At 72.7% G+C, this 57,671-nt stretch carries 38 protein-coding genes (2 of these 38 cut by a window edge); 21 read left to right on the top strand and 17 right to left on the bottom strand.

All coding sequences use genetic code 11. The features are described 5' to 3' along the window. A protein-coding gene (locus ACVMYR_RS17785; protein WP_396787905.1) for a mandelate racemase/muconate lactonizing enzyme family protein crosses the window boundary here: on the bottom strand, window positions 1-649 show its 5' portion. Its footprint begins 449 nt before the window's first position; only the first 649 of its 1,098 coding nucleotides appear in the window; it begins with the start codon at window positions 647-649; its stop codon lies off the left edge, out of view. Between the two features lie 44 nt (window positions 650-693). Between ACVMYR_RS17785 and ACVMYR_RS17790 the strand changes: the two genes are divergently transcribed. Beyond that, the gene (locus ACVMYR_RS17790) at window positions 694-1,491 is read left to right on the top strand and encodes a tyrosine-protein phosphatase (protein ID WP_077939138.1); all 798 of its coding nucleotides are present in this window, start codon (window positions 694-696) and stop codon (window positions 1,489-1,491) included. Between the two features lie 343 nt (window positions 1,492-1,834). Here ACVMYR_RS17790 and ACVMYR_RS17795 read toward each other — a convergent pair whose 3' ends face one another. Both ACVMYR_RS17795 and typA read right to left on the bottom strand, forming a co-directional pair. Beyond that, the gene (locus tag ACVMYR_RS17795; RefSeq protein WP_457122245.1) at window positions 1,835-2,701 is read right to left on the bottom strand and encodes a serine hydrolase; all 867 of its coding nucleotides are present in this window, start codon (window positions 2,699-2,701) and stop codon (window positions 1,835-1,837) included. A gap of 54 nt (window positions 2,702-2,755) precedes the next feature. Next, window positions 2,756-4,624 carry a translational GTPase TypA gene (gene typA, locus ACVMYR_RS17800; protein ID WP_043967470.1) on the bottom strand — a complete coding sequence of 623 codons (1,869 nt, stop codon included), beginning with the start codon at window positions 4,622-4,624 and terminating at the stop codon, window positions 2,756-2,758. Between the two features lie 137 nt (window positions 4,625-4,761). Between typA and ACVMYR_RS17805 the strand changes: the two genes are divergently transcribed. Continuing rightward, complete coding sequence (locus ACVMYR_RS17805; protein WP_457122246.1) at window positions 4,762-6,147, top strand: DedA family protein; 1,386 nt, start codon at window positions 4,762-4,764, stop codon at window positions 6,145-6,147. A 162-nt stretch (window positions 6,148-6,309) separates the two neighbouring features. Here the strand turns inward: ACVMYR_RS17805 and ACVMYR_RS17810 are convergent, their stop codons facing one another. After that, window positions 6,310-8,466, bottom strand: a complete 2,157-nt coding sequence (locus ACVMYR_RS17810; RefSeq protein ID WP_457122247.1) for an MMPL family transporter — start codon at window positions 8,464-8,466, stop codon at window positions 6,310-6,312. A 184-nt stretch (window positions 8,467-8,650) separates the two neighbouring features. On the opposite strand from ACVMYR_RS17810, the gene ACVMYR_RS17815 reads away from it, so the two are divergent. Then, entirely contained in the window at window positions 8,651-9,166 is a 516-nt protein-coding gene (locus ACVMYR_RS17815) for a MarR family winged helix-turn-helix transcriptional regulator (protein ID WP_077939140.1), read from the top strand. Between the two features lie 179 nt (window positions 9,167-9,345). Here ACVMYR_RS17815 and ACVMYR_RS17820 read toward each other — a convergent pair whose 3' ends face one another. After that, on the bottom strand, window positions 9,346-9,549 hold the full coding sequence (locus tag ACVMYR_RS17820) for a cold-shock protein (RefSeq protein ID WP_043967472.1): 204 nt from the start codon (window positions 9,547-9,549) through the stop codon (window positions 9,346-9,348). 182 nt (window positions 9,550-9,731) lie between these two features. Between ACVMYR_RS17820 and ACVMYR_RS17825 the strand changes: the two genes are divergently transcribed. Together ACVMYR_RS17825 and ACVMYR_RS17830 are read left to right on the top strand one after the other, a co-directional pair. Next, window positions 9,732-10,505 carry a class I SAM-dependent methyltransferase gene (locus ACVMYR_RS17825; protein ID WP_077939141.1) on the top strand — a complete coding sequence of 258 codons (774 nt, stop codon included), beginning with the start codon at window positions 9,732-9,734 and terminating at the stop codon, window positions 10,503-10,505. Between the two features lie 10 nt (window positions 10,506-10,515). Beyond that, entirely contained in the window at window positions 10,516-11,139 is a 624-nt protein-coding gene (locus tag ACVMYR_RS17830) for a DedA family protein (RefSeq protein WP_077939142.1), read from the top strand. Between the two features lie 30 nt (window positions 11,140-11,169). Here ACVMYR_RS17830 and ACVMYR_RS17835 read toward each other — a convergent pair whose 3' ends face one another. Both ACVMYR_RS17835 and ACVMYR_RS17840 read right to left on the bottom strand, forming a co-directional pair. Further along, complete coding sequence (locus ACVMYR_RS17835; RefSeq protein ID WP_457122248.1) at window positions 11,170-11,823, bottom strand: MBL fold metallo-hydrolase; 654 nt, start codon at window positions 11,821-11,823, stop codon at window positions 11,170-11,172. Window positions 11,824-11,829: 6 nt separating this feature from the next. Next, window positions 11,830-12,546, bottom strand: a complete 717-nt coding sequence (locus tag ACVMYR_RS17840; RefSeq protein ID WP_457122249.1) for a maleylpyruvate isomerase family mycothiol-dependent enzyme — start codon at window positions 12,544-12,546, stop codon at window positions 11,830-11,832. A gap of 178 nt (window positions 12,547-12,724) precedes the next feature. Here ACVMYR_RS17840 and rsgA point away from each other — a divergent pair, with 178 nt between their 5' ends. The 3 genes from rsgA (at window position 12,725) to ACVMYR_RS17855 (ending at window position 17,700) form a co-directional block, all read left to right on the top strand. Further along, window positions 12,725-13,777, top strand: a complete 1,053-nt coding sequence (rsgA, locus tag ACVMYR_RS17845) for a ribosome small subunit-dependent GTPase A (RefSeq protein ID WP_457122250.1) — start codon at window positions 12,725-12,727, stop codon at window positions 13,775-13,777. Window positions 13,778-14,060: 283 nt separating this feature from the next. Further along, window positions 14,061-17,006 carry an excinuclease ABC subunit UvrA gene (uvrA, locus tag ACVMYR_RS17850; RefSeq protein ID WP_077939145.1) on the top strand — a complete coding sequence of 982 codons (2,946 nt, stop codon included), beginning with the start codon at window positions 14,061-14,063 and terminating at the stop codon, window positions 17,004-17,006. 223 nt (window positions 17,007-17,229) lie between these two features. Beyond that, a complete protein-coding gene (locus tag ACVMYR_RS17855; protein ID WP_077939146.1) occupies window positions 17,230-17,700 on the top strand; it encodes a Rieske (2Fe-2S) protein in 471 nt (156 codons plus the stop codon). 54 nt (window positions 17,701-17,754) lie between these two features. On the opposite strand, the gene ACVMYR_RS17860 is transcribed toward ACVMYR_RS17855, so the two are convergent. Continuing rightward, a complete protein-coding gene (locus ACVMYR_RS17860; protein ID WP_457122251.1) occupies window positions 17,755-20,997 on the bottom strand; it encodes a penicillin acylase family protein in 3,243 nt (1,080 codons plus the stop codon). Window positions 20,998-21,228: 231 nt separating this feature from the next. Here ACVMYR_RS17860 and ACVMYR_RS17865 point away from each other — a divergent pair, with 231 nt between their 5' ends. The 3 genes from ACVMYR_RS17865 to ACVMYR_RS17875 all read left to right on the top strand — a co-directional run bounded on the left by ACVMYR_RS17865 (window position 21,229) and on the right by ACVMYR_RS17875 (window position 26,919). After that, entirely contained in the window at window positions 21,229-22,581 is a 1,353-nt protein-coding gene (locus ACVMYR_RS17865) for a jacalin-like lectin (protein WP_457122252.1), read from the top strand. A gap of 10 nt (window positions 22,582-22,591) precedes the next feature. Beyond that, entirely contained in the window at window positions 22,592-24,544 is a 1,953-nt protein-coding gene (uvrC, locus tag ACVMYR_RS17870) for an excinuclease ABC subunit UvrC (protein WP_457122253.1), read from the top strand. Between the two features lie 143 nt (window positions 24,545-24,687). Further along, complete coding sequence (locus ACVMYR_RS17875) at window positions 24,688-26,919, top strand: S8 family serine peptidase (protein WP_457122254.1); 2,232 nt, start codon at window positions 24,688-24,690, stop codon at window positions 26,917-26,919. Window positions 26,920-26,940: 21 nt separating this feature from the next. Here the strand turns inward: ACVMYR_RS17875 and ACVMYR_RS17880 are convergent, their stop codons facing one another. The 5 genes from ACVMYR_RS17880 to ACVMYR_RS17900 all read right to left on the bottom strand — a co-directional run bounded on the left by ACVMYR_RS17880 (window position 26,941) and on the right by ACVMYR_RS17900 (window position 37,510). Then, window positions 26,941-29,028 (bottom strand): DEAD/DEAH box helicase, encoded by a 2,088-nt coding sequence (locus ACVMYR_RS17880; protein ID WP_457122255.1) that lies wholly within the window; start codon window positions 29,026-29,028, stop codon window positions 26,941-26,943. 73 nt (window positions 29,029-29,101) lie between these two features. Next, the gene (brxD, locus tag ACVMYR_RS17885; RefSeq protein ID WP_457122256.1) at window positions 29,102-30,421 is read right to left on the bottom strand and encodes a BREX system ATP-binding protein BrxD; all 1,320 of its coding nucleotides are present in this window, start codon (window positions 30,419-30,421) and stop codon (window positions 29,102-29,104) included. After that, complete coding sequence (pglZ, locus tag ACVMYR_RS17890; RefSeq protein WP_457122257.1) at window positions 30,418-33,234, bottom strand: BREX-2 system phosphatase PglZ; 2,817 nt, start codon at window positions 33,232-33,234, stop codon at window positions 30,418-30,420. Before pglZ ends, brxD begins: the two co-directional genes overlap by 4 nt. Next, window positions 33,231-36,986, bottom strand: a complete 3,756-nt coding sequence (locus ACVMYR_RS17895; RefSeq protein WP_457122258.1) for a DUF6079 family protein — start codon at window positions 36,984-36,986, stop codon at window positions 33,231-33,233. Before ACVMYR_RS17895 ends, pglZ begins: the two co-directional genes overlap by 4 nt. A gap of 83 nt (window positions 36,987-37,069) precedes the next feature. Further along, window positions 37,070-37,510, bottom strand: a complete 441-nt coding sequence (locus tag ACVMYR_RS17900) for a hypothetical protein (RefSeq protein ID WP_457122259.1) — start codon at window positions 37,508-37,510, stop codon at window positions 37,070-37,072. Window positions 37,511-37,735: 225 nt separating this feature from the next. Between ACVMYR_RS17900 and ACVMYR_RS17905 the strand changes: the two genes are divergently transcribed. The 3 genes from ACVMYR_RS17905 (at window position 37,736) to ACVMYR_RS17915 (ending at window position 39,782) form a co-directional block, all read left to right on the top strand. Continuing rightward, window positions 37,736-38,590, top strand: a complete 855-nt coding sequence (locus ACVMYR_RS17905) for a helix-turn-helix domain-containing protein (protein ID WP_457122260.1) — start codon at window positions 37,736-37,738, stop codon at window positions 38,588-38,590. Window positions 38,591-38,613: 23 nt separating this feature from the next. After that, on the top strand, window positions 38,614-38,817 hold the full coding sequence (locus ACVMYR_RS17910) for a DUF397 domain-containing protein (protein WP_091278186.1): 204 nt from the start codon (window positions 38,614-38,616) through the stop codon (window positions 38,815-38,817). A 65-nt stretch (window positions 38,818-38,882) separates the two neighbouring features. Continuing rightward, on the top strand, window positions 38,883-39,782 hold the full coding sequence (locus ACVMYR_RS17915; RefSeq protein WP_141722199.1) for an SWIM zinc finger family protein: 900 nt from the start codon (window positions 38,883-38,885) through the stop codon (window positions 39,780-39,782). Here the strand turns inward: ACVMYR_RS17915 and ACVMYR_RS17920 are convergent. After that, complete coding sequence (locus ACVMYR_RS17920; protein WP_457122261.1) at window positions 39,757-40,641, bottom strand: hypothetical protein; 885 nt, start codon at window positions 40,639-40,641, stop codon at window positions 39,757-39,759. The genes ACVMYR_RS17915 and ACVMYR_RS17920 overlap by 26 nt on opposite strands. A 196-nt stretch (window positions 40,642-40,837) precedes the next feature. Continuing rightward, complete coding sequence (gene pglX, locus ACVMYR_RS17925) at window positions 40,838-44,431, bottom strand: BREX-2 system adenine-specific DNA-methyltransferase PglX (protein ID WP_457122262.1); 3,594 nt, start codon at window positions 44,429-44,431, stop codon at window positions 40,838-40,840. 175 nt (window positions 44,432-44,606) lie between these two features. Between pglX and ACVMYR_RS17930 the strand changes: the two genes are divergently transcribed. Genes ACVMYR_RS17930 through ACVMYR_RS17945 form a run of 4 tightly spaced genes read left to right on the top strand, consistent with a single transcriptional unit; the run spans window position 44,607 to window position 49,127 of the window. Next, window positions 44,607-45,158, top strand: a complete 552-nt coding sequence (locus ACVMYR_RS17930; RefSeq protein ID WP_457122263.1) for a hypothetical protein — start codon at window positions 44,607-44,609, stop codon at window positions 45,156-45,158. Window positions 45,159-45,169: 11 nt separating this feature from the next. Beyond that, entirely contained in the window at window positions 45,170-46,465 is a 1,296-nt protein-coding gene (locus ACVMYR_RS17935) for a DUF3696 domain-containing protein (RefSeq protein ID WP_457122264.1), read from the top strand. Then, window positions 46,455-47,420, top strand: coding sequence for a hypothetical protein (locus tag ACVMYR_RS17940; RefSeq protein ID WP_457122265.1), 966 nt, complete (start codon window positions 46,455-46,457; stop codon window positions 47,418-47,420). The genes ACVMYR_RS17935 and ACVMYR_RS17940 overlap by 11 nt, the downstream gene beginning before the upstream one ends. Window positions 47,421-47,441: 21 nt before the next feature. After that, window positions 47,442-49,127: a DUF262 domain-containing protein gene (locus ACVMYR_RS17945; protein WP_457122266.1), complete on the top strand. Its 1,686-nt coding sequence runs from the start codon at window positions 47,442-47,444 to the stop codon at window positions 49,125-49,127. On the opposite strand, the gene pglW is transcribed toward ACVMYR_RS17945, so the two are convergent. After that, window positions 49,124-53,545: a BREX system serine/threonine kinase PglW gene (gene pglW / locus ACVMYR_RS17950; protein WP_457122267.1), complete on the bottom strand. Its 4,422-nt coding sequence runs from the start codon at window positions 53,543-53,545 to the stop codon at window positions 49,124-49,126. The genes ACVMYR_RS17945 and pglW overlap by 4 nt on opposite strands. A 145-nt stretch (window positions 53,546-53,690) precedes the next feature. Next, a complete protein-coding gene (locus tag ACVMYR_RS17955) occupies window positions 53,691-54,683 on the bottom strand; it encodes a hypothetical protein (RefSeq protein ID WP_396737083.1) in 993 nt (330 codons plus the stop codon). Window positions 54,684-55,359: 676 nt separating this feature from the next. On the opposite strand from ACVMYR_RS17955, the gene rapZ reads away from it, so the two are divergent. The 3 genes in view from rapZ to whiA are tightly spaced (at most 54 nt apart) and all read left to right on the top strand, a layout consistent with a single transcriptional unit that may run on beyond the window. Further along, the gene (gene rapZ / locus ACVMYR_RS17960) at window positions 55,360-56,262 is read left to right on the top strand and encodes an RNase adapter RapZ (RefSeq protein WP_396788086.1); all 903 of its coding nucleotides are present in this window, start codon (window positions 55,360-55,362) and stop codon (window positions 56,260-56,262) included. After that, window positions 56,259-57,287 carry a gluconeogenesis factor YvcK family protein gene (locus ACVMYR_RS17965; protein ID WP_228986977.1) on the top strand — a complete coding sequence of 343 codons (1,029 nt, stop codon included), beginning with the start codon at window positions 56,259-56,261 and terminating at the stop codon, window positions 57,285-57,287. Before rapZ ends, ACVMYR_RS17965 begins: the two co-directional genes overlap by 4 nt. A gap of 54 nt (window positions 57,288-57,341) precedes the next feature. Next, a protein-coding gene (gene whiA / locus ACVMYR_RS17970) for a DNA-binding protein WhiA (RefSeq protein WP_043967505.1) crosses the window boundary here: on the top strand, window positions 57,342-57,671 show its start. It continues 651 nt past the right edge of the window; 330 of the gene's 981 nt are visible here — the first part of the coding sequence; its start codon is at window positions 57,342-57,344; its stop codon lies off the right edge, out of view.

Consider the following 57,671-nt stretch of genomic DNA (forward strand, 5'->3'; position numbering starts at 1 on the left):
CCAGCTCGACGCCGAGGCCGGCGTCCTCGATGCCGCGGATCACCCGGACCGCCTCGCGGGGGGTCCAGCCCTGGTTGGCGTCGAGCCGGATGCGCACGTCGGGGCCGACGGCCGCCCGGACCGCCCGGACCCGCTCCAGGTCGCCGGCAGCGTCGGTGCCGACCTTCAGCTTGAGCACGGAGAACCCCTCGCCGCGCCGCTGCCGCGCGGCGGCGGCCAGGTCGGTGGCGTCGCCAGCGGCTAGGGTGACGTCCGTGGGCACGCGCAGGGCCGTGCCGCCGAGCAACCGCACCAGGGGTACGCCGAGCCGGCGCGCGGCCAGGTCGTGCAGGGCGGTGTCCACCGCCGCCTTGGCGGCCTCGTTGCCGGCCACCGCCCGGCGCACCTCGGCGCACCGGGCCACGAGGTCGTCGGCGTCCCTGCCGACCAGCCCCGGTGCCAGCATCTCCCGCACGCACGCCTCGGCCCCGGCCAGCGACGCCCCGGTCACCTGCCACACCTGCGGGGCCTCGCCGAAGCCGGAGCGCCCGTCGTCGTCGACGAGTTCCACGATCAGCGTGTCGGTGGTGGTGGTGCGGCGCAGCGCGGTGACGAACGGGGTGTGCAGGGGCGCGGAAAGCCGATGGGTGCGTACCGCGGTGATCGTCATGTGCGGCACCCTATAGGTGACCCGGCGACGACAGGGGAGGCCGAATGGGCGGGCGGGACTGGGAACTGGTGGGGGCGCCGAACGCGCGCGACCTCGGTGGCATGGTGGGGCTCGACGGCCGCCGGGTGCGGGCCGGCCGGCTGATCCGGACCCCGGCGCTGGGCCGGCTGACCGACGAGGACCTGCCGGTGCTGGGCAAGATCGCTCCGGCCTGCGTGGTGGACCTGCGCGACGATTCGGAGATCGCGGCGGCGCCGCCGAACCGGTTGCCCGGCGAGCCCCGGGTGGTGCGCCTGCCGGTGTACGACCCGGCGCACCCGGTCTTCACGGCGGTGTCGGAGGTGCTGCTCGGGCACGACCTGCGCGCGGAGACGGCGCTGGCCCTGCAGGGCACCCCGGCGGCGATGGCGGAGATCTACCGCTGGTTCGTCACGGGCGAGGCGGCCCGCGCGGGCTTCGGCGGGGCGGCCCGGCTGGCCGCCGACGCGGGCAACCTTCCGCTGCTGTTCCACTGCTCGGCCGGCAAGGACCGCACGGGCTGGCTGTCGGTCGTGCTGCTCACCGCGCTGGGGGTGGACGAGGCGGCGATCCGGGCGGACTACCTGCGGACCAATGCGCAGACGGAGAGCCTCAAGGAGGTCGTCCTGGCCGCCATGCGGGCCCGGCAGCCGGAGCTGGCGGAGGCGGCGATCCGGCCGCTGATGGAGGTGCGCGAGGAGTACCTGGATGCCGCGTATGCGGAGGTGCGGCGGGTGCACGGCTCGTTCGACGCGTACCTGCGCGACGGGCTGGGGCTGACGCGGGCGCACCTGGCGGCGCTGCGGGACAACCTGCTGGACTGAGCCCCGCCACTGCCGGGCGCCCGGCCCGGCCGCTGTTGCCCGGCCCGTCGTTCGCCGGTCACGCTCGGTGACGACTGCGGGAGGCGTGACCGATCGCGGCCAATCTTCACTCTTCGTCAGGTTGCTGCGACCCGAACAGACCTCACGCGCTCCCTTTGCTCTGCACCCATCGACGCAACACGTCGCTGAGCTGGGGAAAGTCCGGTGCGGAGGCGGTGGGCGGGAGCGGCGGTCCGATGCGCTGCGTGACTGCCGCGTCCGTGGGTGCAGAGCAAAGGGCGCGCGGCAGGTCGTCTCGACGTGCCGCGGCGTTGCCCAGAGTTACCTGCCGACGCCGTGCCCCTCAGGCCGCTGCGGCCGGGCGCAGGTCGTGGCGGGCCGCCCAGACCCGGGCGGAGATGTCGGCGAGGAGCCGGCAGGCGTCCCCGTCCGCCGCGCCGCCGCCGGCCGGGTCGCCTGTGGTGCAGACGACCAGCACGTACGGCGGGGCGTCGGCCGGGTGGACCACGCCGGCACCGTGGCGCACGCCGCGTACCCAGCCGTTCTTGTGGGCGATGCGGACGCCGTCGGGCAGGCCGGCGGCGAGGTCCTCGCGGAACTCCTGCGCGAACAGGACGTCGAGCATGGCGGCGCAGCCGGCGGGGGAGGCGAGGGGGCCGGGGCGGGTCACGCCGGCGGTCAGCCCGCCGAGCAGGGCGGCCAGGTCGGCCGCGGTGACCAGGTTGGTGATGCCGGCCTCGCGGGCGGCGAAGTCCTCGATGCCGCGCCCGGTGACGCTGTGCCGGCCCCCGGCGGCCGCCCACGCGTCGGCGACGGCGGGCAGGCCGACGTGGCGCAGGCAGAGGTTGGTGGCCAGGTTGCTGGAGCGCACGATCATCCGCTCGGCCAGCCAGCGCAGCGGCGCGCGCCCGTTCTCCCGCTCCCAGACGGCCTCGTCGTTGTCGTAGTGCCGGGCGCAGGCGAACCGGGGGGCGCCGGGCAGGGCGGAGTCGAACTCGTTGCGCACGTCGACGGGGGCGTCGAGGTCGAGCGTGCCGGCCTCGGCGGCCCGGTGCAGGGCCAGCAGCACGGCGACCTTCATGGTGCTGGCCGCGTAATGGGTGGCGTCGGGGTGCCGGGTCCAGGTCGCCGGGGCGTCGACCCGGCCCGCGTACGCCGAGACGGTGCCCGGCAGTGCGTCCAGGCGGGCGTCGAGCTCGTCCCAGATCATGCGGGTGACGGTAGCCGATCCGGCCCCCGGTCGTCCGGGGCCGGCGGCAGGGGGTCAGCCGGCGTGCTTGCGGCGGGCCGTGGCGCGGGCGCGCTGGGTCTGGTCGAGCACGACCTTGCGGATGCGGACGGCGGCGGGGGTGACCTCGACGCACTCGTCCTCGCGGCAGAACTCCAGGGCCTGCTCCAGCGACAGCTTGCGCGGCGGGATCAGCTTCTCGGTCTCGTCGGAGGTCGAGGCTCGCATGTTGGTGAGCTTCTTCTCCTTGGTGATGTTGACGTCCATGTCGTCGGAGCGGGAGTTCTCGCCGACGATCATGCCCTCGTACACCTCGGTGGTGGGCTCGACGAAGAGCTGGCCGCGCTCCTGGAGGTTGATCATCGCGAAGGAGGTGACCGCGCCGGCCCGGTCGGCGACCAGCGAGCCGTTGTTGCGGGTGCGCAGTTCGCCGAACCACGGCTCGTAGGACTCGAAGACGTGGTGCAGGATGCCGGTGCCCCGGGTGTCGGTGAGGAACTCGGTGCGGAAGCCGATCAGGCCGCGCGCGGGGACCAGCCACTCCATCCGGATCCAGCCGGTGCCGTGGTTGACCAGCTGCTCCATCCGGCCCTTGCGGGTGGCCAGGAGCTGGGTGATCGCGCCCAGGTACTCGTCGGGGGCGTCGATGGTCAGCCGCTCGACCGGCTCGCAGATCTTGCCGTCGATCTCCCGGGTGACGACCTGCGGCTTCCCGACGGTCAGCTCGTAGGACTCGCGGCGCATCTGCTCGACGAGGATCGCCAGGGCCAGCTCGCCACGCCCCTGCACCTCCCAGGCGTCGGGGCGCTCGGTGGGCAGGACCCGCAGCGAGACGTTGCCGACCAGTTCCTTGTCGAGGCGGTCCTTGACCATCCGGGCGGTGACCTTGGCGCCCTTGACCCGGCCGACCAGAGGCGAGGTGTTGGTGCCGATGGTCATCGAGATCGCCGGCTCGTCGACGGTGATCAGCGGCAGCGGGATCGGGTTCTCGGCGTCGGCCAGCGTCTCGCCGATCATGATCTCGGGGATGCCGGCGACGGCGATGATGTCGCCGGGGCCGGCCGAGTCGGCGGGCTTGCGCTCCAGGCCCTCGGTCATCAGCAGCTCGGAGATGCGAACCCGCTGGGTGCTGCCGTCGGTGCGGCACCAGGCGACGGTCTGGCCCTTGGCGATGGTGCCCTGCCGCACCCGGCACAGCGCCAGCCGGCCGAGGAACGGGGAGGCGTCGAGGTTGGTGACGTGGGCCTGCAGCGGCGCGTCCTGCTCGTAGGCGGGCGGCGGGATGGTGTCGAGCAGGGCGCGGAACAGCGGCTCCAGGCTCGTGCTGTCCTGCGGGACGGAGCCGTCGGCGGGCTGGGTGAGCGAGGCGATGCCGTCGCGGGCGCAGGCGTAGACGATCGGGAAGTCGATCTGCTCCTCGTCGGCGTCCAGGTCGAGGAAGAGCTCGTAGGTGTCGTCCACGACCTCCTTGATCCGGGCGTCGGGGCGGTCCACCTTGTTGATCACCAGGATGATCGGCATCCGGGCGCGCAGCGCCTTGCGCAGCACGAAGCGGGTCTGCGGCAGCGGGCCCTCGCTGGCGTCGACCAGCAGCACCACGCCGTCGACCATGGTGAGGCCGCGCTCGACCTCACCGCCGAAGTCGGCGTGGCCCGGGGTGTCGATGATGTTGATGGTGACCGGCTCCGACCCGTCCGCCGGCAGGTAGCGCACGCCGGTGTTCTTGGCCAGGATGGTGATGCCCTTCTCCCTTTCGAGGTCCATCGAGTCCATCACCCGCTCGGTCGTCTCGCCGCGGGCGCCGTAGGCGCCGGCCTGCCGCAACATGGCGTCGACCAGGGTGGTCTTGCCGTGGTCGACGTGAGCGATGATGGCGACGTTGCGGAGGTCGGTGCGAAGCTGCATGGGCTCCATCCTCCCGCCTGCGCGGATCAGGTGCCGCGTCGGGGTCGCCCCTCGGTCGCCGGCCGGATCCGGTGGGTGCGTGGCTGTCGGTGCCGGCGGCCCGGCTGTCATGCTGGCCGCGTGAGCCGGGGGCCGTCGTGCACGATCTGCTGAACTCGGTGCAGGGCCTGCCGCCCCTGCTGGTCTACCTGGTCGCCGCGGCGATCGTGGCCGGCGAGACGGCGGTGATCGTCGGGCTGCTGGTGCCGGGCGAGGCGACGCTGCTGCTGGTCGGCTTCCTCACGTACACCGGCGCGCTGCGGCTCGGCCCCGCCCTGCTGGTGATGATTGTCGCAGCCGTGACCGGGGACACGTTGGCGTTCCGCGCGGGCCGCCGCTACGGTCCCCGGCTGCGCGCGTCCGGCTTCGGGGCGCGGGTGGGCCCGCGCCGGTGGCGGCGCGCCGACGCGCTGCTGGAGCGGCTCGGCGGGCGGGGGGTCCTCACCGCCCGCTGGGTGGCGTTCGCCCGCACCCTCGCGCCCCGCCTGGCGGGGGCGGCCGGCATGCCGTACCGCCGGTTCGCGCCGTGGAACCTCGCCGGCGTGGTGACCTGGGTGGGCGGGTCGGTGCTGGCGGGCAACCTGGCCGGGGAGTCGTACGAGACGGTGTCGCGGCTGCTGGGCCGGGCCACCGGCGCGGTGCTGGTGCTGCTCGGCGGGGTGCTCGCCGTGGTGCTGGTGGGCCGCTGGCTGGGCCGCCACCCGGATCCGGCACGGGCGCTGCTGGCCCGGGCGGCGGCGCTGCCGCCGCTGCGCTGGCTCGCCGCCCGGTACGGGGTGCTGTTCTTCCTGCTGGCGATGCGCGTCGGCCCCGGCTGGACGCTGCTGATCAACCTGGCCGCGGGGCTGGTGCTGCTGTTCGTGGCCGGCATGGCCATCGCCTGGCTGCTCGGGGCGGCGATGCGGTGGAGCGGGCTGGCGGTGGTCGACGACGCGATCGCCGGCTGGTTCGCCGACCGGCGTACCCCGGGCGCGGCGGAGGTCGCGCTGACCGTGGTGTCCGTGTCGCGCGGCTCGGTGCTGATCGCGCTGGTGGCGGTGGTGGCCGCCGGTCGGGCGTGGCGGCAGCGTCCGTGCCCGGGTCGCGGCGGTGCGCTGCCGCGGGCCGAACTGCTCGACGTGGTGGGCACCGTCGGCGCGTTCCTGCCGCTGGTGGTGCTCGCCGTGGTCGCCGAGGTGGTGGCGCCGGGCCGGCTCGCCTCGGGCGAGGAGGGGGTCCTGTTCGCGACGCAGAACGCGGTGATGGCGGCGAGCCTGTGCACCCTGGCCTGGCTGCTGTCGCGGGGCTCGCCCTGGCCGGTGACGGTGGCGGCGTGGACGGCCGCGGCGGCCGGGGTGGCCGCGATCGGCGGCGCGCGGCTCTATCTGGGGCAGGGCACCGCCAGCAGCACGATCACCTCGGTGCTGCTCGGGGTGGCCTGGACGGCGCTGTTCATGGTCGCCTGGGCGACGCGGGACCGGGCGGTCGGCGCGGGCGGCCGGTGACCAGGTCGGACATGGCGGTGAGGATGCGCCCGACCGACGGTCGGGCCGCCCCGGGGGCGCCGGGGTGAGCGGCGGGACCCGGGTCCGCCGGCCGGGCGTGCCGCCCGGCCCGGCGCGCGGGCGGCGGCGGTGGTCCCGTCCCCGCCGCCGCCCGCGCGGTCCTCAGCTCCGGGCCGCCGCCGGCTCGGCCCCGTCGCGCCCCGCCCGCCCCGCGTCGTCGGTGTCGGGTGCGTCGCCGGTGGGTGCCGGTGGGATCCGGCCGGGCCACCAGAAGCGGTCGCCGAGCAGGAACACCAGCGCCGGCACGAGGACCGTGCGCACCAGCAGCGTGTCGAGCAGCACGCCGATGCAGACGATGACCCCGATCTGGGTCAGCAGGATCAGCGGTAGCACGCCGAGGACGGCGAAGACCGCCGCGAGCAGCACCCCCGCGCTGGTAATCACGCCGCCGGTGACGCGCAGGGCCGAGAGCATGCCGTCGCGGGTGCCGGTGCGGCGGGCGTCCTCGCGGGCGCGGGTGACGAGGAAGATGTTGTAGTCGACGCCGAGGGCCACGAGGAAGACGAAGGCGAGCAGCAGGACGCCGCTGTCGAGCGCCGGGAACCCGAGGACGAGGTCGAACAGCAGCCACGCCGCGCCGAGGCTGGCGAAGAACGAGGCGACGACGGTGAGCACGAGCAGGGCCGGTGCGACCAGGCCGCGCAGCAGCAGCACGAGCACCGCGGCGACGAGCAGCAGGATGATCGGCAGGATCAGCCGCAGGTCCCTGCCGTCGGCCTCCTTGGAGTCGTACGTGGCGGCGACCGTGCCGCCGACGACGGCGCCGTCGAACCGCTCGACGCCGTCGACGGCGGGCGGGGCGGAGCCGGGAACCGCGGCGACGGCGGCGCGCAGCGCCTCGATCGCGCGGTCCGAGTCGGCGCTGCCCGGTTCGGCCTCGAGCACCACGTCGACCTGGGCGACGGCGGTGCCGGCGTCCCCGGGGCGGGCGGAGGCCACCCCGGGTACGGCGGTGGCGGCCGCCACCACGGCCGGCGCCGCCGCCGGGGTGGTCAGGACGGCGACCGGCTGCGTCGTGCCGGCGGGGAAGGCCCGGGCGAGGGTCTCCGCGCCGGCGACGGCCTCGGGCTTCACCCGGAACTGTTCGGTCTCGGACAGGCCGGTGCGGATGCCGAGCCCGCCGAGGGCGAGGCCGGCGAGCAGCAGCGTCGCGAGCGCCGCGACCGGCAGCGGGCGGCGGACGACGGCGGTGCCGAGCCGGCCCCACAGCCGGCCCTCACGCGCGGGGCCGCCGACCCGGGGCACGAACGGCCAGAACAGCCCGCGGCCGAAGAGCACCAGCGCGGCGGGGAGGACGAACAGCGCCGACAGCATGGCGAACACGATGCCGGTGGCGCAGGCCACGGCGAGGGCCCGGTTGTTCTCCTGCTCCGACAGCAGCAGGGTGAGCACGCCGAGCACGACGGTGCCGCCGCTGGCGAGGATGGGCTCGGCGGTGCGGCGCAGGGCGGCGCGCATCGCGGCGAAGCGGTCGGCCTCGCGGCGCAGTTCCTCCCGGTAGCGGGCGATGAGCAGCAGGGCGTAGTCGGTGGCGGCGCCGAAGACGAGGACGCTGGCGATGCCGGTGACCGCGCCCTCCTGGAGGTGGATGCCGAGGGCGGGGACGATCGTGTCGACGGCTCGCAGCGTGAGCTGTTCGGTGGCCCCGACGACGACGAGCGGCACGATCCACAGGAACGGGCTGCGGTAGGTGACGAGCAGCAGCAGCGCGACGACGCCCGCGGTGACGACGAGCAGCGTGACGTCCGCGCCCGCGAAGACCTGCGTCAGGTCGGCGGTGAACGCGGGGGCGCCGGTGACCTGCGCGGTGAGGCCGGTGGGCAGGCCGTCGAGGGCCGCGCGCAGGTCGGCCACCGCGTCGGCGACGGCCGTCTGGCCGTCGGCGGTGGACATCGGTACGGCGAGCAGCGCCACCGTGCCGTCGGGTGAGGTCTGCGGCGGGCTGACCCGACCGCCGACCGCGAAGCGGCCCAGCTCGCCGAGGCGGGCGGTGATCGCCGCGCGGTCCGGTTCGGTGAGGGGCGTGCCGTCGGCGCGGCTGACGACGACGATCGCGGGTTGGACGTCGCGGGAGGGCAGCTCGTCCTGGAGCCGTTCGACCTGGGTGGACTGCCACTGCACGGACAGCCCGGTGGACGAGACGGAGGCGGGGTTGTCGGGCTTCGGGAGCCCGAAGACGACCGCGCTGAGGACGATCGCGGCGGCCACGGTGAGCCAGGCGGCGAGCCGGCCGCGGGCGACGCGGGTGAACACAGACATCGGGTTCCCTCGTGGTTGTCGGGGTGGGGCGCGGGGCACCGGTGGGCGGGCTCGGCCGGCGAGTTCGAAGGACCCGATTGTCGCGCCTGCCGAGTATCTTGATAAGCGAGATTATCGACAGCTCGACTATGCTGCAACCGGCACGCACGGGGGAGGGGGAAGCGACGTCGTGGCAACGCACGGCATGTACCGGAAACGGGAAACGCGGCGCGAGCAGCTCGTCGCCGCCATCACCAACGACCTGCGGCGCTACTCGTCCGACGCCCAGCACGTCGGGCACGCCTTCGCCGGCCTGCACGGCCTCAACGGCACCGACCTGCACGCGCTCATCGCCGTCATGGACGCCGAGCTCACCGGCGCCCCGATCACCCCGGGCCGGCTGGGGGAGAAGCTCAACCTGTCCTCCGGCTCGGTGACCGCCCTGATCGACCGGCTGGAGCGCGCCGGCCACGTCCGCCGGGACCGCGACACCGGCGACCGCCGCAAGGTGTTCCTGCGCTACGCCGACCAGGGCGCCGCGCTGGCCATGGAGTTCTTCCAGCCGCTCGGCCACCGTACCGACGCCGCGATGGCCGGCTTCAGCGACGACGAGCTGGAGGTGGTGCGCCGCTTCATGACGGTCATGGTGGCCACCATGCGGGAGCACCTCGACCAGGTCCGGGCGGCCCGCCCGGAGCCGCCGCACCGCGCGCCGAGCTGACCCGCCCGCCCGGCCGACGGGCAACCGGGGCGGGTGACGCGCCCGCCGCCGGCAACGGAACTGCCTGGCAGAACAGAGAAAACGCCCGCCGCGCGGCGGAGTACGCCGGGCGCGGCGGGCGCGGGTGCGCTGCGGCGACGGCCGGGATCGTCGACCCGACCGCCGTCACCGGCACGGAGCTACATCGCGCGGACGTTGTCCGCCTGCGGGCCCTTCTGCCCCTGGGTCACCTCGAACTCGACCTTCTGGCCCTCGTTGAGTTCCCGGTAGCCGCTCGACGCGATGGCCGAGTAGTGGACGAACACGTCCGGACCTCCGCCGTCCTGCTCGATGAAGCCGAAGCCCTTTTCCGAGTTGAACCACTTGACCGTGCCGGTAGCCATGCATCTCTCCCTGTTCAAAGCGGGTGAGCACCGACCGCTGGTCGATGATCGCCCTGTACCTCCCCGAGAGTAACCGGCAAAACCCGGATCTGCTGGGCGAAGTGCCGCAGGGCTTACCCGAAAATGCCCGCGCCCCGGGCGCAGCCCTGGGAAAACCCGCCCGGCGGGGCCCCGCCTGCGGCATGCTTGCCCCGATGACAAGTCCCGCAGCCACCGCGCTGGCCGTGCTGGAGCGGGAGATCGACGTGCCCGGCGAGGGGCTGGACCGCCTGCGGCTCGTCGCCACCCCCTTCGTGCCCGAGGTGCGGCTGCACCTCGCCGAGGACGCCATCGTCTGGTGGGCCCGGATGGAGGCCGCCGCCGGCCACGCCCTGCCGCCGCCGTACTGGGCCTCGGCCTGGGCCGGCGGCCAGGCCCTGGCCCGGCACCTGCTCGACCACCCCGAGCTGGCCGCCGGCCGCCGGGTGCTCGACCTGGCCGCCGGCTCGGGGCTCGTCGCGATCGCCGCCGCGCTGGCCGGCGCGGCCCGGGTCGTGGCCAACGACATCGACCCGTACGCCGTGGCGGCGGTCACCGTCAACGCCCGCGCCAACCGGGTCGCCGTCGCCGCGATGGGCGAGGACCTGCTCGACTCCGACGCGCCGGACGCGGACCTGCTCGTCGCCGGGGACGTCTTCTACGACCGGGAGATGGCGGGCCGGATGCTGCCGTTCCTGCGTCGCGCCGTGGCCCGGGGCGCGCGGGTGCTGGTGGGCGACCCCGGCCGGGGGCACCTGCCCCGCGACCTGCTGGACCCGGTGGCCACCTACCGGGTGCCCACCACCGAGCCGGCCGTCGACTCCCCGGTGCGCCGGGTGGAGGTGCTGCGGCCCCGGGCCGGCGGGGCCGACCCCGAGGCGGGATCAGGGTCGGCTAGGGGATCAAACCCGATGCCGGACGTGGCGGACCGGCCGTAGCGTACGGACCATGGCGGAATGGACACACCAGGTCGGGGAGCTGCCCACCATCCTGTTGGTGGGGGTGCTCGGGGTGGTGATGCTCTTCGACGCCGTACCGCTGGTGGGGGTGCTGGTCCCCGGCGACGTCGCGGTCCTCGCCGCGGTCGGCGTCGGGCGGCCGGCCACCGCCGCGAGCACCGTCGCCGCCGTGGTCGCCGGCTGCGTGGCCGGCTGGTCGCTGAGCTTCCTCGTCGGCCGCCGCTACGGCGACCGGCTGCGGCACAGCCGCGTCGGCGGCTGGATCGGGGAGTCCCGCTGGGCGGCGGCCGAGTCCGTCCTGCGCCGGGGCGGCGGCCGGATGGTGCTGGTCGCGCCCTTCCTGCCGGTGTTCAACGCGCTGCTGCCGCTGGCCGCGGGCGGCCTGCGGATGTCGTACCGCAGGTTCCTGGCCTGCGCGAGCGTCGGGGCCGCGCTCTGGGCCGGCCTCTACGTGGCCCTCGGCACGCTGTCCCGCTCGCTGGCCGGGCTGCTGCCGGTGGACGTTCCGCCGCTGCTGGTCACCATGGCGGTGGGTCTGCTGCTGGCCGGCGTGGTGCTGCTCGTCACGCGCCGCGGGCTGCGCGGCGCCGTCCCTGCCGCCCCGGCGGCCTGAGCCCCGGGCGGGCGACGGCGCCGCCGCCGGTCACCAGCCGCGGGCCCGCCACTGCGGCAGCGACGGGCGCTCCGCGCCGAGGGTGCTGTCCCGGCCGTGCCCCGGGTAGAACCAGGTCTCGTCGGGCAGCCGGTCGAACAGCCGGTGCTCGACGTCGTCGACGAGCTGACCGAACCGCTGCGGGTCCCGGTCGGTGTTGCCGACCCCGCCGGGGAAGAGGCTGTCGCCGGTGAACAGGTGCGGCACGCCCGCCGGGTCGCGGTAGAGCAGGGCGATCGAGCCCGGCGTGTGCCCCCGCAGGTGGATCACCTCCAGCTCGCGGTCGCCGACGGCCACCGTGTCGCCGTCGGTCAGCGGCTGCGCCGGGATCGGCAGGCCCGCGGCGTCCTCGGCGTGCACCAGCGCCCGCGCGCCGGTCTTGGCGACGACCTCCTCCAGCGCGACCCAGTGGTCCATGTGCTGGTGGGTGGTGACCACGGTGGCCAGGCCGGCGTCGCCGACCAGCTCCAGCAGCCGGGGCGCCTCGTTGGCCGCGTCGATCAGCAGCTGCTCGCCGGTGTCGTGGCACCGCAGCAGGTAGGCGTTGTTGTCCATCGGCCCCACCGACACCTTGGTGATGGTGAGCCCGTCGAGCTCGCGTACGGCCGGCGCGCCGCCGGGGCTGACGTCTCCGCTGTAGGTCATGCGTCCTTACATCCATTCCGGTGGGGTCGGCAGGGGACCGTCGGGGGTGACGGCGAGCGTGTCGGCGCCGCCGCGGCCGGTCAACCAGGCGGCGAGCCCGTGGGCGGGGCCGGTGACGGTGGGCGCGCCGTCGGGGTCGCCGACGACCACCTCGTGGCTGCTGCCGTCGAAGCGCAGCACCAGCGGCGGGGCGTCGTCCCGGCCGGCGAGGCCGGCGGTGACCTCGTGCAGCAGTCGCTGGGCGAACGCCTCCGGCCAGTCGGCCGGCGTGTAGCCGGCGGCCAGGTCGACGTGGTGCACCTCGACCTCCCGCAGCCGCCCCCAGACCAGCATGGCCGCCGGCCACGGGCCGCGTCGGGTCTCCACGGTCGCCGCCCACGCCTGCACGGGCATCGCGGCGACCGCCTCGGCGAACCGCTCCGCCGAGCGGCGCAGGTCGTCCAGGAGCGCGGCGGGCGTCCGGGCCGCCCCGGTGGCGATGTCGGCGGCGCGGGCCGCGGTGCTGGCGTACATCGGGATCCGCTCGCCGGTGCGGGCGGAGGTGAGCAGGTTGACGAACCCGTCGGCGTTGCGGGCCAGGTGGGTCAGCACGTGCGCCCGGGTCCAGCCGGGCAGCAGCGAGGGCGCGGCGACGGCCGCGTCGTCGAGGGCCGCGGCGGTGCGCAGCAGCCGGGCCGTGGCGTCGTCGAGGTCACCGGTCAGCAGCAGCGGGTCCGCGGTCACGCCCCGAACCCTAGCCGCCCGCGGCCCCGGCGTCGCCGTGGAAATCGCTTTCGGCGCGTCGGCGCGGCCCCTACCGTCGGCGGTGCAACGCGACACCGGGACTCGGAGGAGGTGGTGCCCATGCCGGTCGAAGCACGCGTGTCGCCCCACCGTATCCACCGACCCTGAAGAGGTTGCCATGTCCATCGATCTGACCGCCCTCGGCTGGGACGCCGAACGGGCGGCCCACGCCCGTACCCGCGCCGGCCGGACCCCGGGCCGGGTGGCCCGCGTCGACCGGGGCGTGTGCACCGTGCTCGGCGCGGACGGGCCGGTCCGCGCCACCCTCGGCGCGGCGGTGCTCGCCGACGCGGCCCGCGACCTGACCCGGCTGCCCTGCGCCGGCGACTGGGTGCTGCTGCACGCCTGGCCCGACGGGCCGGTCACCGTCGAGTCCGTGCTGCCCCGGCGCACGGCGCTGGTGCGCCGCACCGCCGGCAAGGACGCCAGCGGGCAGGTGCTCGCCGCCAACCTCGACGCGGCGGCCGTCGTCGAGCCGGTGCATCCCGAGCCGGACGTCGCCCGCATCGAGCGGCTGCTGTCCCTGGCGCACGAGTCCGGGGCCACGCCGCTGGTGGTGCTCACCAAGGCCGACCTCGCCGCCGACCCGGCGGCGATCGCCCGGCAGCTCGCCGGCGTCGCGCCCGGGGTGCCGGTGCTGCCGGTCAGCGCCGAGCGCGGCGACGGCCTCGACGCGCTGCGCCCGCACGTCGCCCCGGGCCGCACCCTGGCCCTGCTCGGCCCGTCCGGGGCCGGCAAGTCGAGCCTGGTCAACGCGCTGGCCGGGGCGGTGGTGATGCCGACCCAGGCGATCCGCCGGGTCGACGGCAAGGGCCGGCACACCACGACCTGGCGGGCGCTGGTGCCGGTGCCGGGCGGCGGCGTGGTGCTGGACACCCCGGGGGTACGCGCGGTCGGCCTGCTCGACGGCGCGGCGGGCCTGGACCGGGCCTTCGCCGACATCGCCGCGCTGGCCACGGGCTGCCGGTACGGCGACTGCGCGCACGACGCCGAGCCGGGCTGCGCGGTCCGCGACGCCCTCGCCGCGGGGGAGCTGGCCGTCCGGCGGTACGACAGCTGGCGCCGGTTGCAGCGGGAGATCGCCTTCGAGAGCCGGCGTCGGGAGACCCGGCTGGCCGCCGAGCGCCGGGGCGGCTGGCGCGGCGGGCGGCGACGGACGGCCCGGCCGTGACTGTCGGTGTTGCCGGGGTAGCGGGGAGCTGACCGCGGCGGCGGCCGGCCGCCGGGGCGCCGGTGCCGGGGCGAGGGCAGCGGGCCGGGGCCGTGACGGGTCCCGGCGCGACCGGTTTGAGCTGGGGGAATGTGCGGGCGCGGAAAGTTGTCATACCTCGGGGCTAGAGTTGCCGAGGCGCTTCTTCTGCGCCCGCACGACCGTTCGGGGCCGTCCCGGAAGCCTCCCGGCCGCCCCGAGCGCCCAGATCCTCCTCGCCTTCTTCACCGGGAGTACACGGACAGTGGCCGACCGACTGATCATCCGTGGCGCGCGCGAGCACAACCTGCGTGACGTCAGTCTCGACCTGCCCCGGGACGCCCTGATCGTCTTCACCGGGCTCTCCGGGTCCGGCAAGTCGAGCCTGGCCTTCGACACCATCTTCGCCGAGGGGCAGCGCCGCTACGTCGAGTCGCTGTCGTCGTACGCCCGGCAGTTCCTCGGCCAGATGGACAAGCCGGACGTCGACTTCATCGAGGGCCTCAGCCCCGCCGTCTCCATCGACCAGAAGTCCACCTCGCGCAACCCGCGCTCGACCGTCGGCACGATCACCGAGGTCTACGACTACCTGCGGCTGCTCTACGCCCGCGTCGGCGAGCCGCACTGCCCGGTCTGCGGCGAGCGGATCTCCCGGCAGAGCCCGCAGCAGATCGTCGACCGGGTCCTCGCGATGGCCGAGGGCACCCGGTTCATGGTGCTCGCCCCGGTGGTGCGCGGCCGCAAGGGCGAGTACGTCGACCTGTTCGCCGAGCTGCAGGGCAAGGGCTACGCGCGGGCCCGGGTCGACGGCGTGGTGCACCCGCTGACCGAGCCGCCGAAGCTCAAGAAGCAGGAGAAGCACACCATCGAGGTGGTGATCGACCGGCTCACCGTCAAGCCCAGCGCCAAGCAGCGGCTGACCGACTCGGTCGAGGCGGCGCTCGGCCTCTCCGGCGGCCTGGTCCTGCTCGACTTCGTCGACCTCGCCGAGGACGACCCCGACCGGGAGCGCCGCTACTCCGAGCACCTGGCCTGCCCCAACGACCACCCCCTCGCGATCGAGGACCTGGAGCCCCGGGTCTTCTCGTTCAACGCCCCCTACGGCGCGTGCCCCGAGTGCACCGGCCTGGGCACCAAGAAGGAGGTCGACCCGGAGCTGATCGTCCCCGACCCGGAGCGCACCCTGCGCGAGGGCGCGATCCAGCCCTGGTCGTCCGGGCACAACCTGGAATACTTCCTGCGCCTGCTGGAGGCGCTGGGCGAGGCCGAGCACTTCGACGTCGACACCCCGTGGCGGGCCCTGCCGGCGCGGGCGCAGAAGACGATCCTGCACGGCTCCGGCGACCAGGTGCACGTGCGCTACCGCAACAAGTTCGGCCGCGAGCGCTCCTACTACACCGGCTTCGAGGGCGTGGTGCAGTGGATCGAGCGCCGGCACACCGACACCGAGAGCGAGTGGTCGCGGGAGAAGTACGAGGGCTACATGCGCGACGTGCCCTGCGCGGCCTGCGGCGGCGCGCGGCTCAAGCCCGAGGTCCTCGCGGTCACCCTGGCCGGCAAGAGCATCGCCGAGGTGTGCAACCTGTCGGTGGGCGAGTGCGCCGAGCTGCTGGCCGGCATCGAGCTGACCGACCGGCAGAAGATGATCGCCGAGCGGGTGCTCAAGGAGATCAACGCCCGGCTGCGGTTCCTGCTCGACGTCGGGCTGGACTACCTCTCCCTGGACCGCCCGGCCGGCACCCTGTCCGGCGGCGAGGCGCAGCGCATCCGGCTGGCCACCCAGATCGGTTCCGGCCTGGTCGGCGTGCTCTACGTGCTCGACGAGCCGTCCATCGGCCTGCACCAGCGCGACAACCACCGGCTCATCGAGACGCTGGTGCGGCTGCGCGGGCTGGGCAACACCCTGATCGTCGTCGAGCACGACGAGGACACCATCCGCACCGCCGACTGGATCGTCGACATCGGGCCGGGCGCGGGCGAGCACGGCGGGCGCATCGTGCACTCCGGGTCGGTGCCGGACCTGCTGGCCAACCCGGAGTCGGTGACCGGGGCGTACCTGTCGGGCCGGCGGGAGATCCCGACGCCGACGGGCCGCCGGCCGCAGACCCCGGGCCGGGAGCTGGTGGTGCACGGCGCGCGGGAGCACAACCTGCGCAACCTGACCGTGTCGTTCCCGCTGGGCCAGCTCATCGCGGTCACCGGGGTCAGCGGCTCGGGCAAGTCGACGCTGGTCAACGACATCCTGCACGCGGTGCTGGCCAACCAGATCAACGGGGCGCGGCACGTGCCGGGCCGGCACACCCGGGTCAGCGGCCTGGAGCACGTGGACAAGGTCGTCGGCGTCGACCAGTCGCCGATCGGCCGCACGCCCCGGTCCAACCCGGCGACGTACACGGGGGTCTGGGACCACGTCCGCAAGCTGTTCGCCGAGACCACCGAGGCCAAGGTCCGGGGGTACGGTCCGGGCCGGTTCTCGTTCAATGTCAAGGGCGGCCGGTGCGAGGCGTGTTCCGGCGACGGCACGATCAAGATCGAGATGAACTTCCTGCCCGACGTGTACGTCCCGTGCGAGGTGTGCAAGGGGGCCCGGTACAACCGGGAGACCCTGGAGGTGCACTACAAGGGCAAGACCGTCTCCGACGTGCTGGAGATGCCGATCGAGGAGGCGGCGGAGTTCTTCTCCGCGATCCCGGCCATCCACCGGCACCTCAAGACGTTGGTCGACGTCGGCTTGGGCTACGTCCGGCTGGGCCAGCCCGCGCCGACGCTCTCCGGCGGCGAGGCGCAGCGGGTCAAGCTCGCCTCCGAGCTGCAGAAGCGTTCCACCGGCCGCACGGTCTACGTGCTGGACGAGCCGACCACCGGCCTGCACTTCGAGGACATCCGCAAGTTGCTGATGGTGCTGGAGGGGCTGGTCGACAAGGGCAACACGGTGATCACCATCGAGCACAACCTCGACGTGATCAAGACGGCCGACTGGCTGATCGACATGGGTCCCGAGGGCGGCCACCGGGGCGGCACGGTGCTGGCCACCGGCACCCCCGAGGAGGTCGCCGAGGTGCCCGAGAGCCACACCGGCCGGTTCCTGCGCCCGGTGCTCGGGCTCGACGGGGAGGCCCGGGGCGCGAAGGCGGCCACCGGGCGGGCCGCGAAGGCCAACGGCGCCCCGGCCCGCCCCCGGGCCCGCAAGGTCGCGGCGGCGGCCCGCTGAGGCTGCCGCGCACGCCGACAAGGGGCGTCCCGGTCCGTCCGGGGCGCCCCTTCGCGTCTCCGCCGCCCTGCTCGTGCGCCGAGCCCGCCCCGGCCGGCCCGTGGGCCCGCCGCCAAAACGATCACTGTGGTCGATTTGTTGAACCTTCAGGCACAGTGATCCGTGGACCCCAACGAGGCCCGGGCACCCCTTCCGGACCGGGCAGTCGACAGAGAGGCCAGACATGAGTGACGAGCAGGTGCAGACCGGGCCGGCCACGCAGACGCGGCGCGCACTCCTCGCCGGTGCCGGCGCGCTGGGCGCGGCGGTCGTCCTGTCGGCGTGCGGCGGCGACGACTCCGACGACTCCGCCGGCGGCGACCCCGCCCCGAGCGGCGACGCGGCGGCGACCGGCGGCGCCGGCGACTCCGGCGCGCTGGCCAGCACCGCCGACGTCCCGGTCGGCGGCGGCCTGATCCTGGCCGCGAAGGGCGTGGTGATCACCCAGCCCGAGGCCGGCACGTTCAAGGGCTTCGACCCGATCTGCACCCACCAGGGCTGCCCGGTGTCGAACGTCGACGGCGGCACCATCAACTGCACCTGCCACATGAGCAAGTTCTCCATCACCGACGGCTCGGTGAAGTCGGGCCCGGCGACGACGCCCCTCGCGGCCAAGGAGCTCAAGGTCGACGGCGACCAGATCACCCTCGCCTGAACCGGCGGCGGCCGGCCCGAATCACCCCGGACCGGCCGCCGCCGTCGTCGCCCCTCAGCGGGCGTAGACCGACATCTCCCACAGCGAGAAGCCGTAGGTCGTGGCCCGGGTCAGGCCCCGCAACCGCACGTACCGCGCGGTCTCGGCGCCGAACGCGACCACGTCGGTGCCGCCGTCGCCGGCCGTGGTGGACCACGCCGTGCGCCAGGTCGTGCCGTCGGCGGAGACCTCGATCCGGTACGACTTCGCGTACGCCGACTCCCAGGCCAGTGCCACCCGGCCCACCGGCCGGGCCGAGCCCAGGTCGACGGTCAGCGTCTGGTCGTCGGCCCAGGAGCTGGCCCACCGGGTGCCCAGGTCCCCGTCGACGGCCTTGCCGGCGGCGTAGCCGAGCTGGGCGCTCGACGCGGTCACCGCCTTCCCGGCGGCGAGGTTCGAGACGTCGTCGCCGCGCCGGGCCGGGAACGACACCACCTGCTGGTAGGTGGGCCGGTTCTGCCAGGCGATCGGGGCGTGCTTGATCCCGCCCAGCGGCGACTGCACGATCGTGTCGGCGCACCACTGGTCGCCGGCGGAGCAGGTGGAGTCGCCCGGGTACGTGGTGGTGGCCGGGGTCGCGGCGGCCGCCTTCAGCGTGTCGAGCAGGATCTGCCGGCAGCCGGCGAGGGCGCCGCCGCCGCAGTAGGTGCGGCCGAGGCCGCCGGCGACCGGGTCGCCGAGGACCGCCCGCAGGTCCTTGTCGACGTACCCCCACCAGCCGTACTGGAACGACGAGCCCTTGTGCGCCTGGGCCTCGTTGGCGGACGTGGGCAGGGTCGACTTGTCGCCCTGCTGGTGGCCGGAGGGGGACTCGTTGATCTGAAGGGCGTTGATCAGCGCCTGGTAGAGGTCGGGGCCGAGTTGGTCGCGGAACACGCCCCGCACCAGCAGCGGCCACCAGGCGTCGAAGGTGCGGATGGCGTCGGCGTGCTGGTAGACCTTCGAGCCCTTGGCCGTCTCCACCCGCAGCGCGCCGGCCTGCCGCCACGCCTTCAGCTTCGCGATCTCGGCGGCCAGGGCGGAGTCGCCGACGGGCTGGCTCTCCAGCACCCGGATCAGCTCGTCGAGCACCTCGACGCCGCGCAGGTCGGTCACGCCGGCCTGCTCGACGAGGCTGGTCAGCGTGGCCCGATCGTACTTCTTGCCGGCGGCGATGCCGGCCTTCAGCGGCTTGTCCAGCAGGTCGCCCCGGTGCACCGCGCCGAAGCTGAAGTTGCCGTCGGCCCCGCCGAAGTCCTTGGCCTGCTTGTTGTTCCAGCTGATGTAGTAGTCCTGGTCCACCGAGTTGGGGTGGGCCGAGCGCGGCGCGTAGCTGGCGGTGTTCGTGTCGGGCTGGAAGCCCTGCCACTCGTACGCGGGCTCGGCCTTCATCGGCAGGTTCGGGTTGGACCCGGCCGCCCGCAGCGGGTTGAGCCCGGAGTTGAAGTACGCCGACTGGGTGGAGTTGACGTAGAACCAGTTGAACGCGTACTCGACGTTGCCCGCCGAGGCGACGAAGGCGTCGGCGGTGCCCATCTCCGTCGGGTCGTTGAACATCTGGAAGCCGATCGCGGAGTCCGCCTCGTGCCGGTATGTGGAGCGGAGCTGGGTGAACGCGTGCGGCTTGCCGCCGACGGTGCCGCGCCAGGCGACCAGGCCCAGCTTGGTGCGCCACGCCACCAGCTTGTACGACCCGGCGGGCGTGGTGTCGGCCGCCGTCGGCTTCCACTTGTTGGTATGGGCGAGCTGCTCCATCGCCACGCACTGCCCCCGGAAGAGGTAGTGGTCGCTGGCCAGCGTCGGCGCGCTGCCGTCGGTGGTGCACAGCGGCACCGCGTACGTGTCGGTGATGTCGTGGATCGACGAGGTGGCGCTCCAGGCGTAGTCCTGGCCCCGGCCGAGCAGCACGTAGAGGTTGAGGCCGGCGAACGCCGCGCCCCGGGCGCTGATGCCGGGGCCCTGCAGCTCCTGGATCATCAGCAGCTGGGGGGAGAAGTAGCCGGTCTGCGGCCCGAACACCGCCACCGGGTGCCCGGTCGCGGAGTTGGCGGCGGAGACCACGGCCGCGTTCGACATGCCCCGGTGGGCCGGGTCGATGGTCAGCCCGGACAGCGCGGCGGCCAGCTCCGAGCTGCTGCTGCCGGTGGCCCGGCTGGCGGCGGAGCCGGTGGGGTCGGTGAAGATCGGCTCGACCTTGGCCGTGCCGGCGTCGGGCAGCGCCACGCTCGCGGCGTCGGGGGAGGCGGAACCGTAGGGGAAGCTCTGCCCGTCGTGCAGGGTCAGCACCGTCTCCGGGTCGTTCTGGTTGCGGAAGCCCGCCCACACCTTGTCGCCCTCGGCCGGGCCGTACTTGGCGCGGGCAGCGATGCGGACCAGCGCGGACTGCATCTCGGTGCCGCCACCGCCGCCGAACAGGCCGCCGACGACGCCGGCGATGGCGATGAGGTCGGTCATCGTGAACGGCTCCGGGCCGCCCTCGTTGGTGATCGCGTCGAGGTGCCCGGTGAGGACGTACTCGCCGGGGCAGTTGCGCCTGGACATGCAGACGTCGATGTAGGCGTTGACGCCCGCGATGTACTCCTGGACGTCGGCGTAGAGCTGCTCGCCGCGCGGGCCCTTGGCGCGCAGCGCCTCGACCTGCGCCGCCAGGTCCGCCTCCGTGTACGGCGAGTTGCGCCAGACGCTCTGCTCCAGCTCCCGGTTGCTCGGGGCCCCGCCCGCGAACGGGGTGAGGGTGCCCCGGCCGACGTGGCGCATCAGGTCCATGGTGAACAGCCGGTCCTCGGCGCCGACGTAGCCGGCCCCGTACATGGTGCCGCCCCGGGTGGTGCCGGTGACGTGCGGGACGCCGGTGGCCCGGTCCCGCACGACCCGCACGTCGGCGCGGGGCGAGTAGTCCCGCTCGACCTGCCCGGAGGGCACCCCGAAGGAGGCGTCGTTGAAGAAGGTGCCGATCTGCTCGGGGCGCAGGCCCGCGTAGCCGTAGACGAGGTCGGCGTACTTGTCGAGCTGGTCGGCGGAGTGCCGGGGCAGCGTGCCGAGGGTCTGGTTGGCGAGGATCTCGACGAGGGTGGCGTTGCCGTTCTGGCCCGGCGGGACGATGTCGCCGCACTCGCCGAGGCAGTAGTCGTTGGCGGCGAAGGTGCTGGCGGCTGCCTTCGCGGCGGCGGCGCTCGCGGGCGTCGTGGTCGGGGTGGGCGCGGCGACGAGCAGGGCGGCGACGCCGACGGCGGCGGTCGCGCCGGCCAGCAGGCGACGCGGGGCGGTGGGACGGGGCATGGTGATCCTCCGGGGGGTGGGGATCAAGACGGGGGCGGGGTGGCGATCATTACATGAAGAACATTCAGTTACCGGATGGTAGGCGTCCCGCCGCGAGATTGGAAGACGTCAATCGGCATGTCGCGCGCCGGTTACCCGCGAGTATTGAACCGGCCGGGTTCCTTGGATAACCTTCGATCCCCCGGGCTGGTGCCGGCCACACCGGACCCCACTGTCTGGAAGGGACGTCGGATGAAACCCACCCGCCTGCTCGCGTCCGTGACGCTGCTGGCCGCCCTGCTGCCCCCGGCCGCGCCCGCCGTCGCCGCCCCCGCCGCCGGGGCCGCGCCCGCCCCCGCCCCCGCCGCCGTCACCTCGGGCGGCTTCTCGCTGCTCACCTACAACGTCGCCGGCCTGCCCGAGCCGCTGTCCAGCGGCAACCCGGCGACCAACACCCGGCCCATCGGCGAGCGGGTCAACGGCTACGACATCGTGCACGTCCAGGAGGACTTCAACTACCACGCCGACCTGTACGCGACCGACCGGCACCCGTACCGCACCGCCACCAGCGGGGGCGTGCCCTTCGGCGACGGCCTCAACACGATGTCGAACTACCCGGTGTCGGACTTCGTCCGGGTGCGCTGGGACGACTGCCACGGCACCGACTGCCTCACCCCGAAGGGCTTCAGCCGGTCCCGGATCCGGCTCGCCGAGGGCGTCTACGTCGACTTCTACGACGTGCACACCAATGCCGGCAGCGACGAGCCGGACCTGGCCGCCCGGCGGTCCAACATCGACCAGCTCTCCGCGTACGTGCAGGCGAACTCCGCCGGCAACGCGGTGATCGTGGCCGGCGACCTCAACGTCCGCTACACCCGCACCGGCGACAACATCCGCGACCTCGTGGCCGCCAACGGCCTCACCGACGTGTGGGTGCAGCAGGAGCGGGGCGGGGTGCCCCCGGCCGCCGGCAGCCCCGCGCTGACCTGCGACCCGGCCAACGTCACCAACGCCTGCGAGGTCGTCGACAAGATCCTCTACCGGGGCGACCGGCTGATCGACCTCGACCTCGACCGCTACCGCAACGAGCACGCCGCGTTCCTCGACCCGGCCGGCGCGCCGCTGTCCGACCACTACCCGCACGCCGCCTGGTTCACCTGGACCCTCGCCGACGGGCTGCGCGCCAGCGACACCTGGGGCGGCCCGCACGGCACCCCGTTCACCGACCTCGACGCCGTCGGCCCCCGGGTCACCGCCGTCTCGCTGCGCGCCGGCTCCCGCCTCGACCAGATCGGCGTACGCCTCGCCGACGGCGCGAGCCTGACCCACGGCGGCACGGGCGGCACCCCGGCCACGCTGACCCTGGCCGACGGCGAGTACGTCGACCAGGTCACCCTCACCCAGGGCAAGAAGGACGGCCGGACCCGGATCTTCTCCGTCCGGCTCACCACCAACCTCGGCCGCACCCTGGCCGGCGGCACCCCGACCGCCGACGCGGTGACCTTCACCGCCCCGCCCGGCGGCCGGCTCGCCGGCTTCTTCGGCCGCAGCGGCAGCGAGGTGGACCAGCTCGGCGTGCTCTGGAGTGTCGGGGCCGGCGGCTAGTCTTCGGAGCGTGGCTGACCCCTCGACCTACCGCCCCGCACCCGGCACCATCCCCGAGGCCCCGGGGGTCTACCGGTTCCGCGACGGCACCGGCCGGGTGATCTACGTCGGCAAGGCGAAGAACCTGCGCAGCAGGCTCAACTCCTACTTCGCCGACCTGTGGGGGCTGCACCAGCGCACCCAGCAGATGGTCACCACGGCCGAGTCGGTCGACTGGGTCACCGTGGGCACCGAGGTCGAGGCCCTCCAGCTCGAATACACCTGGATCAAGCAGTACGACCCCCGGTTCAACGTCCGCTACCGCGACGACAAGTCGTATCCGTACCTCGCCGTCACCCTCGACGAGGAGTTCCCCCGGCTCCAGGTGATGCGTGGGGCCAAACGCAAGGGCGTGCGCTACTTCGGGCCCTACTCGCACGCCTGGGCCATCCGCGAGACGCTCGACCTGCTGCTGCGGGTCTTCCCGGCGCGGACCTGCTCGGCCGGCGTGTTCAAGCGGGCCGGGCAGGTCGGCCGCCCCTGCCTGCTGGGCTACATCGGCAAGTGCTCCGCCCCCTGCGTCGGCAGCGTCACGGCCGAGGAGCACCGGGGGATCGTCGACGGCTTCTGCGAGTTCATGGCCGGGCGCACCGACACCATGGTCCGCCGGCTCGAACGCGAGATGACCGAGGCCAGCGAGGCGCTGGAGTTCGAGAAGGCCGCCCGGCTGCGCGACGACGTCGCGGCGCTACGCCGGGCCATGGAGAAGCAGACCGTGGTGCTCGGCGACGGCACCGACGCCGACGTGGTCGCGTTCGCCGACGACCCCCTGGAGGCCGCCGTCCAGGTCTTCCACGTCCGCGACGGCCGGGTGCGCGGCCAGCGCGGCTGGGTGGTGGAGAAGACCGAGGACCTCAGCCCCGGCGACCTGGTGCACCACTTCTGCACCCAGGTCTACGGCGGCGAGCAGGGCGAGGCCGACGTGCCCCGCGAACTGCTGGTGCCCGCCCTGCCCGCCGACGCCGACGCGCTCGCCGACTGGCTGACCGGCCGCCGGGGCAGCCGGGTGTCGCTGCGGGTGCCGCAGCGCGGCGACAAGCGTTCCCTGCTGGAGACGGTGGAGCGCAACGCGAAGGACGCCCTGGCCCGGCACAAGCTCAAGCGCGGCAGCGACCTGACCACCCGGGGCAAGGCCCTCGACGAGATCAGCGACGCGCTGGGCATGCGCACCTCGCCGCTGCGCATCGAGTGCTACGACGTCTCCCAGATCCAGGGCACCGACGTGGTGGCCAGCATGGTCGTCTTCGAGGACGGCCTGCCCCGCAAGAGCGAATACCGCCGGTTCATCGTCCGGGGGGCCACCGACGACCTGTCCGCCATGTCGGAGGTGCTGCGCCGCCGCTTCGCCCGCTACCTGGAGGCCCGCGCCGAGACCGGGGAGCTGGGGGAGGAGACCGCCGCCGACCCCGACCGGCCGGGCATCGACCCGACGACGGGCCGGCCGCGCCGGTTCGCGTACCCCCCGCAGTTGGTCGTGGTCGACGGCGGCGCGCCGCAGGTCGCGGCGGCGGCCCAGGCGCTCGCGGAGCTGGGCGTCGACGACGTGGCGCTGTGCGGGCTGGCCAAGCGGCTGGAGGAGGTGTGGCTGCCCGACGACGAGTTCCCGGTCATCCTGCCGCGCACCTCCGAGGGGCTCTACCTGCTGCAACGGGTGCGCGACGAGGCGCACCGGTTCGCCATCACCTTCCACCGGCAGCGCCGCTCCAAGCGGATGACGGAGTCGGCGCTCGACTCGGTCCCCGGCCTCGGCGAGGTGCGGCGCAAGGCCCTGCTGCGCCACTTCGGCTCGCTCAAGCGGCTCGCGGCGGCCTCGACCGAGGAGATCACCGAGGTGCCCGGCGTCGGCCGGCGCACCGCCGAGGCGATCACGGCCGCCCTCAACCCCGGGGCGGACGCCCGGCCCGCCGCCGCCGACGGCAGTTAGCGTCCGGCGCAAATAATTGACGTCAATCTATGGCGTCGAGGGTGTCCGTGTGTCCATGATGTCGGCGGTACGGCTGTCCGCGTGTGCGCCCGACGCGTGACGGGCCGGGGCCGCGTCGCGCACGCCGTCTGGGGGAGGCAACCATGACACCGGCAGGACGCCGCAGGACCTCCCTGCTCGGCACCGTGGCCGCAGCGACCCTGCTGGCCCTCACCGCGGCCGCCCCGGCGATCGCCGCCCCGGCCGAGGGCGAGATCCTCGCCGCCGGCGGCCCGGACGCCGTGGCCGGCTCCTACGTCGTCGTGCTGCGGGACGCCGCCGTCACGGCCGACGCCGTGCCCGCCACCGCCCGCCGCCTCGCCGCCCGGCAGGGCGGCCACGTCGGGCTGGTCTACCGGCACGCCCTGCGCGGCTTCGAGGCCCGGCTGTCCGAGCGGGGCGCACGCCGGCTCGCCGCCGACCCGGCCGTGGCCTCCGTGACGCAGAACCGCACGGTGTCCGCGTCCGACGTGCAGACCCCGACCCCGTCCTGGGGCCTCGACCGGATCGACCAGCGCGCGCTGCCGCTCGACAACTCGTTCACCTACCCCCGCGCCACGGCGGCCGTGCGGGCCTACGTCATCGACTCGGGCATCAACCTCACCCACGGCGAGTTCGCCGGCCGGGCGGTGTCCGGCTGGGACTTCATGGACAACGACGCCGACGCCACCGACTGCCAGGGCCACGGCACCCACGTGGCCGGCACGCTCGGCGGATCCACCTTCGGGGTGGCCAAGCACGTGCAACTGGTCGCCGTGCGCGTGCTGAGCTGCACCGGCGGCGCCTGGGCCTCGCAGGTCATCGCCGGGGTCGACTGGGTCACCGGCGACCACGACCCCGGCGAGCTGGCCGTGGCCAACATGAGCCTCGGCGGCGCGGCGTACGCGCCCATGGTCGAGGCCGTGCGGCGGTCCATCGCCGACGGCGTCACCTACGCGGTGGCCGCGGGCAACGAGAACGGCGCCGACGCGTGCACGACCACCCCGGCCTCCGTGCCGGAGGCGATCACGGTGGCCGCCACCGGGGCCACCGACGCGCGCGCCTCGTTCTCCAACATCGGCACCTGCGTGGACCTGTTCGCGCCGGGCGTCGACATCACCTCGGCCTACATCGGCGGGACCGCCACCACCCGCACGGCCTCCGGGACGTCGATGGCCAGCCCGCACGTCGCCGGAGCCGCCGCGCTGATCCTGGCCGATCACCCGACCTACACCCCGGCCCAGGTGACCCAGGCGCTCCTGGCCGACGCGACCATCGGGGTGGTGACCGACGCGGGCGCCGGCACGCCGAACCGGCTGCTGCACGTCGACCCCACCACCCCGGCCAACGACTTCACCCTGACCGCCACCCCGGCCAGCATCACCGTCACCGCCGGTGGCACCGTCTCCACCATGATCGCCGGCAGCGTCACCAGGGGCGCTTCCCAGCCGGTCGCGCTGGCGGCCCGGGGCCTGCCGGCGGGCGTCACGGCCACGTTCCAGCCCGCCAGCATCTCCTCCAACGCAGGCACCACGCTCACGCTCAGCACCGCCTCGACGGCGCTGGCCGGCGCGTACACCGTCACGGTGATCGGCACCGGGACCGCCGCGACCCGCGCGGTGGCCGTCCAGCTGCGCGTCGACGACCCGGCCGCCTGCGTCCGCTCCGACGGCACCGACCGGGCGATCACCGACTTCCAGAACCTCTACGCCCCGATCACCGTCACCGGCTGCCCCGGCAACGCCGCCCGCAACAGCACCGTGGAGGTGCACATCGAGCACGCCGTGATCGGGGAGCTCGACGTGCGGCTGATCTCGCCCCGCGGTACCTGGTACTTCCTCATGGACCACACCGGCGGGGACAGCGACCGCATCGACTACACGTTCACCTACGACCTGTCGGCCGAGCCGGCCAACGGCACCTGGAACCTGTACGTCAGCGACAACCTGGCCCAGGGCACCGGGTTCCTCGACTCCTGGAAGATCAACGTGGCGGGCGCGGACCTGCCCGCGCCCGCGTGCGGCGGGGTCGCCACCGCCGACATGCGGATCCCGGCCTCCGGCACGGTCGAGTCGCCGATCAGCGTCCCCGACTGCGGCCGGGCCCCGTCGACCACCAGCTACGTCGAGGTCAGCATCGCGCACCAGTACGGTCGCGACCTCCAGATCTCCCTCGTCGCGCCGGGCGGGCAGGTGGTGCTGCTCAAGGAGAGCCTCGTGGGGTCGTACAAGGCGAATGCCCGCGAGGCCTACATCGCCGACCTGTCGGGCCGGCCGACCCTCGGCACCTGGAGGCTGCGGGTCGAGAACGTCGCCGGCTACGAGGGCCTGATCGAGGGCTGGAAACTGACCCTCTGACAGTGATGACGTGGGGGCGGGTCACCCTGCGGTGAATCGAGCGGGACGGCTCAACACCTCCCGCGCTCCCCGCAGGTCGGCCAGCCGAGCGGACAGCGTCGCCCCGGCCAGCGCCGGTGGCAGGGCGGCGCTGAACTTCAGGCCGGCCAGTGCCCGGGAGTCGACCTCGGGCAGACGGATCTGGTCCGCCACCGCTTCTCGGACGTCCCGCCATCGTGCTGCCGTCAGGTCGTCCCGGAGCCGCACGTACAGGTCGCCGTGGCCCTGAACCGGGTCGGCGACCTCCCGGAGAGCGCTGGCCAGTGTCGCGTTGGCCCGGTAGCCGGCCCACGTCCACCACCGCATCCCGCCACCTGCAGGCCGGGTGACCATGGTGGCCTCTGGGTGCGCGTTGTCGCGGTGCTGTGCGCGGATCTCGGCCAGCCGGCTGGCTGCCCGCCGGGTGAGAGCCACGGGCGGCGTGGCACCGAGGACCACCTCACGCATGGCCTGACAGAGCGCGAACGACAGCCCGCCGGCACCGGAACCGGTCCAGCGGGCACGCCCACCCTCGTCGGCTGGCTCGACGAAACACCGCCGCCGCGACCAGTCGAGGTGCGTCACCCGCCAGCTCCGGCCGGCGAGGAGTAGCCGACGTGGGCCGGTCGTCTCCTCGGTGAGTAGGGCCGGATCCACCCGGCCGATCTCGGCGCGTCCGGCCAGGATGGTGAACTGCGGCGGCGCGGTGAAGACCGAGAGCATCTCCATGAAGTGGCGGTGGCCGAAGCGACGTTCCGCCGCCGGGCCGATGAAGAGCATGCCTCCGTCCCGCTCCAGGTAGCCCTCGGCCAGGAGGAACCGCAGTATGTCCTCCGCTGCCTTGTCGTACGGGGCCAGCCCGTTCCACCAGCGACGCCATTCCCGGTCACCGACCTGTCCCTCCTGGAGGCAGAGGGCCAGGATCTGCTGTGCCACGATGTGCCGCGGTTCGGGCGGTGCCGCCACCGGTTCGACCCAGCCCCGCGCCCACAGCAGCAGCAGCCCGGCGGCTTGCAGGAGGGCGGGCTCACCCAGCGTGAGCAGGAGGCAGTTGCGTGAGGTGCCGGCGCGTCGGCCGCTGCGACCGAGGCGTTGCAGGAACGATGCCACGGTCTGCGGCGCGTCGATCTGGATGACCCGGTCGAGGTCGCCGACGTCGATGCCGAGTTCCAGGGTGCTGGTGGAGACGATGACGCAGTCCCGGGCCTCGGCGAACGCCTGCTCGGCGCGAGCCCGCTCCTGACGTGACAGCGAGGCATGGGACAGGAACGTGGTCACTCCTCGGCCAAGGAGCAGTTGCCCCAGTTGCTCGACGCCCTGGCGGGACTCGCAGAAGACGAGGCGTTTCTCACCCGGGTGTAGCGAGGCGATGACAGTGGCGGCGTTCTCCCACGATCCGACGTAGTCCAACTCGACGACACCGGAGTGTGCCGGAGTGGCGGGCTCGATGGTGCCAGGCCGATCGACGGAGACGACCCGGGCGGGCCGGTGGCCGGCGGCGGCTCCCTGGAGCCAGGTGAGCAGGTCGACGGGGTTACCGACGGTGGCCGAGAGCCCGATTCGTTGCAGCGGACGCCCGACCAGGCGGGTGAGCCGCTCCAGGACGGCCAGCAGGTGCCAGCCCCGGTCGTCGCCGGCGAAGGCGTGCACCTCGTCGACCACCACGACCCGTAGCCCGGCGAAGAGGGCCGCGTGGTCGACCGTCCGGCTGACCAGCATCGACTCAACGGATTCCGGGGTGGTGAGCAGGACGTCCGGCCGCTCCCGCAGGATCCCCCGCCGGGTAGCGGCGGTGGTGTCGCCGTGCCACACGGCGCATCGGCGGCCCAGCCACGACGTGTACTGGGTCAGGCGGGGGGCGAGATTGTTCAGCAGCGCCTTCAGCGGGCAGACGTAGAGCACCGAGGTGCCGGACCAGTTGCCGGCCGCCATGCGGGAGAGCACCGGGAACAGCGCCGCCTCGGTCTTGCCGCTGGCGGTGGCGGCGAGCAGCAGCGCGTCGTCGCCCGCGAGCAGCGGAATGACGGCCCTCTCCTGTAACCCGCGCAGCCGTGGCCACCCGAGGGTGTTGACGATGTGGTGCAGCAACACCGGATGCAGCCGATCGGCGGCGGAGGCTGGCTCGGCCGGGTGCGGCCCGGTCACGCGGGAGCCGCAGCGGCTGTCACGGCAACTCCAGCTCGATGTCGTCGGCCCGGGTGGCGTTGCGTTCGACGTCGGTCAGTTCGGCGGGGGCGAGGGTGAGCGCGTAGTCCCGGCGGGGGTCGAAATCGGGGTACAGCTCGACCGGGTCGAGCACCCCGGCGACGAGCTTCTTCAGGAAGAGCCGGGGCGCGATCCCGACCCGGCCGCCGAGCTGCCCGGTGACCGCGCGGGCCAGGTCGGCCAGGTAGGCGTCGTCGGCCACGGCCCGCAGCCGCTCCTCGGCGGGGGAGCCGGCGGCGAACAGGTCGCGCACCCGTCGGCCTAGCTCGACCAGGGAGTCGACGGTGAACCCGGGCAGGCGGAGCTGCACCGCGCGGGGGTTGTCGAAGCGGGGATCGGCGGGGAAGTCGGTGGCCAGCCGCTGGGCCAGGGGCGCCAGCCGCTGCACGCCCTGCGGGCCGTCGTAGAAGGCCGGCGTGCCGGTGATGACCAGGTACAGCCCGGGGAACCGACCGGCGTGCACCTCGTCGACGAGCTGCCGCAGGGCGTTGAGGGCCTTGTCCCGGGCGTCGGAGCGGACTCGCTGCAGGGTTTCCACCTCGTCCAGCACGACGAGCAGGCCGGCGTAGCCGCAGTCGCGGAGCACCGCCAGCAAACCCTGGAGGAAGCCGAGCGCCCCGAAGTGGTCGAGGTCGCCGCGTACGCCGGCGTGTCGGCGGGCGGCCGCGGCGACGTGGGGCTGCCCGCCGAGCCAGGCGAGCACCGCCTCGGCGCCGGTGGCGTCGCCCGCCGCGAGCGCGGTGCGGTAGCCGCGCAGCGCGATGGCGAAACTCGGGGCGGTTCGGCTGACCTGGGCCAGCCGCTGGGCGAGGAGATCGTCGACGACGCGCCCGACCGCCTGCTCGTCCGCCGGATCGAGGTCCCCGGCGGCCAGGGCGTCCTCCTCCAAGGCGTAGAACCAGGCGTCGATGATCTGCCGCAGGGCGCTGGGCGGGAACGTGGCGGTGGTGAGCCGTTCGATGAGCCGCCGGTAGACCGTCTCCAGCCGGTGCAGGGGCGTCTCATTCTCCGACACCTGCACCTCGGCCGTGGCCAGGTTGGCGCGCTTGGCCTGCTCGGCGAGCCAGCGGGCGAAGAAGGTCTTGCCGGAGCCGTACTCGCCGCGCACGGCCTTGAACACCGCGCCGCCGGTGCGTACCGTCTCGATCTCCTCGCTGATCGCCCCGCTGAAGCGGTCGAGCCCCACCGCCAGCAGGTCGAGGCCGGACTCGGGGACCGCGCCGCGCCGCAGCGCGTCGACGACGAGGCGACGTCGTGCGGCACTGACCTGCTGGCTCACCGGCGTTCCTCCGGCACCCCGAACTGGCGGCACAGCAACGGCACGTCGAGCCGCACGGTGCGACCGTCGTCGACCTGGGACAGCACGGGGAAGTTGTCCACGTTCAGGATCCGTTGCAGCGTCGCGACGAAGCCGTTGGCGCGGCCCGGTTGTTCGCCCGCCCGCTCCGCGAGCAGGACGGTGGGCAGCACGCCGTTGTTGTCGATCAGGGCCGCCAGTGCTCCCCGGATCTTGCCGATCGGCACCCGGCGCGGGGTCAGGGCGTGCTGGGCGTCGAACATCTCCGAGGCGAACAGCCGGTCCAGCAAGGAGACATCCGGGGCCGTCGGGAGGTCGAACAACGCGGCGGTGTCGCGCGGCGGGACGGTCGTTATCGGCTTCCGTCCGGCCCGCTCCCGCCCATCCCTGGCCGGCGGGGGCGGGGGCGGCGCTTCGTGCCCGGCGACCGTTGCCGTCCACCAGGAGGGCTCCTGGGCGGCGACGGGACGCCAACCCGTCGGGGCCGCTGCGCCGAGCGGGAGTAGCGCCAGCATCGGCACGGTCACCTCGGCCAGGGACGCCCCACCGTGGTAGCCGGCCCGGCGTGGCAGGTAACGCAGCCCTGCATCCCAGAGCGCCACCACCCGCTGCCCGTCGGCGAGCACCCGCGAGCCGACCAGTTCCACCTCGCCGTCGGCCGGCGGCGTCGGGTCGGTGCGGTGCCGCGCGGAGGCCGCTGCGACGACGGTCCGCTGCTCGCCGTCGCGTTCGAGCACGTGACCGTGGTCGCTGGTGATGATCACGGCGCGCCCGTGGTAGCGGGCGTGGTCGAGCAGGGTACGCAGGGGGCCGAGGTTGGCGAGCTGCCAGCCGGCGTCGGCGCTCTCCCGGCCGTGGTCGAGTGCGTCGTCCACGGTGTTGACCACGACGCCCACCAGCATGTCCACCTCGCTGAGCGCCTGCACCAGGCGTTCGTGCAGCACCTCGCCGGCATTGCCGTGCACCGTGCCCTTGTGGAACAGCTCCGCCCGACGGCCCCGCCACAGCGGATGTTGCCGGAACGCCGCCCGCTCGGTCGCCTGGTCACCCTCGCCTAGCGCGGCGGACAGCAGCGACGCGCGGGAGGCCGAGGTCACGGTGGGGAGGGCGGCCACGGCTCCCCGCCGCCGCGTTCCGCCCAGCGGGTCGTACTCCACCCAGCCCAGGGTTGCGAGTTCCGCACCGAGCCCCGCGGCGACGGCCGCGCTCATGCCGTCGATGACGACAAGCAGCACCGGCCGGGTGCTTTCGCGCACCACGGGCGCGACGACCCGGGGGAGCACCGTCTCCACCGTGAGCAGGTGACCGCCCGGACTGCCGTCCCTGGTCCAGCGGGCGAGCTGCTCGGCGAAGACCCCGTCGAAGTCCCGGCGGCGGTCGCGGGCCCGGTCGTGCACGGCCCGGTAGGCCCGGCCGAGTCCCGGGTGGGCGTCGTCGCCGGCCCAGACGTGTTCGAGCGCGAGATCGACCCAGCCCCACTCGGCGACCTGCCGTTCGATGCCGTCGGCGACTCCGGTGGGCTGATTGGCGTCGGTCGCCAGCCAGCGCAGCAGCCGCAGCGCCATCCGGGCCCGCTCGACGCGGTGCGGATAGCTGCCCGACAGGTGGTGGGTCTCCAGCTCGGCGATCGCCGCGTGGGCGGCGTCCAGCGCGGCGGGGACCCGTTCCGGCTGCCGGTCGGCGTGGTCGAGGGCGGGCAGCGCGGCCTGCACGGTGGTTGCCACCGCGCCGAGGCGGTGCGCGAACCCGGTGCGCAGGATGCGACTCGTCCGACCCGGCTCCTGCGCCCCGAACATCGTCAGCAGTTCCTCGGCCCGGTCCAGGACCGCGTGGCTCGCCTGCCCGGCGGACGGCAGCCAGGCGTCGTTCCGCGCGGCGGCTTGGAGCAGGTCGACCGTCGCCCGGTCGGTGGCGGCGGCGAAGGAGGTGACCACGGCGGTGGGCAACGGGGGGTTGCCGAAGTATTGCTCGACGCGCCCCTGGGCGCGCAGCGTGTCCGGATCGGCGCCGGCCGCAGGCGACCAGAGCGCCTCGCAGACGAGGCCGAGGGGCATCGCGTCGGCGAGCCGGTCCACGGCGAGCAGGGTGGACAGCGCCCGCAGCGGTGCGCCGAACACCTCGGTCAGCCAGGCGACCAGCCCGACGCGTTGCGCCTCGGGCAGCGAGGTGAGCAGGTCGGCGGCCCCGGGCAGGGTCGTCCACCAGAGCAGACCGGTGACGTCGAGATCCTCGGCTTCGAGGCCGAGCCGCGCCAACCCCAGGCGCTCGGCGGCCAGGTGACGCAGCGCCGTGTCCCGTTCCAGCACCGTGCCGGTGAGCCGGGGCCACCCCTTCGCCGGCATCGCCTCGACCAGCGCCGTCCCGGCCCAGGGGAGCGACACCAGCCGGGAGTCGACGTGCCGGGCGCCGAAGGACTCGGCCACCAGGGCCCACGGGTCGAGGTGGATGACGCGTCGCCGGAAGACCCGGCTGAGGATGCCCATGCCCAGCTCGTGCTGGGGCACGTCGGTCAGCAACACCGTCGGGTCGTCGTGGGGCAGCGCCACCTGCTCCCAGACGGCCAGCACGGAGGGGCAGGGCACCACCCGGACCCGGCGGTCCCCGCCGACGGCCAGCACCGGGTCGTGGGGCCAGACCGGTGCTGCGGCGACCAGCACCACCGGCGGTGACCCCTCCCGGGGCGGGTGGGCGCGGAACTGCTGACCGATCCGCTGCGCGAGCGCGCCGGGGTTGACGGGCAGCGCCGCGGGCCGGGCGGCGACCCGGCCCACCGGCTCCTCGGTCGTACGCGTCACGGCAACATCCGCCAGCGCAGCTCGATCCTCCGCCCGGGGTGCTGCCGGGCCAGGGCGCGGATCGTTTCCACCACGGAGTCGAAGTCGTCGTCGGAGGCCAGAACAGCGGCGCCGTGCTCCTCGGGGCCCGCGCCGGCGGGCGTGAGAGTCAGATCGAGGTGGCCCCCCTCGGGCGGGGCAACGGGCGGCTGTTCGAGGGTGGGGCGGGGGGCTCGACGGGTGGCCCGGCGCAGCAGATCGTTGGCCCGGCTGCGCGCCTTGCCGAGCGCGCCCGCCAGCGGGGTGGTCAGCTCGTCGTCCCGGAGGGCCTGCCGCAGGGCGGTCAGGATCTCCGTCGCCTCGGCCGTCCACCGTTCGTCCAGCTCGGTCAGGAGCCCGAAGGTGTCCCAGGGGGCCTCGCGCAGCGCGTGCCCCACCTCCTCGGCGCTGCGGATGCTGCGACCCGCGCGCTGGGGCGGTCCGCCGAGTTCGGCTCGGGCGAGCTGCCGGACGATGTCGATGTCCTGGTGCCGGGAGTCCAGCCCGTCGAGCAGGTCGGCGGCGACCTGCGCGGTGCGCAGCCGGGGCCAGTCACCGGACCGGGGGTCGAGGCCGATGCGCGGCCCCTGGTGTTCCAGCTCCTCGACGAGGCGGTGCGCCGCGTTGCGGTGCAACCGGGCCCGCTTCGACAGGTCCTGCACGAACATCGCCACCAGCCGGCCCCGGGCCAGGTCGGGCGGCATGAAGCCGAACAGGTGCATGGCACGCTCGCGGGCCGCCGTCCAGTCCGCCGGGTCCGGCCGCTGCGGCGCACGCAGGGCCAGCTCCCCGGTGATCGCGGTCAGCTCGGGCTGCGGGGTGACGACACCGCCGCCGCGCCGGATCCACGTCCGGTCGGTCTGCTCGGCGAAGCTGGCCAGGACGAGTTGCGCGACGAGCGGGTCGAGCCCCTGGGGGCGGGGGTCGTCGAGCCAGCGCAGCAGGTCGGCCACCCGCAGGTCGCCGTCGATGCCCTCCTGACCGGCCCGGCGCTGGAAGTGCTCCACCCAGTGCCGGCCGAGGACGAATGCGGCCTCGTGCATCTCGCCGAGCAGCAGCGGGTTGGCGATCCGGCGGACCACCGCCCGGTCCTTCTTCTCCACCTCGGTGCGCCCGTCCGGTGCCTCGACCGCGCGTCGGACGTACTCCAGGACCGTCCGGAGGTCGGCGGGCTTCAGCGCCTCGCCGCGCCGGTCGGGGTCGAAGTCGGGATGGGCGGGGTACTGCTGCTGGAGGAGCTGGTCGGCGACGTCGCGCAGCGCGTCGGCCAGCCGGGCCCCGACCGGCAGCGTCGGCGTCGGCCCGTTGCTGAGGGTGATGAGATGCTCGTCGTACGTCGGCACGACGTCCTCGGGCTTCTTGGTGGCCAGCCCGTAGGCCTGCTTGAGCACACCCGTGACCGCAACCAGGAGCGCGTCGCGCTGGCTGGTCAGGGTGGCGTGCGCCCGCCGCCGGTCGTCCTCGCTGAGGTGCTTGGCCGCCGCGTCGAACCGGTGGCCACTTAGCAAGTTGTCCAACACGACGAGCCGGCCCAGGTCGGCCTGCCGGGCGGTGGTCAGCGACGCCGGGATCCAGCAGAGCACCTGGTCGGTGAAGCGGGACCGCAACTGCTGGACCCGGCTGCGGTCGTCGGAGGGGTGGTAGCCGCCGTCGTCGAAGGGGTAGTCGACGACGATTCGCCAGGCGGTGGGGACGAACGGGTGGAAGGCGTCGTCGCGCAGGTCCTTCTCGTCGCGGACGTTGCCATAGATCATCTCGACGCTGCGCCGGCTGCCCCGCCACACCAGGGTCGCCTGGTCGCAGTCCTGGTTGGTCTCGGCGACGTCGAGTTCCTTCCAGAGCAGCCGCTTGACCAGGACGCGCCAGTTGCCGGGGGTGTTGAGATGCCGGACGTTGTTGAGCACGCTCTCCACGTCGACGCCGATCAGGTCGAGGCGCACCCCGTCGCCGTCGAGCATCTTGATCTCGCCGAACCGGGACGCCCAGTCCTCGATGCGCCGTCGGACCTGGCCGACCTCGCCGCCCGGGACCGTGCTGGTGATGCTGCCGTGGTTGAGCGCGGACAGCTTGCGGGGGGTGAGGTTGCGCAGCGCCGGCACGGACGGGGCCAGCGCGGACAGGATCAGGGTCTTGACCAGGCGGTCCTCGCCGGTGAACGCCCTGATCCGGCCGGCCAGCTCACGGTTGGGGGTGCCACCGTGGCGGGCGGCGGCCAGGTCGTCGTCGGTGAGCCGGTGTCGGTCCAGCAGGTATGGGCGCAGCTTGCCCTCGTAGAGCTTTTGGGCGGTCTCGAACTCGGCCTTGAGCCGTTCGGTGAACGGCTGGTCGCCGCCCCTGCGGAGCACGTCGAACAGGTCACCGAGGGGGATCAGCTCGCCGAGCCGCAGGTCGTCGCGGCGGTCCATGAGCAGTTGCCGCATCAGCTTCAGCCCGGTGCGGGAGCGTTGCAGCGCGCTGGAGACGTGCACGAGGGTGGAGACGAAGGCCGGGCTGAACGGGTACGTCTTGCGGAACGACTCCAGATCGGCCCCGCTGCCGGTGTCGGTGCCGAGCAGCGTCGTCCACACGTCGTCGCGGACCCGCCTGAGGCGCTCGAACGCCTCGGTGATCGCCTGGTCGGCCGGCCCGCCGTCGCCGCCGATCCGCTTGAGCAGCCGCTGGCGGGTGATCTCGGGGAGGTTGCGGTCCTCCAGGGTGATTACGTCGAACCGGCCGCTGGCCAGGTTGAGCGTGTCCTGGAAGCCCAGCTCGCTGGCCCCGGTGACCTCGTGGCCGACCAGGTCGCGCAGGTCCCGCTGCCGGGCGATGAAGGTGACCACCGGGATGGGCCGGCGGGCGTCGCTGCCCTCCACGAAGTTGGTGATCTTCTGGATCTCCCGGGCCACGAACTGTTGGTCGCCGATGGAGTTGGCGAGCCAGAGGATCAGCTCGTCGAGGAAGAGCACCAGCGCGTCGTAGCCCAGATCCTTGGCGTGCTGGGCGATCTCGGTGAGGCCGCGGTCGAGGGAGACGAAGCCCTCGGCGTCCTCCATGGCGTTGCGGAAGAAGCCCTGCTGCCAGGTGCCGAGCAGGTCGCGGACCAGCCGGCGGCGTCCGTCGTCGTCGAAGGCGGCGGCGAAGGCCGCGTCGAGCTGCGCCGGGTCCCAGGAGTCGCCCCACTCGTCCTCGCCCTGCGGCAGGCCGGCGATGAACGCCTCGTCGCCGATCTGCTCGCGCAGGCGTCGGCTCTGTTCGAGCAGGGCGTCGGTGCGGTGCACCGCCGGGATCGGGGCGTCCGGGTGCAGCCGGCGGACCTGCTCGACGTAGCCGCCGAGCACCCGCTGCTCCAGCGACTTGGCCCCGATGAGGTGGTATGGCAGGAGGAGGAACTTCCGCCCGGCCAGCCACGAGTCGTGCCGGGCCAGCAGGGGGGCGAACTCGTCCCGGTCCCGGGCGGCCCGGTCGCCGCGCAGCAGCGCGTGGAGCACCGCCATGAAGTGGGACTTGCCGGAGCCGAACGAGCCGTGCAGGTAGGCGGCCCGGGACGCGCCGCTGGACAGGGCGGTGGAGATCAGCCCGAGGGCCTGGTCGAAGTTGTCGGCCAGACTCGGCGGGATGACGTACTCGTTGATGGTCTGCTCGGCGTCGCTGATCCCGTCGGCGAGCTTGAGCACGTAGTCGCTGTCGCTGGTGGCCCTGGGGTCGGGGATTTCGATGAAGTCCCGGAGGAGGGGTTGAGAGGGCGGTGCCAGCATGCGTAACACCGTAGCGGAACGGATGCCGGCGGCCACCAACCGCGCGCGTAGCCGCGGCGACACTCGCGGGCGCGGCGGAGCCGTCACCGGCCCGCCCCGCTGTCCCCGTCGCCCCAGCAGAGCCCGCCGATGCCGGCCGCGCTGTGGAAGCCGGGATGCCCGGTGACGTCCATGCAGACCTCGCCGTCGGGACCGGTCCGGCCGCAGAACACCGGCTCGACGTGGTTCCAGGCATCGGCCCGGGACAGCAGTGCGGCGCTCGCGGGCAGCTCGGGGCGCAGGATCGTCAGGCCCTCCGTGTAGACGACGGCCTGGTCGCGGGCCTCCCGCAGGTCGGGCGCCAGGTAGGACAGGTGCAGCGTCCACCGGCGGTGCATCTCGTACGCCCCGGCGGGCGGCCGGTTGCGCCCCGAGCCCCGCTCGCGGTCCGTCGTGTAGCGGGTGACCAGGGAATTGACGTACGACGAGAGCGCGTCCGGCTTCGTCAGCGCGTGCGCGATGGCGGCCTGGACCCGCTCGGACACGTCGGCTCCGTCGAGCATGGCCGCCAGGTCACGATGAAAGTCGGACTCGGACCACTGCGACGCTTGATTTTCAGTCACCACTACCTCCGGACTCCGGTGAGTTACCGAACACTGAGCGTGCACCACGGCAGGCGATCTTGCAACGTAGCAGTGAAGGATGTTAGATGGCATTCAGATGTGCTGTCTGGTTCTATGTCCCCAACCGTGGTCCTACGGAGGTCTGCTATGGCATCGACTGCAAGCCCGACGATTCGTGCGCGTCGACTGCGTCGTGAGCTGCGACGCCTGCGCGCTCAGCGAGGGTTGACGGTCGATGAGGTCGCTCGCTCGGTGGGCTGGCATCGAGCGAAGGTGATCCGCATCGAGCAGGGGCATAGCGGGGTCGCCTCGGACGGGTTGCGGAAGCTTCTGGATCTCTATGAGGCGTCGCCCGAGGAGCGGGATGCGTTGGCCAGTCTTGCGCGCCAGGCGCGACAGAAGGGCTGGTGGAGCGCGTACGGCGATGTCCTGCCCGACGACTATGTGGGGTTCGAGGCGGAGGCGACGGCGATCAGCACGTTCCAGAGCCTCTACGTTCCCGGGCTGTTGCAGACGGAGGAGTACGCGCGGGCGATCATCCACGCAGGGCGGACCGCCGCCAACAAGGAGGAAGTCGATCGAGTCATCGCGGCGCGTCAAGCTCGGAAGGTCCTGCTTGCGCGGGATGTGCCGCCGAAGCTCTGGATCATCCTGGACGAGGCTGCGATTCGGCGGGTCGTCGGCGGTGCCAAGGTCATGCGTGCTCAACTGGCGCGCATTGTCGAGGCATGTCAACTGCCGACGGTTGAGGTGCAGGTGCTGCCCTTCGCTGCGGGCGCGCACGCTTCGATGGGTGGTGCCTTCACGATCCTTGACTACGCGGAGGCGGCGCTCGACCCGACCATCGTCTACGTGGACAACGACACCAACACACTCCTGCTGGAGGAGGATCAGCAGGTATCGCGATATAGACTCGTCTTCGACCACCTACGTGCGAAGGCGCTTGACCCTGACCAGTCTGCTGACTTCCTCGTCAGGATCTGCGCCGAGCTTCAAGATTGAGTCTTGGCCTGAGGAGCACTGCGATGACCTCGCCCGACCTTGCGAACGTGACGTGGCGTAAGAGTTCGCGTAGCAGTGCAAATGGGTCTGACTGTGTAGAGGTGGCCGAAATCTCTTCCGCGTTGGCGGTGCGGGACTCCAAAGACCCGGGTGGCCCTGCGCTCCTCTTCGACCGGGACGCCTGGTCGTCGTTCGTCGTCGGCCTGCGGCGCGGCCTGCGCGGCTGATCCCTCGCCGAGTTGATCGCCGCCCTGATGCGGGCGGCATCACCCACACCCGGTTAGATGGCCGGATGGCGGTAAGCATCGACATCGAAGCCCTGCGGGACGCGGCCGGTTTCGTGGCCTGCGCAGCGGCGGACAAGTTGCGGGCAGCCGGTCAGCCGGTGGAGTTCGCGCCGGCCGGCGGGGGAGCATCCGGCGTGGTCAGGGAGGCCGGGCAGCCACCGCTTGAGGTCTGGGTGGGCATCACGGCGGACGGCTTCACCGCCGAGTGTGACTGCCCGGACGGCGCGGGGCTGTGCGCGCACGCGGTGGCCCTCACGCTCGCTGCCCTGGACGAAGGTCTCGCCTGGTCCTCGGCGGCCACGCCACCGTCGGCCCTGGCGGTCGACCCCCGGGTCGCTGGGCTGGTCGAACTCGCACGGAACATCCCCGCCCGACGGCTGGCGTTGCTGGTCGCCGAGTGGGCGGCCACGGATCGCGTGCTGGAGAGCAGGTTGCGGGCACAGGCCGGTCAGCTCGCGTCCCTCACCGCCGCCGAGCTGAACGACATCCGTCGCACGATCGACAACCTGGCCCACGAGGCGACCAGCGGTAACCATTGGGATCTGCACGACGTGGAGAAGGCCGGGCGGGCGATCGTCGAGGAAGTCGAGATGCTTGCCCAACGACCGCCGACCGAGGAGACACTGCTGCTGGTCGAGCGCGCCGCCCGCGCGTGGGACGGACTCTCCGGCTACCTCTACGACGCCTGGGAGACGTACGAGGAAGAGCCGGCCGAGATCGGGGGCGCGCTCCGGGCGGTCCACGTCCAGCTCTGCGAGCAGGTGCAGCCGGACCCTGACGAACTGGCCGCCCGGCTCGCCGAGATCATCGAGGCGGCCGAGGTCGACTCCTGCCTCGACGAACCGTGGGACTATCTCGCCGTGCTCGGGCACCAACGGGTCAAGGCGCTGCGGAATCGCCGCTGATATCCGTCACAACACCCGCGCTGCATGCAGCGGATTGCTGGCCGGCTGTCGGACGGTCAGTCTCCTGACAGCAATGCCGGGGCGACGTTGAGATGCTGGGCGGCTGCGGCGAGCCCTCTGTCCTTGGCATCGCCCTGTGTAGCTTGCCGGAGCACCACTTCCAGCCGATCTGGGCGAGATTGTCCGCACCTAGACCAAGCGGCGTGTCGGCGTAGTTCTCGACGACCTCGACGACGACCCGGTCGGCGTTCAGATGCACAGTCCGAGCTGCCCGGCTTAGCTTGGCCTCGCGTCCGGAGTCGCGTCGCTCCGAGTCGTAGCCAGGTGGGATGGCCTCGACGTTGCCGCGCCGCCAAGCATTCATCAGTTCCCTGATCTCCGGATAGTCGGTAAGCACTTCGAGGCGGTAGCGGGGCAGCAGCCTGCGCAGGGCCCAGAACAATGCACGCAGCTCAGCGGCCAGTTCTCCAGGTCCGTCGTAGCGGCGGGTTGTGGTGGTTGCCCCGAGACCGTAGTGGCCGTCGCTGGCGAGGTAGCCCAAACCGCGAGGGTGAATGGTCGCCTCAGGAGTCGGGACATAACAGCCGACGACACCCACTCGTATAAGCGATCCCTCGGGCACGACAAGCGCGGCGAGTTGCTCTTCGATCATCCAGCGATCCCACCTTAGCGACTGCATCGCGCCGTTCTTGATCTCGCGCGGGCTGGCAGGACGTAGTTCCTTCGGGTTGTCACAGACGCGACGGGACTTGAGGGTGGCCCACGGCTCGGGATGGATCCAGCCGTCACCTTGTGGTACGCAGATCACGCCACAGTTTTCGCAGATGTGCTCCTGCGTATTACCGGCTTCGGCTTGCATCCTGTACCCCCTGGAAGTCGTACCTACGAACGGTTGACGGAAACCTCCGCGGCCGTAGCTTCCAGGTGTATAGGGTTCCGCCGCAAGTCGGAGTCGTAGGCCCGACATTGGCTTGCTCAACAGGGCCGCCGACATCGATCCATTGACCTGCTTGGACTCATCTTCCTTATTCGCCGTTTACGTAGTTGTTTGGCGATCAGGTCTGTTGGTGCCGCCGGCCACGGGTGGCCGGCGGCTGCCAGCCGGTCAGGTCGGCCTCGGTGAGGTGGAGGTCGTTGAGCCGTTCGTCCAGGAAGCCGCTGTAGGCGTCCGCCGGGGATTCGTCGGTGTCCGGGTCGATCTCCCCGTGCCACTGGCGGACCCAGGGCAGCACCTCGTGCAGCCCGGCCAGCAGCGGCGTCAACTGCTCTGCCGTCCAGCCGTCCGCCTCCTGACGTTGGACGATGAGCAGGGCGAGAGCCTGCGCCTGATCGCGGTGGTCCCAGCCGGCCCACCCGATCAAAAGCGAGGGATCACCCGCCCGCCCTGCGCCGGGGTAGGAGATGAAGCGCTCCTTCGGCACGTCGAGCTTTCCCCGGTTGCCCCAGAAGCTGTTCTTCCGGAAGTCGACGGGCTTGTACTTCGGCGGCGCCGGGATCGTCTTGCGGATCGCCTGTCGGGTCGGCTCGTCGGGGGCGGCGTCCTCTTGGCGCTGCTTCTCCCAGACCAACTCCCACTCGGCCCGCTTCGTCAGGCCGCTGGCGGTGTAACGCAGCTTCGACAGATACGGGACATGCTCGCCGTCGATAAGGTCAGCGAGGATCCTGGGCAGTTCCCGGCTCGGGTCGAAGAGGGCGGCCACGGCGAGGACGTTCGGGTCGCGGCTCAACTCGTCGGCGAGTTCGGCCACCGACAGCGCTCGGGGCTGCGGATTGCCGTTCTCGTCCGGGGCATACCACAGCTCCCGTGCCTCGCACCGGTCCAGCAGCCAATCCCGCAGTGCGGCGTCGAGCAGCTTGTCCCAGCCTGGGGTGGCCCAGCGGCGCTTGCACTCCGGTCGCTCGATTAGCGCGAGGTAGCGGTTCGACTCGATGACCTCGATCCGCTTCCGGACCACGGCCCGGTATTCCGGCGACCAGTGATCGGGCAGCTCGGTGATCGGCGTCGAGCCGTGCCGGACGAACCACTGCGTGTCGGCGCTGCCCTCCTTCACCTTCCGAGCGAGCACGATTTCGAAGGCCCGCTCACCGAGGCTCAACTCCGGCACGGAACGGGCCGGGGCGGTCAGTTCCTCGGGCAGCAGGCCGTACTGCGCGTAGACCTGCCAGTCCAGCTCCTCCTGAAGCGCGATCATCCGGCCCCGGAGCGAGTGCCACTCGCGCTCGGCGTCGGCCAGGCGCTCGGCGGTCGGCGTCTCCTCGGCCGCGACCGCCGCCGGGCTCGCGGCCGTCAGGCACTGCGCGGCGGCGTCCAACTCCCGCGCCAACGCCAACGGGTACGCCTCCGGAAGCGGAAACTCCTGCAACTTCGTCCCGTTGAACTGGTAGAACTCCTCCCACTCATCTCCGCGATAACCCTCGTTGACGCCACCATTGCCCTTACCGTGGCAAACTTGTTTCAGCCAGAAGCAGGCAGTTGAACTGTTCAGCACCCCGACCAGTTGGATGTGTTCTTGTTCTGTTGCGGCCTCAGGCAACTTCATTACTGGCGCAGTTTGCTTGAATACCTTGCTGCCGCGGTTGAATGAGAAATGATTGTGAGTTGATACCTCACTGAAAGTGATCGAGAGTGGGATGCGGTAGCGTTCCGAAACCCACCGGTACCAGGTCCACCATGTGTCACCAGCTTCTTCCCGCGTCTCGCCGCCGAAACCGACGGTGCCCTTGAGGGTCGCCCGAAAGGCCCAGAGGTGTTTTCCCCAAGCCGACTCCGGTAGATAGTGAAGGGGCTTCAGGTCCTGGTCGTAGGGGACGAGTGCGTCGATGGGGTGGGCTTCGGTCCAGTCGCGCACCGAATCGCCCGTGACCAGGGATCTGTGTTCGGCGATGGCATGCCGGGCAAACCAGGATCGTGGCGCCACGAAGACATCGTCCTGCCCCGGAAAGCTGGCGAACCCCACCTTTCCATTGATCCGCTGCCCGAGCCTGGCGGGCGAAGAGCTGATCCGATCGAGGAGGTCAATGGCTCCGCCGCCCTTCAGGCTCCATGGGAAGGCAGCGAGTTGTTCGCGGGGGTGGTTGACGACGGAGATCCATTCGGATTCCGAGCCCGCGTCGCGGTACTGCCGGAGGATCGCCTGCCAAACGTGGCCGTTGCGTGCCTCGGTGGGTGCCTCCGGCTCGCCGCGCACCCCCATGACCGTGCGGACCGTGTCCGCGCCGAGCTTGGCCGAACGCTGGCGGCCGACCATGATCACGGTTGGCGTGCCGTGGCCGGGGATGTAGGCCCCGGACGTGTCGATGACATGGGTCAGGTCGACCCGGCTGGCGAGGTAGTCGGTGATCAGCTTCCGGCCGAACTCGCGCTTCATGAACGAGTTGGCGGTGATCTGCCCGACGTAGCCGGACCCGCGGCCGTCCGACTCTGCGCGCTTGGCCAGGTCGAAGAAGCGCTTGGCGAAGGGCACCGACAGCGCGTACTTGCCGGAGCACACGTCCCGGTAGGACTCCCGGTAGACCTCGTTGAGGCTCTTGTCCTTTGGCGTGACGTAGGGCGGGTTGCCCACCACGACGTGGTAGCGGCCCTCGCGGAGCATGTCCGGGTAGTTGTCCAGGTCCTCCGTCGCATACCGGAACCGGGCCAGCTTGTCCACGTCGTCGAAGAGGGTGAGCTGGCGGTCCCTGAGCAGGGAGTCGCCGGTGGCGATCTGGAGCGGGAAGACGTACCCCTTGGTCTGCGCGAGTGTCGCGAAGCCGGCGGCGCGCAGCGCGGCGATCAGCAGTCGGAACCTCGCGATGGCCACCGCGAACGGGTTGACGTCGACGCCGTGCACCGCGAGCAGGGCCTGCCGGACGACCTCCTGCGGGTCCTTCTCCGGCTCGGCGGCATGCCACGCCTTGCAGAGCCGGTCGAAGACCTCCAGCAGGAAGTGCCCGGAGCCGCAGGTCGGGTCGATCACCTTGACCACGTCGTGGCCGAACTCGTCGAGCGCCGGGGTGAGGGTCAGGTCGAGGATGAACTCCTCGACGAAGTCCGGCGTCTGGAGCAGCGCATACGTCTTGCGGGCCGCTTCCGACAGGTGCTGGTAGAGGTCGCCGAGGAAGCGGGTGCCCCAGGCCGGGTCGGTGAAGTCGTGCACCAGCATGCCGTCGTCGTCGCGCCGCCGCCAGAAGGCGATCAACGCCTTCGCCGCGTCGTGGCTGACCGGGATCTGGTACGCCGGGTTGTGCTGCTTGTCGAAGAGCAGCGCGCCGGCCTGCGACTGGCGGATCTGCTCGAAACCGGCGAGCAGCCAGTCCCGGTCGGTCTTCTCCCGGTGGCGAGCGAAGAAGTCGTCCTGGGACTCCTCGGCCAGCACCGCCCGATCCTGGGTCGGCCCGGCGAGATAGCAGGCGTCGCCGAGCAGGCCGTTGTCCTCGCAGAACCGGACGAAGACGGTGCCGAGCACCCACGCCACCGCCGCCTGGGTGACCCGCTCGTCGCGCCACTCGGTCCAACTGGCGGCGGTCCGGCCAAGCCCGAACGCCCGGTCGTACTCCCCGCGAAGCCTGGCGTGCAGCCCGTCGACCTCGGCGATCTGCGCGACCAGGTCCTTCTCCAGCCTGCGGACCTGGACCTGGAGATCCTTGCGCAGCGCCTCCTGGTCGATCACGTGACCGCCCTCCGTTCCGCTCCCGGCACCCGAACCGGGCCACCCTACCGGGCGTCGGCCCGTGACCTGGTACGGCCTGTTGTCAGGGACCCGACAGCGGCCCGCGAGTGAATGAAGCTCTGAATTCACGTCCCGGTCGTTAGGCTGCCACGCTGACCGGAGGGTGGAGGTGGGCGTGCGGATCATCGAGGGCACGGTCGACGAGATCGTCGAATACCAGCGGCGGACGAGCGCCGACGTCGATTCAGTCGACGATTCAACCGGGGCCGCCCCGGAGCAGGAGCCTGAGGCGGCGGTCAGCACCTCGGCCCTTGGCTCCGACGACGTGGACAGCTTCGCGATTCTTCAGTTCGTGTACGCCTGGGCCCACGACGGTGCGACCACCCGGCGGGTGCTCACTTACCTGCGCCAGGCGTTGGAGCAGGACACCCTGATTGAGATCGGCCGCTCTGATCGTTCTGACGACGGCTACACCGACTATCTGATGGTGCGCGACGACGCGCCGCGCCGGTTCGGTGCGGTGGTGTACGTGAAGCCGTCCAACGGCGGGCTGACCCTGAGGCTGCGTCCGGAGGACGTTGCTGACATCAACGACGAGCGGGTCAAGCTTCGCCGTGTCGCGGCAAGCCAGCAGTACGCCGTCACCTGCCGGCTGGTCGACGACGAGGCCGTGGAGTTGGCGCTGATGTTGACCGGGCGGGCCCTCGCCAAGGTCCGTCCGGCCTGATCGGGTTACCCATGACTCTGGTCCGGATGACCCTCGGCAGCTACCGCTGCTTCTCCCGCCGGCAGGACATCGAGCTGCGGCCGGTCACGCTGGTGCTCGGCCGCAACAACGCCGGCAAGAGCGCGCTCGTCCGGGCCCCGGTGGTGATCGGCACCGGCATCCGCACCGAGTCGCCGGAGCCGCTCGACCTGGACCAGATCGGCGAGACCATGGTCGACTCGTTCACCGACCTGGTCTACGGCAACCGGGCGCGGGGCAGCTTCCAACTCGGCCTGGAGTTCGACGGAGCCGCCGGCCTGATCGAGTTGTCCGCCACGGTGCAGCACATCCGGGAGCACCACACGCAGGTGGTCAGCGAGCTGGCCGTCAGCGTCGACGAAGTGCGCCATTTCGGGTTGGAATGGGAGCTGACCGACCCGCGCCGAGCGCCCCGATACACGGTCGAATCCGATGGCGAGACCTGGCCCGAGGTGCCGTTGCGCTTCGAAGGGCTACTTCCGATCGAGGTGCTTGATCACGACAGGCCGGAGGACGACTTCCCGCCTGATCTCGATGCGCATCTGCGGGAGCTGTCCACGGACATTCGGGGGAGCTATCCGGAGGTGCGCTACTTCGGGCCGTTCCGGGACCGCCCGCAGCGGCGCTATCGGCTCCCCGGCCGGACCCCGGCCGAGGTCGGCATTCTGGGCGAGCACGCCGCCGGCATCCTCGCCAGCGACAAAGTACGTCACCAGAGCCGGCTGATCCGGCGGCTCAACGACGAGTTCTCCGACTACCTGCCGGGCTGGAAGCTCGACGTCGCCGAGCGGGGCGGCATGTGGTCGGTGGTGCTCACCTCCCGTGACGACGACACCATCCAGGTCAACCTAGCCGACGCCGGCACCGGCGTGGCTCAGGCGCTGCCGGTCTTCGTGCAGCGGGCGGCTGATTTGCTCGACCCCACCGACCGGCCCGTGCTGGAGATCATCGAGCAGCCGGAGTTGCACCTGCACCCCGCCGCGCACGCCGCGCTGGCCGATCTCTACCTGACCGCCGCGCAGCGGACCTCCACCCAATTCCTGATCGAGACACACAGCGAGACGCTGCTGCTACGCCTGCGGCGGCGGATCGCCGAGGGACTCGACCCGGAGTTGGTCGCGGTCTACTTCGTGGACTCCGTCGACGGGGCGGCTACCGCCCGGCGCATCCACGTCGACGAGTTCGGCAACCTGGACTACTGGCCGGAGGGTGTCTTCTCCGAGGACTACGAGGAGACCAAGAACCTGGCCCGCGCCCAGTGGGAGAGGCGGGACGCCCGTGCGGGTTGAGCTGACCGCCGACGTCTTCACCGACACCGACGACCCCGCCAGGCGGTACGACCCGAACGACCTCTACGTCCTGCTGCGCTGCTTCCCCGACCGCCGGCACGACTGGGTGACCGACCTCGCGGTGGTCGCCGCCGTCGAGACGTACCTGCCGAAGCACCTGCCCGAACTCGCCGACACCTACCTCGCCCTGGCCCGCGACGCCATGGTCCAGCAGGCGTGGACCGGCACGACCCAACAGGGCGACGTGGTCCGGGTCAGCCGGGCCGACCTCGCCGACCACTCCGCCGACCTATGCCGACCGGCGGTGCTCGTCGTCGAGAACAGCACCTCCGACGGGGGTTTCCTGCACACGGTGGCGTCAGCCTTGCGGCACGAGCGGGTCGTGACGGCGCTGGAACGGCACTGGTTGGAGGTGCACAGCGCGGGCGGCAGCGGGGAGGTCCCCAAGGTGGCCCGGGAACACGCCGTTCGGTATCGGCGACTGATCCGGGTGGTCGCCCTGCTCGACAGCGACAGCCTGATCCCCGGGCAGCGGACCGCCAACCATGACCAGGCCGACAAGCTGGCCGCCGAAAAGATCACGGTGCACGTGCTCGCGATGCGGGAGGCGGAGAACTACGTGCCGCACCGGGTGCTCGCCGGAATCGGCAGAGCGAAGGACGCGTCCCGAAGGCTGACGGCGCTCAAACGGTTGACCCCGCAGCAGCGTGGCCACCTGGACATCAAGAACGGGCTCGGCAGCCGGAAGCCGTCCGCCGTCGAGAAACAGCGGGGACTCTTCCAGGACCTGGACCTGGCGGTGCAGCTCGGCCTGCGCGACGGGTTCGGCGACAATGTGCTGGAGCGGCTGGCGGAACAGCGGGGGCGTGTGACCGAGCAGGACTTCGCGGCTCTCGGAGACGAGGTCGTCGCCGAGCTGCGGACGCTGCTCGACAAGATCGCCAGCCGGATCTGAGGACGGGAGCGAGAGCGACTGATGGCGGACCACGCCGAGGAGAGCACCGTCAAGCCGGAGGTCCTGCTGCTGGAGCAGCTGCTGGACGAGGTGGCGGCGGGCCGGCTGCGGGTGCCCCGGTTCCAGCGCCCGTTCGTCTGGCGGCCCGATCAGATGATCGACCTCTACGACAGCATCGAGCGGGGATACCCGATCGGCAGCCTCCTGGTCTGGGACACGCCGAAGGTGCTGCCCAGCCTGGATCAGGTCGCCGGCATCGACATCCCGCCGGCGCCCACCGACGGCACCGTGTCCTATCTGATCGACGGGCACCAGCGACTCTCCACCCTCTTCGGCACCCTCGCCCGCCGGCCGGCAACCGCGACCGAGCCGGGGGAGTGGGTCTGGTGGGTATACCGCGACCTGGGGCTGGGCAGCCACCCGGAGCCCCGGTTCAGCCACTGGCCGGGCGGCGAACCGTCGGCCCGGCTGCTACCGATGCAGGCGGTGCTGCGCACGATGGAGTTCCTCGCCCACGCCCGCCGGCTGACCCGCGAGGTGCCCGACCCGCAGGAGTGCGACGCGCTGGTCGAGGAGGCCGAGCAGCTCGCCCAACGAATCCGGTCCTACAAGGTCGCCGTGGTCCGGCTCGTCGGCGGGGACCTGTCCCATGCGGTGGAGGCGTTCTCCCGGCTCAACAGCAGGGGACAGCAAATCACCCCGGACCAGATGTTCTCCGCGTTGACCTACCGCACCGAGGCCCAGTCCACCTTGGCCGACCGGATCAGCGCGATCCGGGACAACCTCGGCACCAGCGGCATCGGCAAGGTTCCCGCCAGCACCGTCTTCCAGACCATCCTCGCGATCGCCGGCGAGGAGGACGTGCACGCGCCGCAGTCCGGGGCGCTGGTCGACCGGCTCCGGGACGACCTCGACGACGCGGTCCGGGCGGCCGAGCCGGCCCTGCACCGGGCCGTGCAGTTCCTCAGGTACGAGGTCGGCGTCCCGGCCGCCCGCCTGGTGCCGTACCCGCAGCAGGTCATGCTGCTCGCGGCCTTCCACCATCTCGTGCCCACGCCGGAGCGTTGGCAGGTCCGCAGCCTGGTCCGCTGGTTCTGGGCCACCTCCTGGTCCGGTGTCCTCGCCGGCAGCAGCGAGTTCCAGACCCGGCGGGCGCTGCGGCAACTCCAGGACTTCGCCGGGGGCGAAGCGCTGGACCTCCAGGAGCATCGGGCGCAGCCCGTCCCGGACTGGTTCGACGCCGACGACGGCCGGATCCGCGCCTACCTGCTGTGGGAGCTACGCCGGTTCCCGGAGCGGCTCGGGCTCACCGGCGGGCTGATCGACCTCGAGACCCTGCTCGCCCACTCCGGGACCGCCGCCTACCGTCCGGTGGTGACCGGGGTGCCGGAGGAGTCGTGGCCGGCCAACCGGATCATTCTGCCCGGCGGTTCCGGCCGGCCGGCCCGGGAGGAGTTGGCCCAACTGCCGCCGAGGGTGCTCCGGCGGGTGGTCACCAGCCACGGCATCCGCGCCGAGGCGTGGGCCCACCTCGTCGCCGGGAACGGGACGGCGTTCGTCCGGGCGCGCGCCCGGGACCTGGCCCGCTGGGAGGCGGAGTTCATGGACGAGTTGGGCATCCGACCGGCGGTCGAGTCGGCCGGCTTTCCGGTCTGGCGCGACTACGACGACGGCGTGAACGCGACGCCGCCGATCGAGGTCGACTAACCGACCTGCTCGGGCCGGCCGCGGTGGGCGTTGCTGACCCAGGCGTCGGGCAGCACGACCCGCTCGTAGGGGGGCCCCGGCACCACCGCGTCGTCCAGGCGCGGCAACTCGGTCGGGTCCTCCATCGGGCAGAGCAGCCAGACCGGCCCCGCCCCGGCGCGGGCCGCCTCTGCCACCTCCTCCAGCAGGTGCATCCCCCGATAACGCACCAGCGGCGCGGCGTCGACCAGCAGCAACGGGACGCGCCGGTCGGGCAGCGCCAGCAGCGCCGGCCGTAGGCTCTGCCACGCCCGGCCGGTGAACTCGGCGAGCTTCAGGGCGTCCCGGGAGTTCGGGTCGGCCCGGTCGGCGGTCAGCACGGTCTGCCAGGTCGGCTTCGGCCGGGACTGCACCAGCGTACGCAGCTCGGACACGAACCTGTCCGCCACGCTCACCGGCCGACCCGCGAAGCGGGTGGCCAGCTCCCGCGTCGCCAGTTCGTAACGGTCGACGCGGATGGTCAGCACCCGGAAGCCACCCTCCTCAGCGGCGGCGGTGAGCTGCTGCTCCGCGCGGAGCGCTGCGGCCAGTTCGGGCGAATCGGCCGTCCACGGGGTGACCGTGGACGCGGTGGAGTGCCGGCGCGACGACTCGAACCGGGTCGACGACAACGAGCTTCGCCGGGCGTAGTAGCGGCCGGACCGGTACACCAGGTCGAAGCCGGCCTCGGCGAGCAGGCGGTCCAGCTTCGGATGGGGCGGCAGTGTCGGCAGTTCCGGAAACCGGGCCTGGACCTTGTCGGCGATCTGCTTCCCGCTGAGGCCGGCGGGCTCGGCGTCCCCCACGGGCGCGGGCACCACCCCCGCCTGGGCCAGTCGCAGCGCCCGAACCGGATCGAGATCGCGGGGATAGATCTCCAACCGGGGTGACGCGGCTGCCGTCTTCGACGCCACCGCTGCGAGCTGCACCATCCGGCGCTCGTCGAGCGCGATGCCGGTGCGGCCGGTGCGCGGGTCGACCGCGGCGAGTTCCCGCAGCACGGTCGCCGGGCTGGGCAGCACCTCCTGACGGGCGAGCGCGTCCGCCACGCCGCCGAGTGCGTCCGCGTAGTCGAGCAGCGCCGGCGCGGCCGGGGTGTCCTGCGGCTCGGCCCTGCCGGGCTGAAGCGCGAAGAGCAGGCGGTCGCCGTGCCGGCGGGCGGCGAAGCGGGCCTCCTCCGTCAGCGGGTCGATCTCCACGGCCGCCCGCACCGCTGCCGTCGCGAGCGCCCGGCGCAGCTCCTCCCTGTCCTGCGCCGAACCACGGCGGATCAACAGCGCGGCGGCGAGTTCCTCCGCCCCCATCACTCGGCCGCTCTCGGCGAGCAGCTCGATCAGTTCGAGCCGGACGGCCTTTACCACGGGGTCGACGTGCCAACGCCTGCGCTGGGCCATCAGGAACTGCGCGACCCGTCCGGGGCTGACGCCCACCAGGGTCGCGACTGCCGGCTGCTGCGACCACGAGGGCAGCTGCGGGAGGTTGCCGGCCTCGTCCGGCAGCCGCAGCAGCAACCGGATCGCCTCCACCTCGTTGCGGTTGCGCCCGCTCGGGTGCGGGACGGGCAGCAACCGGGCGGCCACGGCGTCCAAGCCGACCGTGGCGAACGCGGCGAGCTCCGGTTCTCCGCCGTCGGTGATGGCACCCGCCTGCGCCGCCGCGTCGACCTCCGTGCGGGCGGCGGCCCGCGCCGCCGCGCTCGTCGGTGTCGCCTCGTGCTCGCCCAGCCGGTCCCGCCACTCCCGCAGCCGGCGTTGCAGCTCCTGCCGGGTCTTCGCGCCGAGACCGGGCAGGCTGAAGAGCTGCTTCGACCCCAGGGCCAGCAGCTCTCCGACCGTGGTCGCGTCAAGCCGATGGGCGGCGGAGACGGCCCGGGGGCTGAGGCCGGACGCCGCGAGCGCCGTCGCCCGCGTGGCCCGCTCGGCGGCGGCGTTCCGCTCGGCTTCGACGGCGGCCCGCTCGGCGGGAGTGGACTCCGCCTCGTCGTCGGGATGCACCGAGCCGACGGGGGCAGCGTGGTCGGCCCGGCGGAAGACCTGCTGCCAGGCGTCCCGCATCTCCTTCAGGGAACTGTGTCGCCGGCTCGCGTCCCGGTCCAGCGCCCGGGTGAAGAACCCGACGAGACCGTCCCGGACCGCCGGGTCGAACGCCTCGACGGCCAGCACGGGCGGCCCGTCGGTGTACCGGGGCTCGGTGGCGCCGTCCCCCCACACCGGCAGCTCACCCGAGGCCATCTCGTGCAGGGTCACCGCGATCGCGTACCGCTCGGCGTGCTCGTCGTAGCGGGGGCGGGCCGTGGTGCCGAGGAAGGGGTCGAGATATCGGGGGGTGCCGGCCTCGATGTCCTCCAGCGGCACAGCGGCCAGCGAGAAGTCGAAGAGCACGAGTTGGCGCGTCCGGTTGGGGCGGATCCGGATGGCGATGTTGTCCGGCTTGATGTCGCGGTGGAGCACCCCCTCGCCCTCCAGGTGGTCCACCGCGCCGAACAGATAGTCGGCGTACGTCTCCAGCTCGTCCACCGTCAGCCGGCCGTCCTCGCGTAGCTTGCGCGCGACGGTCTTCTCCCCGGCGTGTTCGAGCACGAGCACCCAGCGGGGCGGCAGGTGGATGGGCTCCTCCCGGGCCAGCCGGATGATCCGCGAATCCTGGTGGAGGCCGCGCAGCACCTGCGCCTCGTGCGCCAGGCGGCTCGCCTTCTCGTCCGAGAGTGCGACCTTGAGCACCTCCTGCGCGCCGCTGCGCAGGTTCTCGGCGAGGAAGGCCCGGGAGGTGGAGCCGGTGCCCAGCTTCTTGACGATCCGCCAGTCCGCGACGGTGTCGCCGACGCGGGCCTCCAGCAGGTCCACCGAGCCCGTCGCCTCCGTCGGCGATGCGGACGGCGTGGTCAGTTCCTCCTCGACCAGCGTCAGCATCTCCAGCAGCTCCGCGACGCTGGACAGGCGCCGGGCGGGCACCGGCGCGGTGGCCGCCTGGACCAACTCGTCCATGAACTCCGAGATCGAGTCGGCGGACGACGAGGGGCGCAGCCCGTCGTCGCTGGCCAGCCGGGTCAGCAACTCACGTCGGTCAGCCGCCGGTGGCTGACCGGAGAGCAGCAGGTAGGCCAGGGTGCCGAGGCCGAAGACGTCCAGGGCCACCGGGTCCGGCGCGGGGGTGCTCAGCTCCGGTGCGAGGTAGGCCTCGGCCGACCGTTCCAGATGAGCGCCCAACTGGGAAGTCGGCGAGACGCGTAGGGCCGCCCCGCTGTCGCTGACCGAGTCGGGCAGCCGGCTGGCCGCCTGCCAGTCGCTGATCTGCACCACCGGGCGAAGCCAGGCGTCGTCCTCGGCCTCTCCCCGGGACCGGGGCCCGGGGAGCACCAGGACGCTGCGGGCGGAGAGGGCGCGATGGTGCAGCCGGCGTCCGTGTGCGTAGGCGACGGCCTCGGCGAGTTGCCGGATCATGTCGAGCCTCGCCCCGATCTCCAGCCGGTCGCCGTGCTGCGCCATGAAGTGGTCGAGGCGTACCGCGCGGGGGTCGTGCCGGAAGATCAGCGCCGGCCCGCCCTCGTGCGGCTCCATGGTGTCCACCCGGACGATGCCGGGGTGGTTCACGCCGTGCAGCGCCAGCATCTCGCGGCGGGCGGCCCGTTCGATGCTGGCGCGCTCGGCCTTGCCGGAGTTGCGTTCGACGAGGTAGATGCGGACCCGCCGGTGCTCGTGCTCGAACTGGGCGTGATGGGCGAGATGGTCCTGCCAGGTCGGCCCGACGTCGAAGGGCGCGGCGTCGAGCTGCCATGAACCCACCTGGTGGTACCGACGGCTGCGGGCGATCCCGACACCGGCCAGCAACCGGGGCAGCGCCCGCGATATCTCCGGCGTGACCCGCCGTCGTTCGTCCTGCGGCGGGCGGCCGAGCAACCCCGACCAGATCCCCGGCAGCACGGACCTTCCGGAGTCTCCTTCCGGTTCCGGCCCGAAGACCCAGTGCAGCTGATGCTCGGTCAGGGCGATCTGCAGGTGCGGCAGGGACAGGAAGACCGCGCCCTGGATGAACGGAATGCGAATCGCCGAGCGGTCCTTCAGCGCCTGCGCGGTCAGCAGGGAACGGAGTCGCTTGCCCTTGAGGTCGGCCAGGTGCAGGGGATTGTCGAAGGTGCGTACGGAGTCGCTGCTGAGCAGCCAGTTGGCCCCGCTGTTGGTGAGCCGGCCGCTGAGACTCTTGATCTCGACCAGGTAGATGCCGCTGGGCGCGGCCACCAGCAGGTCGACCTCGTGAACGTGCCCGGTCTCGGCCGTGAAGGTGAAGTTCGACCACGCCCGGTACGGCTCCGTGTCGGGGAGAAGCCGGCGGACGTGTTCCAGGGCCGCGCGCTCTCGCTCGAACTGAGCCGGCGTGACCGTGGTCCAACGGCTGTCCTGCACGCCGCCCCCTCCAGGTAACCTGCTGGCTGATCCGTCCGCCTGCCACGTGACTGGATGAACGCGCTGATTCACCCAGTGCCGTTACACACGGTCGCACTGCCGAGCCTGCCACCTCGACCCGCCCCCGCCCAGCCCGCCCCGCCTCTCAGGCCCACGGGGCGAGCGGATACCAGGGGATGATCTCGCGGCGGGCCAGCAGCCGGACGTCCCAGTAGAGGAACGTGAACGCGCCGGCCACGATGAACGCGACCGCCGTCAGCACCGCCAGCCGGCTCGGCCGCTCGGCGAACCACCGTTGCAGGCGGGAGCCGGCGAGCCAGGCCAGCAGCAGGAACAGCACCGCCATGATGACGATGTTGCCGAGGGACTGGAGCGTGAACGCCGCCGCGCCGTACAACGGGTTGCCGCTCTCGGCGGCGTCGCGGAACATCTGCCGGAACAGCGGGAAGGGCCGCCCGATCAGGAAGCCGGCGATCAGCGCGCCCATGAAGACCATGGGCGCGTTGGGGAACCGGCGGGCGATCCGGGCGAACGGGTCCGCGACGATGCCGAGCGAGGCCAGGCCGAGGTAGACCATCACCAGGCCGATCAGGCCGAAGACGACCATCGACTGGATGCTGCGCGGCGACAGGCCGCCGGGCGTGGTCGGGGCCGTGGAGAACTGCGGCATCGCGGTGCCGACGAGGCCGACGATCGCACCGTACGTCGCCGACACCGCGATCATTCCAACGGACATCCAGCCCAGCGGCTTCAGTGGCTGGGCGAACCGGTGCAGGCGGCTCCCGGCGGTGGTGCCGGTCAGCGGGGCGATGGCGCCGAAGGCGGCGATGTTGCAGGCGGTGAACGTGCCCGCGATGCCGGAGACGAAGGCGAACACGATGCCCGCCGCGATGCCCTGGATGGGCGTCTCCTTGGCGTCGTGGCCCAGCAGCGTGTTGGCGACGTTGTCGCCGATGGTCTGGTCCACGAACTCGGCCGACCAGACCACGGTCAGCAGGAAGCCGCCGAGCACGCTGAGCAGGACGATCAGTGCGCGCCGCCGGGGAAAGTGCCCGTTGACGAAGGTGGACGTTCCCGCGCCTGCGCTGTCGGGCCGGAGGTCCACGGGGGATCGGGACGAACGATGGGTCTGCGTCACGCTGCGCTCCTCATGCCGAGGGGGACGAGACCCCGGCGGGGGCGCGTCGGCGACGCCGACGACGACGCCCGGACCGGGAGGCCGGCACCGCCGGCCGGTTGGACATCGCTCGCCACCGATATTCATTGAGTTAGGTCGATGTCCAACCGCAGTATGGCGTCGGGTCGACCGACCGACTTCTTCGATCGTGCCCAATCCCCCCACGCCCACTGCCCGCCCCGGTCTCGCCCCGTCGGCGTTCTTGGACAGTTCCTGTCCGGGGGCGAGCACCAGCTGTCCAAGAATCGAGGCGCCGCCCCCATCCCGCGCGGCCCGCGCCGTCCACGTTCCCGCGATCTTGCACTTGGGGCCCGGGCGAAAAGGGCGTATGGGGCGGATCGGGGGCCGCAAGTGCAAGATCGCGGGGCAGGTCGGCGGGGCAGGCGGGTGGCGGGAGGTGGCGGGAGCGCGGAGCGGCGGGGGAACGGCGGGAGGGGGTGAGGGGTGGCGCGGCGGGGACGGGTGGCGGGGTGGTTGCCGGATCCTGGGGGCCGGGCGGGATAGAGTTCTAGGTCGGCCACCGCGGTCAGGTCGGCCGTGCGTCATCCGTGGGGAGTGGGCAGTGAACGAGGCGCGGACGCCCGAGGTTCCGGCCGGCGACGGCCCGACAGCGGCGGCGGGGGCGGCCACGGAATCGCTGCCGGTGGCCGCGGAGGCGGCGACCCGGGCGGCGACGGAGTCGGAGACCACCCTGGTGGTGGTGACCGGCGTGTCCGGCGGCGGGCGCAGCACGGTGGCACGGGCCCTGGAGAACGTCGGCTACTACGTCGTCGACAACCTGCCGCAGGCGCTCATGCTCGACATGGCCGAGCTGGCCGTCAAGGCCGGCGGCGCGGCCCGGCGTACGGCGATGGTGCTGGACGTGCGCTCCCGCGCCTTCTCCACGGACCTGGCCGGGGCGATCCGGGAGCTGAAGGACCGGGGCTTCTCCCCCCGGGTGGTCTTCGTCGACGCCGACGACGAGGTGCTGATCCGCCGGTTCGAGAGCGTCCGGCGCTCGCACCCGTTGCAGGGCGACGGGCGGCTGGCCGACGGCATCGCCGTGGAGCGGGGCCTGCTGGAGGAGGCCCGCGACCAGGCCGACGTGATCATCGACACCAGCCACCTGAACGTCAACCAGCTGCGCCGCCGGATCGAGGAGCTGTTCGGCGGCGAGGACGCCCGCCGGCTGCGGATCACCGTGCTCTCCTTCGGCTTCAAGTACGGCCTCCCGCCGGACGCCGATTTCGTCCTCGACGCCCGGTTCCTGCCGAACCCGTACTGGGTGCCCGAGCTGCGGGAGCACACCGGTCGGGAGGAGGCGGTCAGCGCGTACGTGCTGGGTCAGGAGGGCGCGGACGCCTTCGTCGGGACGTACGCGGACCTGGTCAACGCCACCACCGTCGGGTTCGAGCGGGAGGGCAAGCGGTACCTGACCGTGGCGGTCGGCTGCACCGGCGGCAAGCACCGCAGCGTGGCCATCGCCGAGGAGCTGGCTGCCCGGCTGCGTCACGCCGGGCTGGCGGCCAACGCGCAACATCGCGACCTGGGACGGGAATGACGCCGCCGGCGGAGCCCCCGGGCGGGGGTGGCGGGCGGGACGACGGGCGGCGTACCCGGGTGGTCGCCTTCGGCGGCGGGCACGGCCTGTCGGTGTCCCTGCGGGCGCTGCGCCGGTGCGTGCCCGAGCTGGACCTGGACATCACCGCCGTGGTCACCGTCGGCGACGACGGCGGCTCCAGCGGCCGGCTGCGCGCCCGCCGGGGCGGCCTGCCCCCGGGCGACCTGCGTCAGGCGCTGGTGGCCCTCGCCGGGGACCATCCGGCCACCCGGCGCACCGCCGGGCTGTTCCAGCACCGCTTCGCCGACACGCCCGGCGACCCGGTCGGCACCGACGACGGGCTGGCCGGGCACGCCGTGGGCAACCTGGTGCTCTGCGGGCTGATCGAGCTGCTCGGCGACCCGGTGGCCGCCCTGGAGCACGCCGGGGCGATGCTCGGTGCGGTGGGCCGGGTGCTGCCGATGTCCCGCCAGCCGGTCGGCATCGAGGCGCGGGTGCGCGGGGCCGACCCGGCGTACCCGGACGAGGTGCGCACGGTGCGCGGCCAGCACCAGGTCGCTGTCACCGGGGGGCGGGTGGAGTCGCTGCGGCTGACCCCGACGACCCCGGCGGCCTGCGCGGAGGCGGTGGCGGCGACGGCCGAGGCGGACTGGTTGATCTTCGGGCCCGGCAGCTGGTACACGAGCGTGCTGCCGCACCTGCTGGTGCCGGGGCTGGCCGCCGCGATCGTGGCGAGCCCGGCCCGCCGGCTGGTCACCCTCAACCTCGCGGCGGAGAAGGAGACCCTCGGGCTCTCCCTCGCCGACCACCTGGCCACCCTGCGGCACTATCTGCCCGAGCTGGCGGTGGACCTGGTGCTGGCGGACTCCAAGGCGGTGGGCGATCCCGCGCCGGTCGAGCGTGCGGCAGAATCGCTGGGTGCCCGGCTGGTCCTCGCCCCGGTCGCCGTCACCGACGGCGAACCCCGTCACGATCCGGCCGCCCTGGGTGCCGCCCTGGTGCCTGTCCTGGGCGCCGATCGTTAAGCACGTACGTAATCTCCGGCGACACGCCGGAACCGGTCCGTGAGGGGGCGCACAATGGCGATGACGGCTGCGGTCAAGGACGAGCTGAGCCGGGTCGACGTGCCCAAGCCCTGCTGCCGGCGGGCGGAGATGGCGGCGCTGCTGCGCTTCGCCGGCGGGCTGCACATCGTCTCCGGCCGGGTGGTGGTCGAGGCCGAGCTGGACACGGGGGCGGTGGCCCGGCGGCTGCGCCGGGAGATCGCGGAGGTGTACGGCTACTCCAGCGAGATCCACGTGCTCGCCTCCGGCGGGCTGCGCAAGGGCAGCCACTTCATCGTCCGGGTGGTGAAGGACGGCGAGGCGCTGGCCCGGCAGACCGGGCTGCTGGACGTGCGGGGCCGTCCG

The organism is Micromonospora sp. PTRAS2, assembly GCF_054052245.1.

Bases quoted from the DNA above. Each gene is read 5' to 3' on its own strand.
- ACVMYR_RS17825 (WP_077939141.1), top strand. From the start codon at position 9,732: ATGCTTGCCCCGATGACAAGTCCCGCAGCCACCGCGCTGGCCGTGCTG.
- ACVMYR_RS17915 (WP_141722199.1), top strand. From the start codon at position 38,883: ATGGCGGTAAGCATCGACATCGAAGCCCTGCGGGACGCGGCCGGTTTC.
- ACVMYR_RS17820 (WP_043967472.1), bottom strand. From the start codon at position 9,549: ATGGCTACCGGCACGGTCAAGTGGTTCAACTCGGAAAAGGGCTTCGGC.
- ACVMYR_RS17795 (WP_457122245.1), bottom strand. From the start codon at position 2,701: ATGATCTGGGACGAGCTCGACGCCCGCCTGGACGCACTGCCGGGCACC.
- ACVMYR_RS17945 (WP_457122266.1), top strand. From the start codon at position 47,442: ATGGCGGACCACGCCGAGGAGAGCACCGTCAAGCCGGAGGTCCTGCTG.
- typA (WP_043967470.1), bottom strand. From the start codon at position 4,624: ATGCAGCTTCGCACCGACCTCCGCAACGTCGCCATCATCGCTCACGTC.
- ACVMYR_RS17920 (WP_457122261.1), bottom strand. From the start codon at position 40,641: ATGCAAGCCGAAGCCGGTAATACGCAGGAGCACATCTGCGAAAACTGT.
- ACVMYR_RS17910 (WP_091278186.1), top strand. From the start codon at position 38,614: ATGACCTCGCCCGACCTTGCGAACGTGACGTGGCGTAAGAGTTCGCGT.
- ACVMYR_RS17905 (WP_457122260.1), top strand. From the start codon at position 37,736: ATGGCATCGACTGCAAGCCCGACGATTCGTGCGCGTCGACTGCGTCGT.
- ACVMYR_RS17875 (WP_457122254.1), top strand. From the start codon at position 24,688: ATGACACCGGCAGGACGCCGCAGGACCTCCCTGCTCGGCACCGTGGCC.
- ACVMYR_RS17830 (WP_077939142.1), top strand. From the start codon at position 10,516: ATGGCGGAATGGACACACCAGGTCGGGGAGCTGCCCACCATCCTGTTG.
- ACVMYR_RS17835 (WP_457122248.1), bottom strand. From the start codon at position 11,823: ATGACCTACAGCGGAGACGTCAGCCCCGGCGGCGCGCCGGCCGTACGC.
- ACVMYR_RS17810 (WP_457122247.1), bottom strand. From the start codon at position 8,466: ATGTCTGTGTTCACCCGCGTCGCCCGCGGCCGGCTCGCCGCCTGGCTC.
- ACVMYR_RS17895 (WP_457122258.1), bottom strand. From the start codon at position 36,986: ATGCTGGCACCGCCCTCTCAACCCCTCCTCCGGGACTTCATCGAAATC.
- ACVMYR_RS17865 (WP_457122252.1), top strand. From the start codon at position 21,229: ATGAAACCCACCCGCCTGCTCGCGTCCGTGACGCTGCTGGCCGCCCTG.
- rsgA (WP_457122250.1), top strand. From the start codon at position 12,725: ATGTCCATCGATCTGACCGCCCTCGGCTGGGACGCCGAACGGGCGGCC.
- ACVMYR_RS17860 (WP_457122251.1), bottom strand. From the start codon at position 20,997: ATGCCCCGTCCCACCGCCCCGCGTCGCCTGCTGGCCGGCGCGACCGCC.
- ACVMYR_RS17965 (WP_228986977.1), top strand. From the start codon at position 56,259: ATGACGCCGCCGGCGGAGCCCCCGGGCGGGGGTGGCGGGCGGGACGAC.
- ACVMYR_RS17815 (WP_077939140.1), top strand. From the start codon at position 8,651: ATGTACCGGAAACGGGAAACGCGGCGCGAGCAGCTCGTCGCCGCCATC.
- ACVMYR_RS17855 (WP_077939146.1), top strand. From the start codon at position 17,230: ATGAGTGACGAGCAGGTGCAGACCGGGCCGGCCACGCAGACGCGGCGC.
- ACVMYR_RS17790 (WP_077939138.1), top strand. From the start codon at position 694: ATGGGCGGGCGGGACTGGGAACTGGTGGGGGCGCCGAACGCGCGCGAC.
- ACVMYR_RS17935 (WP_457122264.1), top strand. From the start codon at position 45,170: ATGACTCTGGTCCGGATGACCCTCGGCAGCTACCGCTGCTTCTCCCGC.